The 56,994-nt window shown below is 70.6% G+C and carries 51 protein-coding genes; 25 read left to right on the forward strand and 26 right to left on the reverse strand.

All coding sequences use genetic code 11. From position 1 onward, the window contains the following. Positions 1–229: 229 nt before the first annotated feature. The gene (locus LPA41_RS03180; RefSeq protein ID WP_229068137.1) at positions 230–538 is read left to right on the forward strand and encodes a hypothetical protein; all 309 of its coding nucleotides are present in this window, start codon (positions 230–232) and stop codon (positions 536–538) included. Positions 539–646: 108 nt separating this feature from the next. Here the strand turns inward: LPA41_RS03180 and LPA41_RS03185 are convergent, their stop codons facing one another. The 3 genes from LPA41_RS03185 to LPA41_RS03195 all read right to left on the reverse strand — a co-directional run bounded on the left by LPA41_RS03185 (position 647) and on the right by LPA41_RS03195 (position 6,187). Next, a complete protein-coding gene (locus LPA41_RS03185; RefSeq protein WP_229068140.1) occupies positions 647–1,444 on the reverse strand; it encodes an inositol monophosphatase family protein in 798 nt (265 codons plus the stop codon). 265 nt (positions 1,445–1,709) lie between these two features. After that, entirely contained in the window at positions 1,710–3,392 is a 1,683-nt protein-coding gene (locus LPA41_RS03190; RefSeq protein WP_229068141.1) for a ThuA domain-containing protein, read from the reverse strand. Then, entirely contained in the window at positions 3,389–6,187 is a 2,799-nt protein-coding gene (locus LPA41_RS03195; RefSeq protein WP_229068143.1) for a PQQ-dependent sugar dehydrogenase, read from the reverse strand. The genes LPA41_RS03190 and LPA41_RS03195 overlap by 4 nt, the downstream gene beginning before the upstream one ends. A 258-nt stretch (positions 6,188–6,445) precedes the next feature. Between LPA41_RS03195 and LPA41_RS03200 the strand changes: the two genes are divergently transcribed. Then, positions 6,446–9,811: a family 16 glycoside hydrolase gene (locus LPA41_RS03200; RefSeq protein WP_229068145.1), complete on the forward strand. Its 3,366-nt coding sequence runs from the start codon at positions 6,446–6,448 to the stop codon at positions 9,809–9,811. A 61-nt stretch (positions 9,812–9,872) separates the two neighbouring features. Here LPA41_RS03200 and LPA41_RS03205 read toward each other — a convergent pair whose 3' ends face one another. From LPA41_RS03205 to LPA41_RS03225, 6 genes are all read right to left on the reverse strand, one after another. After that, complete coding sequence (locus tag LPA41_RS03205; protein ID WP_229068146.1) at positions 9,873–10,589, reverse strand: ABC transporter ATP-binding protein; 717 nt, start codon at positions 10,587–10,589, stop codon at positions 9,873–9,875. Next, positions 10,562–11,383 carry an ABC transporter permease gene (locus LPA41_RS03210; protein ID WP_229068148.1) on the reverse strand — a complete coding sequence of 274 codons (822 nt, stop codon included), beginning with the start codon at positions 11,381–11,383 and terminating at the stop codon, positions 10,562–10,564. Before LPA41_RS03210 ends, LPA41_RS03205 begins: the two co-directional genes overlap by 28 nt. Continuing rightward, complete coding sequence (locus tag LPA41_RS03215) at positions 11,380–12,330, reverse strand: aliphatic sulfonate ABC transporter substrate-binding protein (protein WP_229068149.1); 951 nt, start codon at positions 12,328–12,330, stop codon at positions 11,380–11,382. Before LPA41_RS03215 ends, LPA41_RS03210 begins: the two co-directional genes overlap by 4 nt. A 12-nt stretch (positions 12,331–12,342) precedes the next feature. Continuing rightward, a complete protein-coding gene (locus LPA41_RS41670) occupies positions 12,343–12,471 on the reverse strand; it encodes a hypothetical protein (RefSeq protein ID WP_255689183.1) in 129 nt (42 codons plus the stop codon). Continuing rightward, a complete protein-coding gene (locus LPA41_RS03220) occupies positions 12,468–13,637 on the reverse strand; it encodes an LLM class flavin-dependent oxidoreductase (RefSeq protein ID WP_229068150.1) in 1,170 nt (389 codons plus the stop codon). Before LPA41_RS03220 ends, LPA41_RS41670 begins: the two co-directional genes overlap by 4 nt. 154 nt (positions 13,638–13,791) lie before the next feature. Beyond that, on the reverse strand, positions 13,792–14,709 hold the full coding sequence (locus LPA41_RS03225; protein ID WP_229068152.1) for a LysR family transcriptional regulator: 918 nt from the start codon (positions 14,707–14,709) through the stop codon (positions 13,792–13,794). 65 nt (positions 14,710–14,774) lie between these two features. Between LPA41_RS03225 and LPA41_RS03230 the strand changes: the two genes are divergently transcribed. Further along, positions 14,775–16,250, forward strand: coding sequence for a DHA2 family efflux MFS transporter permease subunit (locus LPA41_RS03230; protein ID WP_229068153.1), 1,476 nt, complete (start codon positions 14,775–14,777; stop codon positions 16,248–16,250). A gap of 67 nt (positions 16,251–16,317) precedes the next feature. On the opposite strand, the gene LPA41_RS03235 is transcribed toward LPA41_RS03230, so the two are convergent. Beyond that, entirely contained in the window at positions 16,318–17,667 is a 1,350-nt protein-coding gene (locus LPA41_RS03235) for a glycosyl hydrolase family 18 protein (RefSeq protein WP_229068155.1), read from the reverse strand. Between the two features lie 339 nt (positions 17,668–18,006). Between LPA41_RS03235 and LPA41_RS03240 the strand changes: the two genes are divergently transcribed. Continuing rightward, entirely contained in the window at positions 18,007–18,579 is a 573-nt protein-coding gene (locus LPA41_RS03240; protein WP_229068156.1) for a hypothetical protein, read from the forward strand. Beyond that, complete coding sequence (locus LPA41_RS03245; RefSeq protein ID WP_229068158.1) at positions 18,576–19,769, forward strand: PrsW family intramembrane metalloprotease; 1,194 nt, start codon at positions 18,576–18,578, stop codon at positions 19,767–19,769. Before LPA41_RS03240 ends, LPA41_RS03245 begins: the two co-directional genes overlap by 4 nt. 307 nt (positions 19,770–20,076) lie before the next feature. Here the strand turns inward: LPA41_RS03245 and LPA41_RS03250 are convergent, their stop codons facing one another. The 3 genes from LPA41_RS03250 to LPA41_RS03260 all read right to left on the reverse strand — a co-directional run bounded on the left by LPA41_RS03250 (position 20,077) and on the right by LPA41_RS03260 (position 22,534). Beyond that, a complete protein-coding gene (locus LPA41_RS03250) occupies positions 20,077–21,684 on the reverse strand; it encodes a sodium:solute symporter (RefSeq protein WP_229068160.1) in 1,608 nt (535 codons plus the stop codon). After that, the gene (locus tag LPA41_RS03255; protein WP_229068161.1) at positions 21,677–21,886 is read right to left on the reverse strand and encodes a DUF3311 domain-containing protein; all 210 of its coding nucleotides are present in this window, start codon (positions 21,884–21,886) and stop codon (positions 21,677–21,679) included. The genes LPA41_RS03250 and LPA41_RS03255 overlap by 8 nt, the downstream gene beginning before the upstream one ends. Positions 21,887–21,985: 99 nt before the next feature. After that, entirely contained in the window at positions 21,986–22,534 is a 549-nt protein-coding gene (locus LPA41_RS03260) for a QsdR family transcriptional regulator (protein WP_229068163.1), read from the reverse strand. Between the two features lie 96 nt (positions 22,535–22,630). Between LPA41_RS03260 and LPA41_RS03265 the strand changes: the two genes are divergently transcribed. From LPA41_RS03265 to LPA41_RS03285, 5 genes are read left to right on the forward strand one after another with little or no spacing between them, the layout of a single operon-like run. Continuing rightward, the gene (locus LPA41_RS03265; RefSeq protein WP_229068164.1) at positions 22,631–23,542 is read left to right on the forward strand and encodes an STM4015 family protein; all 912 of its coding nucleotides are present in this window, start codon (positions 22,631–22,633) and stop codon (positions 23,540–23,542) included. Continuing rightward, complete coding sequence (locus tag LPA41_RS03270; protein WP_229068166.1) at positions 23,512–24,810, forward strand: STM4014 family protein; 1,299 nt, start codon at positions 23,512–23,514, stop codon at positions 24,808–24,810. Before LPA41_RS03265 ends, LPA41_RS03270 begins: the two co-directional genes overlap by 31 nt. Further along, on the forward strand, positions 24,803–25,687 hold the full coding sequence (locus LPA41_RS03275; RefSeq protein ID WP_229068168.1) for an STM4013/SEN3800 family hydrolase: 885 nt from the start codon (positions 24,803–24,805) through the stop codon (positions 25,685–25,687). Before LPA41_RS03270 ends, LPA41_RS03275 begins: the two co-directional genes overlap by 8 nt. After that, positions 25,684–26,988 (forward strand): STM4012 family radical SAM protein, encoded by a 1,305-nt coding sequence (locus LPA41_RS03280; protein WP_229068170.1) that lies wholly within the window; start codon positions 25,684–25,686, stop codon positions 26,986–26,988. The genes LPA41_RS03275 and LPA41_RS03280 overlap by 4 nt, the downstream gene beginning before the upstream one ends. Then, positions 26,985–27,866: an STM4011 family radical SAM protein gene (locus tag LPA41_RS03285; RefSeq protein ID WP_229068172.1), complete on the forward strand. Its 882-nt coding sequence runs from the start codon at positions 26,985–26,987 to the stop codon at positions 27,864–27,866. The genes LPA41_RS03280 and LPA41_RS03285 overlap by 4 nt, the downstream gene beginning before the upstream one ends. 3 nt (positions 27,867–27,869) lie before the next feature. Here LPA41_RS03285 and LPA41_RS03290 read toward each other — a convergent pair whose 3' ends face one another. The 6 genes from LPA41_RS03290 to LPA41_RS41675 all read right to left on the reverse strand — a co-directional run bounded on the left by LPA41_RS03290 (position 27,870) and on the right by LPA41_RS41675 (position 32,531). Beyond that, entirely contained in the window at positions 27,870–29,027 is a 1,158-nt protein-coding gene (locus tag LPA41_RS03290) for a DUF6745 domain-containing protein (RefSeq protein ID WP_229068174.1), read from the reverse strand. Between the two features lie 14 nt (positions 29,028–29,041). Further along, positions 29,042–29,359 carry a hypothetical protein gene (locus LPA41_RS03295; RefSeq protein ID WP_229068175.1) on the reverse strand — a complete coding sequence of 106 codons (318 nt, stop codon included), beginning with the start codon at positions 29,357–29,359 and terminating at the stop codon, positions 29,042–29,044. 96 nt (positions 29,360–29,455) lie between these two features. Then, positions 29,456–29,872 carry a VOC family protein gene (locus LPA41_RS03300; protein ID WP_229068176.1) on the reverse strand — a complete coding sequence of 139 codons (417 nt, stop codon included), beginning with the start codon at positions 29,870–29,872 and terminating at the stop codon, positions 29,456–29,458. A gap of 133 nt (positions 29,873–30,005) precedes the next feature. Further along, positions 30,006–30,698 (reverse strand): GPP34 family phosphoprotein, encoded by a 693-nt coding sequence (locus LPA41_RS03305; RefSeq protein ID WP_229068178.1) that lies wholly within the window; start codon positions 30,696–30,698, stop codon positions 30,006–30,008. A 2-nt stretch (positions 30,699–30,700) separates the two neighbouring features. Further along, on the reverse strand, positions 30,701–31,303 hold the full coding sequence (locus LPA41_RS03310) for a DNA-binding response regulator (RefSeq protein ID WP_229068179.1): 603 nt from the start codon (positions 31,301–31,303) through the stop codon (positions 30,701–30,703). Between the two features lie 76 nt (positions 31,304–31,379). Continuing rightward, entirely contained in the window at positions 31,380–32,531 is a 1,152-nt protein-coding gene (locus LPA41_RS41675) for a histidine kinase (RefSeq protein WP_229068180.1), read from the reverse strand. A 109-nt stretch (positions 32,532–32,640) separates the two neighbouring features. On the opposite strand from LPA41_RS41675, the gene LPA41_RS03320 reads away from it, so the two are divergent. From LPA41_RS03320 to rox, 4 genes are all read left to right on the forward strand, one after another. Further along, positions 32,641–33,522 (forward strand): ABC transporter ATP-binding protein, encoded by an 882-nt coding sequence (locus tag LPA41_RS03320; protein ID WP_229068181.1) that lies wholly within the window; start codon positions 32,641–32,643, stop codon positions 33,520–33,522. Positions 33,523–33,538: 16 nt separating this feature from the next. Further along, positions 33,539–34,258 carry a hypothetical protein gene (locus LPA41_RS03325; protein WP_229068182.1) on the forward strand — a complete coding sequence of 240 codons (720 nt, stop codon included), beginning with the start codon at positions 33,539–33,541 and terminating at the stop codon, positions 34,256–34,258. 168 nt (positions 34,259–34,426) lie between these two features. Further along, positions 34,427–36,073, forward strand: a complete 1,647-nt coding sequence (locus tag LPA41_RS03330) for an aminotransferase class V-fold PLP-dependent enzyme (protein WP_229068184.1) — start codon at positions 34,427–34,429, stop codon at positions 36,071–36,073. 148 nt (positions 36,074–36,221) lie between these two features. After that, positions 36,222–37,721 carry a rifampin monooxygenase gene (gene rox, locus LPA41_RS03335; protein ID WP_229068185.1) on the forward strand — a complete coding sequence of 500 codons (1,500 nt, stop codon included), beginning with the start codon at positions 36,222–36,224 and terminating at the stop codon, positions 37,719–37,721. A gap of 145 nt (positions 37,722–37,866) precedes the next feature. Here rox and LPA41_RS03340 read toward each other — a convergent pair whose 3' ends face one another. Then, positions 37,867–38,664, reverse strand: coding sequence for an STAS domain-containing protein (locus tag LPA41_RS03340; RefSeq protein ID WP_229068736.1), 798 nt, complete (start codon positions 38,662–38,664; stop codon positions 37,867–37,869). A gap of 204 nt (positions 38,665–38,868) precedes the next feature. On the opposite strand from LPA41_RS03340, the gene LPA41_RS03345 reads away from it, so the two are divergent. From LPA41_RS03345 to LPA41_RS03355, 3 genes are read left to right on the forward strand one after another with little or no spacing between them, the layout of a single operon-like run. Further along, entirely contained in the window at positions 38,869–39,636 is a 768-nt protein-coding gene (locus LPA41_RS03345) for an enoyl-CoA hydratase/isomerase family protein (RefSeq protein WP_229068187.1), read from the forward strand. Between the two features lie 16 nt (positions 39,637–39,652). Beyond that, on the forward strand, positions 39,653–41,356 hold the full coding sequence (locus tag LPA41_RS03350; protein WP_229068189.1) for an AMP-binding protein: 1,704 nt from the start codon (positions 39,653–39,655) through the stop codon (positions 41,354–41,356). Positions 41,357–41,409: 53 nt separating this feature from the next. Continuing rightward, positions 41,410–41,802, forward strand: coding sequence for an alpha/beta fold hydrolase (locus LPA41_RS03355; RefSeq protein WP_229068190.1), 393 nt, complete (start codon positions 41,410–41,412; stop codon positions 41,800–41,802). A gap of 203 nt (positions 41,803–42,005) precedes the next feature. Here the strand turns inward: LPA41_RS03355 and LPA41_RS41680 are convergent, their stop codons facing one another. Both LPA41_RS41680 and LPA41_RS03360 read right to left on the reverse strand, forming a co-directional pair. Beyond that, positions 42,006–42,140 carry a hypothetical protein gene (locus LPA41_RS41680; RefSeq protein ID WP_255689185.1) on the reverse strand — a complete coding sequence of 45 codons (135 nt, stop codon included), beginning with the start codon at positions 42,138–42,140 and terminating at the stop codon, positions 42,006–42,008. 726 nt (positions 42,141–42,866) lie between these two features. Then, positions 42,867–44,795, reverse strand: coding sequence for a GMC family oxidoreductase N-terminal domain-containing protein (locus LPA41_RS03360; RefSeq protein ID WP_229068193.1), 1,929 nt, complete (start codon positions 44,793–44,795; stop codon positions 42,867–42,869). Positions 44,796–44,991: 196 nt separating this feature from the next. Between LPA41_RS03360 and LPA41_RS03365 the strand changes: the two genes are divergently transcribed. From LPA41_RS03365 to LPA41_RS03385, 5 genes are all read left to right on the forward strand, one after another. Continuing rightward, positions 44,992–46,104 carry an aromatic acid exporter family protein gene (locus tag LPA41_RS03365; RefSeq protein WP_229068194.1) on the forward strand — a complete coding sequence of 371 codons (1,113 nt, stop codon included), beginning with the start codon at positions 44,992–44,994 and terminating at the stop codon, positions 46,102–46,104. A 92-nt stretch (positions 46,105–46,196) separates the two neighbouring features. Further along, positions 46,197–47,264: an iron ABC transporter permease gene (locus tag LPA41_RS03370; protein WP_229068195.1), complete on the forward strand. Its 1,068-nt coding sequence runs from the start codon at positions 46,197–46,199 to the stop codon at positions 47,262–47,264. A gap of 9 nt (positions 47,265–47,273) precedes the next feature. Next, the gene (locus tag LPA41_RS03375) at positions 47,274–48,248 is read left to right on the forward strand and encodes an ABC transporter substrate-binding protein (protein WP_229068198.1); all 975 of its coding nucleotides are present in this window, start codon (positions 47,274–47,276) and stop codon (positions 48,246–48,248) included. Further along, positions 48,245–49,018, forward strand: coding sequence for an ABC transporter ATP-binding protein (locus LPA41_RS03380; RefSeq protein ID WP_229068200.1), 774 nt, complete (start codon positions 48,245–48,247; stop codon positions 49,016–49,018). Before LPA41_RS03375 ends, LPA41_RS03380 begins: the two co-directional genes overlap by 4 nt. Continuing rightward, the gene (locus LPA41_RS03385; protein WP_229068202.1) at positions 49,015–49,848 is read left to right on the forward strand and encodes a class I SAM-dependent methyltransferase; all 834 of its coding nucleotides are present in this window, start codon (positions 49,015–49,017) and stop codon (positions 49,846–49,848) included. The genes LPA41_RS03380 and LPA41_RS03385 overlap by 4 nt, the downstream gene beginning before the upstream one ends. A gap of 47 nt (positions 49,849–49,895) precedes the next feature. On the opposite strand, the gene LPA41_RS03390 is transcribed toward LPA41_RS03385, so the two are convergent. Together LPA41_RS03390 and LPA41_RS03395 are read right to left on the reverse strand one after the other, a co-directional pair. Then, positions 49,896–50,366, reverse strand: a complete 471-nt coding sequence (locus LPA41_RS03390) for an RICIN domain-containing protein (protein WP_229068206.1) — start codon at positions 50,364–50,366, stop codon at positions 49,896–49,898. A 406-nt stretch (positions 50,367–50,772) separates the two neighbouring features. Then, a complete protein-coding gene (locus LPA41_RS03395) occupies positions 50,773–52,065 on the reverse strand; it encodes an MFS transporter (RefSeq protein ID WP_229068207.1) in 1,293 nt (430 codons plus the stop codon). Between the two features lie 68 nt (positions 52,066–52,133). Here LPA41_RS03395 and LPA41_RS03400 point away from each other — a divergent pair, with 68 nt between their 5' ends. Both LPA41_RS03400 and LPA41_RS03405 read left to right on the forward strand, forming a co-directional pair. Beyond that, the gene (locus LPA41_RS03400) at positions 52,134–52,721 is read left to right on the forward strand and encodes a helix-turn-helix transcriptional regulator (RefSeq protein ID WP_229068737.1); all 588 of its coding nucleotides are present in this window, start codon (positions 52,134–52,136) and stop codon (positions 52,719–52,721) included. Between the two features lie 820 nt (positions 52,722–53,541). After that, a complete protein-coding gene (locus LPA41_RS03405) occupies positions 53,542–53,802 on the forward strand; it encodes a hypothetical protein (RefSeq protein WP_229068208.1) in 261 nt (86 codons plus the stop codon). Positions 53,803–54,179: 377 nt separating this feature from the next. Here LPA41_RS03405 and LPA41_RS03410 read toward each other — a convergent pair whose 3' ends face one another. Both LPA41_RS03410 and LPA41_RS03415 read right to left on the reverse strand, forming a co-directional pair. Continuing rightward, positions 54,180–54,482 (reverse strand): hypothetical protein, encoded by a 303-nt coding sequence (locus LPA41_RS03410; protein ID WP_229068209.1) that lies wholly within the window; start codon positions 54,480–54,482, stop codon positions 54,180–54,182. 48 nt (positions 54,483–54,530) lie between these two features. After that, positions 54,531–55,406, reverse strand: coding sequence for a helix-turn-helix transcriptional regulator (locus LPA41_RS03415; protein WP_255689207.1), 876 nt, complete (start codon positions 55,404–55,406; stop codon positions 54,531–54,533). A 638-nt stretch (positions 55,407–56,044) separates the two neighbouring features. Here LPA41_RS03415 and LPA41_RS03420 point away from each other — a divergent pair. Further along, entirely contained in the window at positions 56,045–56,536 is a 492-nt protein-coding gene (locus tag LPA41_RS03420; RefSeq protein WP_229068211.1) for a hypothetical protein, read from the forward strand. The last annotated feature ends 458 nt before the right edge of the window (positions 56,537–56,994 follow it).

A 56,994-nucleotide genomic window follows, 5' to 3' on the forward strand; every position in this document is an offset into this window, starting at 1 on the left:
GACATCCGGACCTGGATCGCCGCCTGGAACCAGAACCCACGGCCGTTCATCTGGACCAAGACCGCTGAAGAGATCCTCGAATCACTCGCCCGATTTTGTAGCCGAATTTCTGGCGCAGGACACTAGCGATGCGAAATCGCGGTTTTCAAGCCCATGATCACAGCGATTTCGTAGCGCTAGCAGATCAACATCTCGACAAGGACGCCCGGACGAGGCGGGACCCGGCAGAGTGGACGCCACGGACGCGGGAGCCGGCCCGGCAGGGCTGCTGGACACGCGGGCCGGCACGGCGTGGGTGAGGGATGCGGCGCGGGTGACGAGCGCGGCGCGGGTGACGAGCGCGGCGCGGGTGACGAGCGCGGCGCGGGTGACGAGCGCGGCGCGGGTGACGAGCGCGGCGCGGGTGACGTGGCGCGGCGCGGGTGAGGGATGCGGCGCGGCGCGGGTGACCAGCGCGGCGCGGGTGACCAGCGCGGAGGACCACGGTGCGGCGAGGAGGGTGCGGGTGGTAGCGGCGTCGGCGAGTACCGGGGTGTGACGGAGCCGGGTGGGGCACGGAGTTTGCTGCCGGGGACGCACCGGCTCAGCGTGAAGGGATCCGGGTCGGTGGCGCGGGACTTCGCCGAGCCGTACCCGGAAGGGGTGATCAGGCGGCGGCGCGGACCAGTTCGGACAGCTCGGGCCAGAGGCCGGCGCCCGCGCCGACGGTGAGTTCGGTGCTGAAGTCCGGGCCGCGGCCGCCGAGGATTACCCCGGCCTCGCGGGCGATCAGGGCGCCGGCGGCGATGTCCCACAGCTTCGTGTCGAGCGCGACGCCGCCGTCGAGCCGTCCGGCCGCCTGGTAGACGAGGTTCAGGGCGGCCGGGATGCGGCGGATGTCGCCGACGCGCGGCAGCAGGTCACGGACGACCCGGCCGGCGCGGTCCTTGGTGCGCGGGTTGGGCTGGAAACTTACCCCGACCAGCGCCTCGGCCAGCGGCGGACCGGCCGGCGCGGACATCGGCCGGCCGTTGAGGAAGGCGCCGCCGCCGTCGACGGCGGTGAACGTCTCTTCCGCGGCGGGGTCGTGCACGACGGCCATCCGGGCCTGGTCGCCGTGGTAGAGCGCGATGCAGACCGACCACGGCCCGGTACGGCTGACGTAGTTGCGCGTGCCGTCCAGCGGATCGATCACCCAGGACCAGCCGCTGCTGCCGGGCCGGCCGTTCCCCTCTTCCGCCTGGATCTCGTCGTCGGGCCAGGCCGCGGTGACGCCGTCCACGATGAGGCGTTCACTGGCGATGTCGACGTCGGAGACGACGTCGTTGGCGTGGGCCTTGGGCGCGCCCATCGTCAGCGTGTCACGTCGCTCGAGTTGCAGGCGGCCGGCTCGGATCGCCAGGCCGGCGGCAAGGTCACGGGCGGTGAGCAGGTCACGGGCGGCGGCAGGCAGGTCACGGGTCACCGCCGTCACGTTAGCGGACCCGGCGACCGGACCCGGCACGGCGCGGCGCGGCGCGGCACGACACGACACGGGCCGCCGGCGGTCACCGGCGGCCCGTGCTCGAGCAGAAAGATCAGGCCAGCTCGACCAAAAGGCCGAAGGCCAAGGTCAGAAGGCGAGGTCAGAAGGCCGAGGTCAGAAGGCGAGGTCAGAAGGCCGAGGTCAGAAGGCCGAGGTCAGAAGGCCGAGGTCAGAAGGCCGAGGTCAGAAGGCTAAGGTCAGAAGGTCAGGCCGGCAGCGCCCACTTCTGGTTGGCACCGCCGTGGCAGTCCCAGATGTGGATCTGCTGGCCGTCGGCGGAACTGTTCTGACTGACGTCCAGGCAGCGCCCGGACTGCGGGTTGCGGATGCTGCCGTTCGCCTGCGGCGCCCAGTTCTGTGCGCCGCTGCCGTTGCACGTCCACAGCTGCGCCTTTGTGCCGTTGGCGGTGCCGCCGCCGGCCACGTCCAGGCACTTGCCCTGTGCGCGCAGCGTGCTGCCCTGCCGGGTCCATTTCTGGGCGGCGCTGCCGTTGCACGTCCAGAGCTGGATCTTCGTGCCGTCGGCGGTGGCGCCGCCGGAGACGTCCAGGCACTTGCCGGCCAGTCCGGTGATCGGCCCCGAGGTCACGGGTGACGGGCCGCCCAGCTCCTTGATCCGGATGTTGCGGAACGAGGCGTCGTCGCCGTCGCCGTGGTTCTGGATGCCGATGTGGCCGGCGAGCGAGCGGACCGGGTCGGTGTTCGTGAAGTCGTTGATCTGCACGCCGTTGAGGTAGACCCGGAGCCGTTCGCCCTCGACGAGCAGTTCGTAGGTGTTCCACGCGCCGGGCGGGTTGAGGGCGGCGTCCCGGGCGGCCAGGTCCGCGGACTTGAACGTGTAGACGGCACCGGTGGTGCGGTCGGCCGCGTCGGTGGCGTCGATCTGCACCTCGTAGCCGTTGTTCACCGCCGACCACGGGTCGCTCGACGGGGGGAACCCGAGGAAGACGCCGGTGTTGTCGTCGCCGGCGAGCCGCCAGTCCAGTTTCAGGGAGTAGTTGGTGAACTGTTTCGCGCTGTACCAGTAGAGGCCCATCCCACCGGTCGAGGTGAGGGTGGCGTCGGCGTTGGTGAACGCGCCCGGCCCGGCCTGCGACCAGCCGGTGGTGGAGCCGTTGTAGAGCGGCGTGTACCCGGTTTCCGGCCGGCAGTCGGCCTTGGCCTGACCGGCCGCGTACCGGATGCCGCCGAGCAGGTGGGTCCGGAAGGCGCTCTCGGTGTACGAGGACGCGGTGTGCCCGCCTCCGGTGTAGAAGGAGCGGCCGCCCTGGAACGGCTTGCACCAGGCGTGCGGGTGGTCGGCGCCCATGACGCCGCCGGAGTACGACGACTCGTCGAGGGTGGCCAGCACGTGGGCGGTGGAGCGGGCGTTGGTGCGGTAGTCGTACCACTCGTCGGTGCGGTTCCAGGTCTGCGGCAGGTGCGCGGTGGCGGCGTGCGCCCGGTCCTCGACCTTCACGTTCGCGGGCTGGATCGCCGGGTGCGAGGCGAAGTACGCGCCGACGAGTTCGCCGTAGAACGGCCAGTCGTACTCGGTGTCGGCGGCGGCGTGCACCCCGACGAAGCCGCCGCCCGCACGGACCCAGTTCTCGAACGCGGTCTGCTGCGCGGCGTTGAGCACGTCACCCGTGGTGTTCAGGAAGATCGCGGCCTCGTAGCCGGCCAGGTTCGCGGCGGTGAACACGGCCGGATCCTCGGTGGCGGTCACGCTGAAGCCGTTGGCGGCGCCCAGCTCCCGGACGGCCTGGGTGCCGGCGGCGATGGAGTCGTGCCGGAAGCCCGCCGTGCGGGAGAAGACCAGGACGTCGTACGGGGTGTCGGCCTGCGCCGCGGCAGGCACGCCGAGCATCGACGCCACCACGGCTAGGAGAAGCAAAACTCGTCTCATGAGAGCACCCACTTCTGGTTGGCTCCGGCGTGACAGTCCCAGATGTGGATCTGCTGGCCGTCGGCGGAGCTGTTCTGGCTGACGTCGAGACAGCGGCCGGACTGCGGGTTGCGGATGGTTCCGTCGGCCTGCGGCGCCCAGTTCTGCGCCGTGGAGCCGTTGCACGTGTAGAGCTGCGCCTTCGTGCCGTTGGCGGTGGCGCCGCCGGCCACGTCGAGGCACTTGCCCACGGCCCGGAAGGTCTGGCCGGTGGGGCTCCAGTTCTGCGCGGTGGTGCCGTTGCAGGTGTAGAGCTGGATCTTGGTGCCGTCCGCGGTGGCACCGCCGGCGACGTCCAGGCACTTGCCGGCGAGGCCCTTGATCGGGCCGGCGGCCGCGGTGGTGAAGGTGAACGCGTCCAGGTCGTAGAGCGCCCCGGTGCCACCGGCGAACGTCAGGTAGAGCGTGGTGGTGCCGGCGGGTGCGCCGGTCACCGCGCCGCTGACGTCGGTGAACGTGTCCCAGGCGCCGGTCACCGGGACGGCGGCCGAGCCGAGCACGGTCCCGGTCGGCGAGCCGGCCCGGACCTGCAGCGTCCCACCGGCCCCGGCCGACGAGACCCGGGCGGTGAAGGAGCTGACGGTGCCCAGCTGGTACGGCTCGAACGCGATCCAGTCGCCGTTGCTGATGTCGCCGACGGTCCGGCCACCCTCGGCCGTGGTCTTGGTGAACGTGCTGATCCCGGACGAGGTCTTGTAGTGCTCGGCCTGCCGGTGCCGGGGCTGCAGGATGTGCTGCTTGTGCGTGGTGAGCCCGCCCGCGTCGGTGTACTCGGCGTCGAAGACCGCGAAGATGTTCGCCGCGTCGTCGTGTTCACCGTCGACCGGGATGGTGATGGAGCCGCTGCAACCGTTCACCGACGTGATCTGGTGGCCGTGGCTGTCGTGGCCGAGCACGTACGTCATCTTGGCCCGGGCGCAGTTGATCGTGCCGTCCTCGGGGTCGGCCGGGGTGAACGAGAACGGGACGGTGTCGCCGTACGAGAAGAGCTGCCCGTTGCCTGGTGTGCCGATGGTGATCGAGGGCGCCGTGTTGCCGACCCCGATCTGCACACTCGCCGTGCCGGTGGCGCCCTGCGGGTCGGTCACGGTGAGTGTCACGTTGTAGGTGCCGTTGGCCGCGTACGTCTTGGTGGGGTTGGCCGCCGTCGAGGTGGTGCCGTCGCCGAAGGCCCAGTTGTAGCTCAGCGCGCCGCCTTCGGGGTCGGACGACCCGGCCGAGGAGAACGCGACGGTCAGCGGCGCCTGCCCGGAGGTCTTGTCGGCGGCCGCGGCGGCGGTGGGTGCCCGGTTGCCGCCACCGACGTGGTCGTAGCGGTAGAGCGCGGAGTTGGCGTCACCGTTGAAGTAGCCGGTGCCGTAGTCGAGGACGTAGAGCGAGCCGTCCGGCCCGAACGCCATGTCCATCACCTGTTTGCCGCCCCACGCGAAGTCGGAGATCGCCCCGACCGCGCCGTCGCCGCCGACGTGGATCGGCTTGATCCAGCCGCGGCCGAGCTCACCGGCGAAGAAGTGCCCGTCGAGCGACTGCGGGAACTTCGTGGCCGACGGGTTCGCGGCGTCGTACCGGTAGACCGGGCCGCCCATCGGCGACTCGGAGCCGCCGCCGAACTCCGGCGGGGTGCCGGCGTCACCGGCGTACCGGATCCAGGCCGCCCGGGCCGGCGGCAGCGTGGTCTGCCCGGTGTTGCGGAACGAGTTGTTGACCGGGCCGCCCGCGCAGTTGTACTTGGGCCCGGTGGTGCCATTGGCGAAGTTCCACTCGTTGTACGTCTCGGTGCTGGTGTTGGTGCCGGTGCAGTACGGCCATCCGTAGTTGCCGGGGCTGGTGATCCGGTTGAACTCGACCTGCCCGCTCGGGCCCCGGTTCGGGTCGGTGGAACCCGCGTCCGGGCCGTAGTCGCCGAGGTAGACCACGCCGGTGGCCTTGTCGACGCTCATCCGGAACGGGTTGCGGAAGCCCATCGCGTAGATCTCCGGCCGGGTGTTCGCGGTGCCGGCCGGGAACAGGTTGCCGCTCGGGATCGCGTACGTCCCGTTGGCGTTGACCTTGATCCGCAGCACCTTGCCGCGCAGGTCGTTGGTGTTGCCGGCGGTGCGCTGCGCGTCGTAGGCGGGGTTGCGGCCGGTCCGCTCGTCCAGTGGGGAGAACCCGGCGGAGTCGAACGGGTTGCTGTCGTCGCCGGTGGACAGGTAGAGGTTGCCGGCCGCGTCGAAGTCGATGTCGCCGCCGACGTGGCAGCAGATCCCCCGGGTGGCCGGGACGTCGAGCACGGTGACCGCGCTGCCGGTGTTCAGCGTCCAGTCGGCGTTGAGGGTGAACCGGGCCAGCCGGTTGACGCCGTTCCAGGCGGAGAAGTCGGTGCCGGTGGCGGGCGCGTCACCGGCCGGGGTGGACAGCGGTGGCGCGTAGTAGAGGTAGATCTGCCGGTTGGTGGCGAAGCCCGGGTCGACCCCGACACCTTGCAGGCCTTCCTCGTCGTGGGTGTAGACCGGCAGGGTGCCGATCACGGTGGTTGTGCCACCGGCGTCGGTGCGCCGCAGCGTGCCGTTGCGGGCGGTGTGCAGCACCGATCGGTCGGGGAGCACCGCGATGGCCATCGGTTCACCGACCTCGGCGACGCCCTTGGCGAGGGTCACCTGCTGGAAGTCGGCCTGGTTGACCGGGTGGGCGAGGGCGGGCGGTGGTGCGGCAAGCGTCAGGGACGCGGCCAGGAGCAACGATCCGAGTACGGCGATTCCACGTTTCAGGGGCATGGCAGGTCCACTTTCCTCGCGATTGCCAGGCCGGGGACCTGCGCCGACACACCGACCTGGCGGGGGGCTGCGGGGCCGAGGGGAAGCCTCGCAGGGTTACGACCGTGTTACACGGCGACATCGACGTTAATGACTTTCGATGGGGCTGTCCACACTTTCGTCGGCTCGTACAGAAGTTGTTTACTTTGTTTCCGAAAGCGCCTAGCGTGGCCCCGCATCGGCAATAATCGATGTCGAGCCCCGCGTCTGGAGCGCTCCATGAAAAGACTGGTGCTGCTGTCCGCCGCCGTCCTCGCCGGCGCCCTTCTCCCCGTCCTTCCCACCTCCCCGGCCACCGCCGCGGTCCCGCCGCAGGAGCCCGGGGTCACCCTGCGCACCTTCGACCTGCAGGCCACGCGCGACCGGCTCTGCACCCTGAAAGCCGGTCAGACACCGAACGTCGACAAGCTGATGCCGGTGATCAACTGGACGGCGACCGCCGACTTCGGCCTCGCGGACCACTTCCAGTCCGAGGTGACCGGCAACCTGAACATCACCACGGCCGGCGCCCACCAGTTCCGGCTGACAAGCGACGACGGGTCCCGGCTGGCGATCGACAACGCGACGGTGATCGACCACGACGGGTTGCACGGCGCCACCGCGAAGGAGGGCGGCGCCACCCTGACCGCCGGCTACCACGCGCTGCGCCTGGACTACTTCGACCAGGGCGGCGGGAAGCAGCTGACGCTCGAGTGGCGGCCGCCCGGCGCCACCGCCTTCACCGTGATCCCGACGAGCGCGCTGAGCACCGACGCCGGCGTGGTCCGGGTGACCGCGCCCGGCCGCAAGGAGTGTGAGAGCGCCGGCGACAGCCCCGGTGACGGTCTCCCGCTGGCGGCCGTGCACCCCGGCTACACGCTCACCAACCTGCGCCCGTCCGGCTTCCAGCCGCAGGTCAGCGCGATGGACTGGTTCCCCGACGGCCGGCTGGCGATCGCCACCTGGGGCGGCAGCGACACGTCCACCGGTGAGGTCTACATCCTCAGCGGCGTCACCGGCAGCACCTCACCGAGCCAGGTCACCCAGCGGCGGATCGCCACCGGGCTGCGCGAGCCGATGGGTTTGAAGATCGTCGACGGCAAGATCTACGTCTCGCAGAAGCACGAGCTGACCGAGCTCAACGACACCACCGGCGACGGGGTCATCGACCAGTACCGCCGGGTCGCCACCTGGCCGTTCGGCGGCAACTTCCACGAGTTCGCGTTCGGCCTGCTCTACCGGGACGGCTTCTTCTACCTGAACCTGTCCGTCTCGATCAACCTGGGCGGCGCCACCACCGAACCGCAGCCGGCGGCGAACCGCGGGACCACCCTGAAAATCAACCGGTCCACCGGCGCGGTCGAGTACCTCGCCGGCGGCCTGCGCACCCCCAACGGGCTCGGCTTCGGGCCCGAGGGCGACATCTTCGTCACCGACAACCAGGGCGGCTGGCTGCCCGCCTCGAAGCTGGTGCAGGTCAAACCGAACCGGTTCTTCGGGCACTACACGAACCCGGACGGCCCGTTCGACTCCCAGCCGGTCACCCAGCCGGTGCTGTGGCTGCCGCAGAACGAGATCGCCAACTCGCCGAGCACCCCGCTGATGCTCGACGCCGGGCCGTACGCCGGTCAGATGGTGTTCGGCGACGTCACCTACGGCGGTGTCCAGCGCGCCTTCCTGGAGAAGGTCGGCGGGCAGTACCAGGGCGCGGTCTTCCGGCTCACCCAGGGCCTGGAGATGGGCGTGCTGCGCCTGAGCCAGGGACCGGACGGCGCGCTCTACGCCGGCGGGCTCGGCGCGGGCGGCAACTGGGGCCAGCCGGGCAAGCTGCAGTACGGGCTGCAGAAGCTCACGCCCAACGGCACGTCCGTCTTCGACATCAAGGCGATGCGGGCGGTCGCCGACGGCTTCGAACTGGAATACACCCAGCCGGTCTCCACCACGACCGCTGCCCAGCTGGCCGCCCGCTACCGGGCCACCCAGTGGCGCTACGTCTCGACACCGGCGTACGGCGGGCCCAAGGTCGACGAGGAGACCCTGCCGGTGACCTCGGCGACGCTCTCCGCCGACCGGCTCAAGGTGACCCTCAAGGTCGCCGGGCTCAAGCCGGGCCGGGTCGTGCACGTCCGCTCACCGCGGCCCTTCACCTCCACCTCCGGCGCGTCGCTGTGGAGCACCGAGGCCTGGTACACGCTGAACAGCCTGGCCGACGGCACGACGCTGCGCAGTGACCGGGTCGAGGCGGAGAACTCCGGGCTCAGCGGCACCGCGGGCGTCGCCACCGACCACACCGGCTACACCGGGACGGGCTTCGTCGCCGGGTACGGCTCGGCGGGCGCGGCGACCACCTTCACCGTCAACGTGCCGTCGGCCGGCTCGTACCCGGTGTCGCTGCGCTTCAGCAACGGCCCCAACCCGTCGGCCGGCGCCAAGACCGTGAGCCTCTACGTCAACGGGACGAAGGTGCGGCAGGTGAGCCTCGCCGACACCGGCAACTGGGACACCTGGGCGAACCAGACCGACACGGTCACCCTGCGGGCCGGCGGCAACACGATCGCGTACCGGGTGGACACCGGCGACGTCGGGCACGTCAACCTGGACAGCCTCACCGTCGGCACCACGACCGCCCCCGGTGGCGGGCCGCGGACCGGCACCATCAGCGGCCTCGCCGGCAAGTGCGTCGACGTGGACAACGCCGGCACCGCGGACAAGACGAAGATCCAGCTCTACACCTGCAACAACTCGTCCGCGCAGAGCTGGACCCGGGTCGGCGACACGCTGCGCGCCCTCGGCAAGTGCCTGGACATCGACAACGCCGGCACCGCCAACGGCACCAAGGTCCAGCTCTACACCTGCAACGGCAGTGCCGCGCAGGTGTGGCAGCAGCAGCCGAACGGCTCGCTGCTCAACCCGCAGTCCGGCAAGGTGCTCGACGTCGCCGGCGGGGCGAGTGCGAACGGCACCCAGATCCAGATCTGGGAATGGTCCGACGTGGCACAGCAACGCTGGACCCACAACGGCACCAGCCGGGTCACCCTCTTCGACGGCGGCGGCCTCGGCGCCTTCCAGACCACCGGCGGCACGGCGGCCACCTGGCCGGTCTCCGGCGGATCGGCCGAGGTGCTCGGCGGCGACATCAGGACCAAGCAGGCGTACGGGGACTTCAAGCTGCACGTGGAGTTCTGGCTGCCGAACCTGCCCGCCGACGTGACCGGTCAGGCCCGCGCCAACAGCGGCATCTACCTGCAGGACCGCTATGAGGTGCAGGTGCTCGACTCGTACGGCAAACCGTCACCGGCCCTGGACGACGCCGCCGCGATCTACCAGAAGCGGGCGCCGTCCACCAACGCCGCCACCGCCCCGGAGACCTGGCAGACCTACGACATCACGTTCCGGGCGGCCCGCTGGAACGGCGCTGCGAAGACCGAGAACGCCCGGGTCACCGTGGTCTGGAACGGTCAGGTGGTGCACAACGACGTCGCCATCGACGGGCCGACCGGCGGCGGCGCCGCGGAGTCACCGGACCTGCTGCCGATCCGCCTGCAGGACCACGGCGACCCCGGCGCCAACGTCCGTTACCGCAACATCTGGATCGAACCGGCCTGACCTGTCGTACCGGCTCTGAACCCGCCGCAAGTCCAGCGGAAACCGGCGAGGCCGGACCCGGTCAGGCGGTGTGGACGCCGAGGCGTTCGAGCAGGTGCCGCCGCAACCGGGCGAACCCCGGATCGTCGGAGTGCCGCGGGCGCGGCAGCGTCACCGCGGTCTCCTCCGCGATCCGCCCGCCCTCCAGGACCAGCGCCCGGTCGGCGAGCAGCAGAGCCTCGTCGACGTCGTGCGTGACGAGCAGGGCCGCGAAGCCGTGCCGCTCCCGCAACCGGCCCAGCAGCTGCTGCATCCGCAGCCGGGTCAGCGCGTCCAGGGCACCGAACGGCTCGTCGAGCAGCAGCAGCGACGGCTCCCGCACCAGGGCCCGCGCGACGGCGACCCGCTGGGCCTGACCGCCGGACAGCTCGGCGGGCCAGGCGTCGCCCCGGTCGCCGAGCCCGACCTCGGTGAGCGCCGCCACCGCACGGGACCGGGCGTCCGGGCCGGCCAGGCCGAGCGCCACGTTGTCGGCGACCCGTTTCCACGGCAGCAGCCGGTGCTCCTGGAAGACCACCCCGAAGTGCTCGGGCACCGAGACGGCTCCGGTGGCGTCCGGGTCGAGGCCGGCGAGAGCGCGCAGCAACGTACTCTTGCCGGAGCCGCTGCCGCCGAGGAGCGCGACCACTTCGCCACGCCCGACCGTCAGGTCGGCGCCGTCGAGCACGACGGTGTCGCCGAAGGCCCGGCTGAGGCCCGCCACCGAGACGATCACGTCGCTTGCAGGCCGCGTCGCCACGTCAGTGTCCTCCGTTCCGCGAACCGGATCAGTACGTCCGAGAGCAGCCCGAGCAGGGCGTAGATGAGCAGGCCGAGCACGACCACGTCGGTCTGCGAGAACTCGCGGGCCTCCATCATCAGGAAGCCGATGCCGGTCTGCGCGTTGACCTGCTCCCCCACGACCAGGCTGAGCCAGCCCGCGCCGATGGCCAGGCGCAGGCCGAGGAAGATCGACGGCAGCGCGCCGGGCAGCACCACGTGCCGCAGCCGCTGCCACTGGTTGAGCCCGCACGTCCGGGCGGCCTCCACGAGCCGCTGGTCGATGTCGCGGATGCCGGCGTAGGTGTTGAAGTACAGCGGGAAGAAACTGCCCAGCGCCACCAGACTGATCTTCAGCTCCTCGCCGATGCCGACCCAGATGATCAGCAGCGGGACCAGGCCGAGGTGCGGCAGCATCCGGGCCATCTGCACGGGCGGGTCGATGGCGTGGTCGCCCAGGCGCAGCAGCGCGGCCACGGCGCCGAGCACCAGCGCGAGGCCGCCGCCGACGGCCAGGCCGATGAGCGCCCGGGTGAGCGAACTGGTCAGGTGCACGGTCAGGTCGCCGTCGGTGGCGAGGCGCCAGCCGGTGCGCACCACCAGGCTGGGAGCCGGCACCTTCTCCTCGGGCAGCACCCCAGTGCGTGAGGCCGTCTCCCACGCGACGAGCAGCACGATCGGGCTGATCAGCCGGTACCAGCGCCGCTGCCCGCGGGCGCGCTTCCGGACCGGCGCCCGGGTCTCCACCAGAGGCGGAGTGGCGGTGGTCGTCACAGGTACGCCTCGTTGAACTGCTCGTGCACCCGCTCCTTGATGTTCACCGGCACCGGGATGAGCTCCAGCTTCGTGAACCCGTCGGCGATGGTCTGCAGCTCGTCGCCGATCTCCGGGGTGATCGGGGCCAGCGGTTTGGCACTGCGGGCCAGCGCCCGGGTGGCGGTGGCCTCGTCGATCTTCAACTCCGGGGCGAGGATCTTCGCGCGTTCGGCCGGGTTGGCGATGCCCCAGTCGGTGGTGGCGCGGTACTTGCCGAGGAAGTCGCTGATCAGCTGTGCCTTGCCGGTGACCGCGTCCGGGGCGGCGAGGATGTACTCGCGGTTGTTGGCCAGCCCGGTGGCGTCCGCGAGGACCTGCACGCCGGGCTGTTCGGCGAGCGCGAAGTACGGGTCCCAGATGATCCACGCGTCCACCTGGTCGCTGTCGAAGGCGGGCCGCCCCTCGGCGGGCTTGAGGTATTTGACGTTGATGTCGGTGATGCTCAGCCCGGCCTGCTCGAGCAGCTTGACGAGCAGCCAGTTGACGTTGGAACCCTTGTTCAGGGCGACCGTCTTGCCCTTGAGGTCGGCGAACGACTGGTACCCCTTGGCCGCCTTGACCAGGACCGCCTCACCTTGCGGCACGGGCTCGCTGGTACCGATGATCCGGAAATCGATCTTGCCGGCGGCCGCGAAGATCGGTGGCGCCTCACCGGTCTGCCCGATGTCGATCGCGCCGGCCTTGAGCGCCTCGGTCAGCGCCGGGCCGCTCTCGAACAGCGACCACTCGGCGTCCGGCGCGTCGCCGCGCACCTTGGACAGGCTCAGCCCGCCGAAGCGCTGATAGCCGATGCGCAGTTTGCCCGGCTCGCCGGCGGAGCTCGCACCGTCGTCCGCGTTCCCGCAACCCGCGAGGAAGGCGGCACCCAGGGTGCCGATCAGAAGACTGCGACGGGTGGTCGGCATGAGGAGAACCTTTCAGCTGTACGGGGAGACACTTCCGAATCCGGAACGGTGAAAGACGAGCGGCCCGCCGGCCTGATCGGCGCTGTGGTCCACGCCGTGCAGGCGCAGCAGCACGATGGCGCGGTCCTGGCTGGTCCTCATCGCACGGCTCGGCCCGCCGTCGCGAACGGCACCCGGGAGGGCCCGCGCCGCCGGGGCCGCTCGTCGGACCACAGCCCGCGCTCGGCGAGGATCGGCAGGACACCCTCACCGAACCAGTACGCGCCCTCCAGGTGCGGGTAGGCGGAGAGCACGAACTCCTCGATGCCCAGCGCGGCGTACTCGGCGATCCGGTCGGCGACCTGCTCGTGGCTGCCGACCAGGGCGGTGCCCGCGCCACCGCGGACCAGGCCGACGCCCGCCCACAGGTTGGGGTAGATCTCCAGCCGGTCGGTCGACCCGCCGTGCAGGGCGAGCATCCGCTTCTGCCCCTCCGACTCGCTCAGGCGCAGGCCCCGCTGGACCGTCTCGACGGTCTCCGGCGAGATCCCGGCGAGCAGCCGGTCGGCCTCCGCCCACGCCTCGGCGGCGGTGTCCCGGGTGATCGTGTGCATCCGGATGCCGAAGTGGATCGGCCGGTTGCCCGGCCCGCGGCCCTGCTCGGCGGCGAGCCGCCGGATCCAGGCGATCTTCTCGGCCACCGCGTCCGGCGGTTCGCCCCAGGTGAGGTAGACATCGGCGTGCTTGGCGGCGACGACACCCGCGGCGGGCGAGGAGCCGCCGAAGTAGACGTCCGGGATCGGGTCCGGGATCTGCCCGAGCTCGGCGGCCTCGACCGACAGGTGCTCGCCGCGGAAGTCGACGGTCTCACCGGCCCAGAGCCTGCGGACGATCTCCAGGAACTCGTCGCACCGCCGGTACCGGGCGTCCTTGTCCAGGTGGTCGCCGTACATCCGCTGCTCGTGGCTCTCCCCGCCGGTGACCACGTTGAGCAGCAGCCGGCCCCCGGACAGGTTCTGGAAGGTGCCGGCCATCTGCGCCGCCAGGAACGGTGAGATCACGCCGGGGCGGAACGCCACCAGGAACTTCAGGCGGTCGGTGGTCTGGCTCAGCATCGCGGTGCTCAGCCACGCGTCCTCGCACCAGGCGCCGGTCGGGGTGAGCGCGGCGGCGAAGCCGTTGTCCTCGGCGGCGCGGGCCACCTGGGTGAGGTAGGCGACGTCGGCGGGGCGGCCGGAGCCGCCGGGTGCCAGACCGTGACCGCCGCCGACGACATGCCGGCCGTCGCCGCCGTTGGTCGGCAGGAACCAGTGGAACTGCAGGGACATCTCGGCCCTTTCGGCTCGCGATACTTCGCAATGCCTATAGGTTCGCTAGATTTTACAGACAAAGCAAGACCCGGGTGTACGGGCATGCCGAACTCCCCCTCGGCCCCGCCGAACGCGCCGGCCGCTCGCGTGGCCCGCCACGCCGCGGCGGGTGCTACTCCGGGGGCGCCGTCCGCTGTTCCGCGCGCGCCAGCCGCTCGATCGTCCGCTCGAAGTCCAGGATCGCCGCCGGCACCCGCTCGTAGCGGCGCCGCAGCATCAGCATCAGCACCGGCGGCACCTCCTCCGCCAGCGGCCGGGCGGTGATCACCCCGGCCACTTCGAGGGGGTCGCCCCGGATGCTGTAGTCCGGCAGGATCGTCGGCCCGGTGCCGCTGGCCACCAGCGTCTTGCCCATCTCGGCGCCGTCGGTCGCGAACGTCTCCGGCGGCGGCGCGTCCCCGAACAGCCGCTGCGCCAGCCGGTGCATCAGATAGCCCGGCCGCATCGCCACGAACGGCCGGCTCCGCAGATCCGCCACGCCGACCCGGTCCTGTGCGGCGAGCGGGTCGTCGGCACGGCAGCAGACCGCCGGGACGCCGTGCAGCAGCACCGTGCGGTGCAGGGCGGCCGGGATGTCGTCACCGGGGAACGCGTTGATCAGCCCGACGTCGAGCCGCCCCTCCAGCAGGCTCTCCTGGATCTGCGCCTGGAGCATCGTCGCCACGTCGACGGTGGTGCTCGGATGCCCGGCACCGAACTCGCGCACCGCCGGGATGAGCAGCGACGACGTGCCGGCGTTGACGGTGCCGACCCGGATCGTGCGACCGGTCGCGGCGTGATGGCGCGCCGCCGCCTTGAGCTGCGCCACCCCGGCGAGGATCTCCGCGACCACCGGCAGCAGGTCCCGGCCCTCCCGGCTCACCCGCGCCCCGGACCGATGCCGCTCCAGCAGGGGTACGCCCAGCTCCCGTTCCAGGGAGCTGATGGCCTCGCTGAGCGCCGACTGCGACACGTGCAACCGCTCACCGGCCCGGCGCAGCGACCCGTGCTGGATCACCGCCATCAGGTACGCCAGCTGCTCGAATCGCATGCCGCGGATCTCACCTCCCGGCCGCGAGACTACGCGGCCGGGTGCCGGGCCTTAGTGTTCGTCCCATGGATCTCCAGGCGGCACCGCTGCGCTACCGGTCGGCGGCCGGGCGATGGGTGCTGCTGGCCACCGTGCTCGGCTCCAGCCTCGCGTTCATCGACGCGACGGTCGTCAACATCGCCCTGCCGGCGATCGGCCGGGACCTGGGCTCGGACGCCGCCGGGCTGCAGTGGACGATCAACGGGTACGCGCTCAGCCTGGCCTCGCTGATCCTGCTCGGCGGCTCGCTCGGCGACCGGTTCGGCCGGCGCCGCGTCTTCCTGGTCGGTGTCACCTGGTTCGCGGTCGCGTCCCTGCTCTGCGGCCTCGCACCGACCGTCGAGCTGCTGGTCGCCGCCCGGGTCCTGCAGGGCGTCGGCGGCGCGCTGCTCACCCCTGGCGCACTCGCCATCCTGGAGGCGTCGTTCGCACCCGAGGATCGGGCGAAGGCGATCGGCGCGTGGTCCGGGCTGGGCGGCATCGGCGGCGCGCTGGGCCCGTTCCTCGGCGGCTGGCTGGTGGAGATCGGCAGCTGGCGGTACATCTTCCTGATCAACGTGCCGGTGGCGGCGCTGGTCCTGTGGGTGGCCGCCCGGCACGTGCCGGAGTCCCGCAACCCGTCCGCCGCGCGCTCCTTCGACGTGCTGGGGCTGGTCACCGGGGCGGCCGGGCTGGGCGGGCTGACCTACGGCTTCACCGCCTGGCCGGCGAACGGGCCGGGTGACCCGGTGGTGCTGCTCTCGCTGGCGGTCGGCGTGGCCGGCATGGTCGCCTTCGTGGTGGCCGAGCGCCGGTCCGCGTACCCCATGCTGCCCTTGGAGATCTTCCGGTCGAAGGCGTTCAGCGGCGCGAACCTGGTCACCTTCCTGGTGTACGCCGCGAACGGTGGCGTCTTCTTCCTGGTGGTGGTCAACCTGCAGGTGGTCGCCGGGTTCTCGCCGCTGGTCAGTGGCCTCGCGATGCTCCCGGTCACGGCCCTGATGCTGCTGCTGTCCGCGCGGGCCGGTGCGCTCGGGCAGCGGATCGGCCCCCGCATCCCGATGACGGCCGGCCCGTTCGTCTGCGCGGCGGCGCTGGCCTGGCTGGCGATGGTCGACGCGGACGCGTCCTACTGGGCCGACGTCCTGCCACCGGTGATCGTCTTCGGTCTGGGCCTGTCCCTGCTGGTGGCGCCGCTGACCGCGACCGCCCTGGGTGCGCTCGACGACGCCTACGCCGGGATCGCCTCGGGCGTGAACAACGCGGTGGCCCGGGCCGCGGGCCTGCTGTCCGTGGCGGTCCTCCCGCTGGCGGCGGGCCTGGGCGCCGGAAGCCTCACCGACCCGGTCACCCTGGCACCGGTCTACCGCAACACGATGCTGATCTGCGCCGGCCTGATGGCGGCCGGTGGCGTCCTTGCCTGGTTCCTGGTGCCGGACCGGTTGACCGCGCACACCCCGGTGCAGAGCTTCTGCGACCCGTGCGGTCCCCCGATCCAGCCCGCCGGCCGGCAGCAGGCGTGACGGCGGCCGTCCCGACCCGCGCCCGGCCGTCGACCGGCAGGCACGACCCGGGGCGGCCGCCGTGCTGTCAGGGCAGGACCCAGCGCTGGTTGGCGCCGGCGAAACAGTCCCAGAGGTGCAGCCTGGTCCCGTTGGCCGAGCTGTTGTTCGACGCGTCCAGGCACCGCCCGCTGACCGGGTTGCGCAGGGTGCCGTCGGACTGCGCCTGCCACTGCTGCGCCCCGGTGCCGTTGCAGTCGTAGATCTGCACCAGCGACCCGTTGGCGGTACCGGCGGCGGCCACGTCCAGGCACTTGCCGAGCGCCCGGATCGTCCGGTCGGTGCCGACCGTCCAGTTCTGCGCGCTCGTCCCGTTGCAGTCGTAGAGCTGCACGGCCGTACCGTTGGCGCTGCTCGCCGAGGCCACGTCCACGCACTTGCCGGCGATACCGGTGATCCGCCCGGTGCGGCCGGCCGGCGGGTTGCCGCCGCCACCCGTCGCGGTCTCGTAGATCGCGCTGACCAGCGAGTTGGCACCGGTGGCGTCCTGCGACAGCTCCCAGTTCATGATGCCGCCGGCGTTGGCCATCGCCCACTGCGTCTTGCGCCGGACCGTCGGCTGGCCGTTGTAGCACTCGCCGGACGGGGTGCAGTCCCGGTTCGCGTTGGCCGGGTCCTGCGCGACGAGCTGCGCGTACGTCAGATAGCCGGGCCGGCTGTAGAACGGCACGCCGAGCACCGTCTTGGCCTTGGGCAGGCCACGGTTCTTCCAGAAGTTCGCCGCGTTGATCGACCAGTCGTAGTTGGCGTGCGGCGATCCACCGTCGTACGCCATGATGTTGAGCCAGTCGACGTGGCCGAACACCGCCGGCTGCACCCCCTCGGCGGTGCCGCCCTCACTGACCACGGCCGCGGTCAGCAGCTTGCCCTCGGTGCGCAGGGCGGTGCTGAGCTGACCCATCAGCGCGGTGTAGTTGGTGGCCGACGCGCCCGGGTCCGGGTACTCCCAGTCCATGTCGACGCCGTCCAGGCCGTACTGCCGCACCACGCTCATCACCGAGTTGACGAACGTGGTGCGGGTGCCGGCCGCGGCCGCCAGCGACTCGAAGGCGGAGTCGTTGCCGTCGTTCCAGCCACCGATGGCGATCGACACCTTGACGTTGCTCTGGTGGCCCAGCGTGACGAGTTGCTGAAGCTTGGCGGTGTTCTCGATCGGCTGCAGGGTGCCGTTGGCGTTGGGCAGGGCGAAGGAGTAGTTGATGTGGGTGAGCTTGCTGTACTGGACGCTCGTGACGCTCCCGGCCCAGGATGGCATGTAGCCGACGCTCTTGAAACCGTTCGGCAGCACCGCCGCCTGGGCGGCACCGGGCGCGGCGAGAGCGACGGCGGTGCCGGTCGCGGCCACCGCCAGCGCTGTCGCGATACGCAGAATCTTCATGGGGGATGGGACCCTTCGCCTTGGGGATGACTGCGGGTCGCCAAAGATTAAGAGTGTTAACAGATGAGGGTCAATGCAACCTGGAGGTTCCGCAACAAAATGACGTGTTTCACGGGCGGCTCAACCGCGTGCCCGGCCGCCGGCCGGGCACGCCGCACCAGCACGCCCGCAGGACCGGACGTACTGACTCGAGCTGTCATGTGAATTCTTGATCACTTCCTGTGCGATCCCGTTGCCGTCGGCTACCGGCGACCGGAGGATGTCCATCGCGGCAGGGGTCGCGCAGGAAAGTCTGGGGGAATCGTGGCGGTAGGACTGCACGAAAGATCGACGGGTGAGGTGCCGGAGCTCCCGCGCCGGGAGCCGTACCGGACCTGGCCCGGCGGGCTGATCGTGCTGGCGGTCATCGTCGGGTACGTCAGCCTCTGGGTCGGCCTGGACGACACGATCGAGCCGGACCTGCAGCCGATCCCCGCGGGCTCGGTGCAGCAGGTCGGGCCGGCGGTGAGCTTCGTGCCGGTGGCCGGCTGGTACCTCGACGCGACCGACTCGTCGCAGAGCGACTCGACGTCCTCGGTTCTGCTGGTCGGCAAGACCGGGCAGTTCAACGTTCAGGTGCTGCCCTGGGAGGGCACGCTGGCCGAGGAGGTCAAGCGGCAGAAAGACACCGACGAGGCGTTCGGCGAGGCCCGTGTGATCGACAACGACGCCACCTTCACGACCGCGGGCGGCTTGAGCGGCACCACGTTCAGCTTCTTCAACCAGGAGGACCAGGGCCGGGTCTGGGTCTCGGTCGACGAGACCGCGGACCGGGCGATCGTCATGGTCGGGCGCAGCCCGGACTCGGCGTTCGACCAGGGTCTGCCCGAATACCAAGCCATGATCGACAGCATCCGGACGGAACAGTCATGACAACACTCGACACACCTGGGGCCACCGTGCGCGGTCCCGTCGGGGTGGACAGCTTCTTCCAGCCCCGGCGGTTCGCGTTCTGGCTGCTGATCATGCTGCTGGCCAACGGCCTGTTCTCGGTGGCCACCGAGCTCTACCAGGGTTCGCAGGTGGTACCCGTGACGGTGCTGCTCGGCCTCTTCGTCTGGACGCTGTACACGGCGATCCCGCTGTGGTTCTTCCATCACGAACTGGACCTGTTCGCGCAGCACCCGCCGCTGGGGTTCGTGCTGGCCTTCGCCTACGGCAGCCTCGGCGCGATTTACCTGGCCGGTCCGGTGAACACCGCTTTCCTCTCGGTGCTGTCCAAGACGGTGAGCCCGGAGTTCTCCGAGGAGTGGGGCGCGGCGATCGTCGGGCCGACGACCGAGGAAACGTTGAAGATCCTCGGCGTGATCCTGCTCGTGCTGATCGCCCGGACCCAGTTCCGCAGCCTGCTGGCAGCGGCGAGCATCGGCGCGCTCGTGGGACTGGGCTTTCAGGTGTCCGAGGACCTGAGCTACACCCTCAGCAACGGAATGTCCTACTCCAGTGCCAACGAGGTCATCCCGGTCATCCAGATGGTGCTCGTGCGCGGCATCCTGTCCGGGCTGTGGAGCCACGCGCTGTTCACCTCGATCGCCGCGATCGGCATCGGGTACTTCATGTCCCGCCGGACCAAGCCGTTCGGTGTCCGGCTCGCGGTGGCCGCAGGTTTCTTCCTGATCGCCTGGACGTTCCACTTCCTCTGGAACTCTCCGCTGCTGGAGCCCGACGGCCTTATTGGGATCTTCCTGCGCGGGCTGCCGCTGTTCATCCTCGGCGCCCTACTGTGGTGGCTTACCGGCCGCGACGAGGCGACCAGCCTCATCGCCGTCGCGGACGCCTACGTCGGCGATGACCTGATCACCCCGGAGGAACGGCACGCGCTGGGCTCGCTGCGCAGCCGCCGGAAGCTGCGCCGCCAGGCCCGTAAGCAGCACGGCCGTAAGGCCGGCCGGCTCTACCACGAGTTGCAGCGCAAGCAACTGCACCTGGTCATGCAGTACGGCCAGACCGGCCCGAGCCCGAAGGCTGACCAGGACGCCCTTGAGGTCCGCATCCTGCGCGACCGCTACGAGACCGCCGCGGCCAAGACCCCCGGCAAAGCCCCTGCCGCGTCAGCCCGCTGACCGATCCGTGCGAAGCCCCGGTCGCCGCCTTCGGGTGAGAGCCGGGGCTTCGGCGCGTCCACCGACCTCGCCGTGGTCTGCGCAGGACCGATCGTCACGGCCCGGACCACGCCCTATCCTGAGACCTCGACAGGGAGGCGACCATGGCCATGCCGCGAAAGGGCAGCCGCCTCATCACGGTCGACACCGTGACGTACCGATGGCTGGTGAGGCGCAGACCGACCTTGTCGCAAGCCTGCGGATGGCGGCCACTGACCTTCGCCGTCGAAGCGGACGATCTGCCCGGTGCGCCGTTCAAGGGGGCGGATTACCTTGATCCTGCCGGTTCCGGGTCGCGCGGCGTTCCGTCGATCAACCCGTCCATCCGCTGCAACCCCGAGTCACCGGCGTCGGCCAGGTAGTCGTCCGGCCGCGTCGCATCCCGGCCGCCCGGCACCCCGGCCGCCCGCAGCAGCACCGTCGCCAGCACCACCACGAGCAGGTTCACCACCAGGGCGACCACACCGACGTACACCGTGACACCGTCACCCAGCGGCCATGACGATCCGCCGAAGTGGCCGGTGCCGTCCGCACCCGGGATGTCGTAGAGCATCAGCAGCCCGACACCCAGGCCGGTGACCAGCCCGGCGATCAGCGCGGACCGGTGAAACCAGCCGGTGAGCAGGCCCAGGAAGACCGCCGGGATCGTCTGCAGGATCACCACGCCGCCGATCAGCTGCAGATCGACGGAGTAGGCCGGGTCCACGGCCAGGATCAGGGCCGCCGCGCCGAACTTGACGATCAGCGACACCCACCGGCCCACCCGGGCCTCCGTCGCCGGGGACGCGTCCGGCCGCAGATACGGGCGGAACAGGCTGCGGGTGAACGCGTTCGCGGCGGCGATCGACATCACCGCCGCCGGGATCAGGGCGGCGACACTGAGAGCGGCGTACGCGACACCGGCCGACCAGCTGGGGAAGAACTCGTGGATCAGGCGCGGGACCACGGTGTTCAGGTCGCCGTCCACCGGCGTCACACCCCGGGACAGGGCGAAGAAGCCGAGCAACGCCATCACCGCCAGGGCGAGACAGTAGACCGGCAGGGCCGCGGCGTTGCGTCGTACCGTTGCCCGGTCCTTCGCCGCCAGCATCCCGACCAGCGCATGCGGATAGGCGAAGATCGCGAGCGCGGAGCCGATCACCAGCGTCAGGAAACCCAGGTGGCCGGTCTCCGGCAGCAGCAGCCCGTCAGCCGGCGACGGCGTGGCCGCGAAATGGTCGGCGGAGACCCGGAACACCCGGTCCCAGCCGCCGAACATGGCCACCACCAGCAGCGCGGTCAGCAGCATCCACGCCATCAGGACGTCCTTGACCACGGAGAGCAGAGCCGGCGCCCGCAACCCGGAACGGAACGTGCAGACGGACACCACGGTGACCGCCGCGAGCAACGGCCACTCACCCCCGAACCCGACCGTACGCAGCACCGCTTGCAGGGCCAGGAGCTGCACGGCCACGTACGGCATGGTGGCGAGGATGCCCGCGATCGCGACCGCCGCACCCAGCCCCGGCGACCCGAACCTCGCGGCGGCGAACTCGCTGTGGGTGAGGAAGCCGTGCCGGCGCGCCACCGACCAGGCGCGCACGGTGAAGAAGAACGTCAGCGGCGTCGTGACGATCGCGAACGGCACCGCGAAAAAGCCGATCGCGCCGATGCCGTAGGTGAGTGCGGGCACGGCGATGAACGTGTACGCGCTGTACATGCTCCCGCCCAGCAGGAACCAGATCGCCCAGTTGCCGAACGCGCGTCCGCCGACACCCCACTCCTCGAGGGTGTGCGGGTCCTCCGGGGCACGCCAGCGGGCCGCGCCGAACCCCACCACGATGACGACGGCCATCAGTACGAGGAAGACGCCGACCTCGATCTCGCGGTCAGTCATCGCCGCGCTCCCGGGTCGCGACGTGCACCGCGGAGATGACGACGATGGCGAGCAGGGCGCAGGCGAACTGGTACCAGAAGAAGAACGGCACACCGGCCAGGGTCGGTTCGATCCGGTTGGCGAGCGGGGTCAGCAGGGGGGCCGCCACCGGCAGGACCAGCAGCCACTGCCAGTGACGGGAGCGTGGGGCGGGTGTTGGCATGCCGCACCATATGCGGCCATCGATGCGTTACACCACCGTCACTCGCAAAGCTGCGACACCTGTCTCACGGGCCCGTTTTCGTCACGGCTTGGCCTTTGGTCACGGCTTGGCCAGCAACAGTGTCCGGGCTGCCCGATGGGCGACGGCCAGGTCGGTGCGGCAACCGGCGACCAGCTCCGAGTAGAGCGCCGACTCGATGATCCGCACGTACAGGTAGGCGACGTCGGCGCCGGCATCCCCCAGCCCGACCTCCGCGAAAATCTCCCGTTGCGCGGCAACGATCCGCTCGGTCAGCCCGCCCGCGCTGGTCAGCAGCACGCGGGCGGCGGCCTCCGGCTCGGTCGCGAGGAACCGGCGGAACGGCTCGGCCGCCAGCAACTGACCGGTGAACCGCCGGGTCACCTCGATCGCCCCGTCCACGCCGGATTGCGTCCGCTGCCGCCGCGCCTCGGTGAGCATCCGCTCCGCCAGCCGCCACAACACCTCGCCCAGCAACCGGTCGCGGCCGTGCGTCACGCGGTAGAGGGTGGCCCGGCTGACACACATCACCGCCGCCAGCCGCTCCATATCCACAGTCCCGTACCGCAGGAAGAAATGGCATCCCGCCCGCGCGACCTCGTCGTCGCTCACCACCCGGCGCACGCTCACGTGCGCACGCTACCGAACATCGCCGTCCCCCGGATTTCTGTCGGAGGGGCTTGTTACCGTCTGGCGCATCGTTCTCGACGACGCGGCAGGAGCACCGTGACCATCAACGAGCACTTGACAACCTTCGCCGGCCTCCCGATCGTGTCGTGGGACGCCGAGGAGACCCCCGCCGATCCGGCGGCGGTCGCCTGGCGGTTGCACGACGAGGACGAGGCCGGCAACCTGGCCGAGGCTTTCGAGCGCCTGCTGGAGCGTGCCGGTCCCGGCGGTCCGGTCGCGCTCGTCGTCGGTCAGTGGTCCGAGGCCTTCGAGGAGCCGTTCCCGCTCGAACTGCTCACCGGCAACGCCCAGCGGCTGACCGCGCTGCGGGCCCTGTTCCTCGGCGACATGACGTTCGAGGAGTGCGAAATCTCCTGGATCAAGCAGACCGACGTCACGCCGCTGCTGGAGTCGTTCCCCGCCCTCGAAGTGCTCGGCGTGCGTGGCAGCGACAGCCTGGAGCTGCGCCCGGTGCGCCACGAGAACCTGCGTGAGCTGGTACTTCAGTCCGGCGGCCTGCCCGCCGCGGTGGTCCGCGCGGTCGGCGCCAGCGACCTGCCACGACTCACCAAGCTGGAGCTGTGGCTCGGCGTCGAGAACTACGGTGGCGACGCCCGCGCCGACGACCTCGCACCCATCCTGGCCGGCCGCTCCCTGCCCGCCCTGACCCACCTCGGCCTGCGCAACGCCGAAATCGCCGACGAGGTCGCCGCGGCCGTCGCGGCGGCACCGGTGGTCGCCCGGCTCACCGTCCTCGACCTGTCCATGGGCACCCTCGGCGACGCCGGGGTCGAGGCCCTCCTCACCGGCCAGCCCCTGACCCACCTGGAGCGCCTCGACGTGAGCCACCACTACCTGTCGCCCGAGCTCGCCCAGCGCCTGACCGACGAACTGCCCGGCGTCACGGTCGACGTGTCGGGCGTGCAGAAGGAAGAGGAGTGGGGCCGCTACACGGCGGTCTCCGAGTAGTGCTCCTCAGCGTCGTCGGCAACCCGGAGAACCGCCGGGTCGCCCTGTTCCGCGCGGCCGTGATCCGGGCCGGCCTCCCCGAACCGCGGGTCTTCGGGTGGCGTGAGGTGCTGCTCTCCGGGGCGGTGCCGGGGCCGGGTTCGGTCGTGCGCATCGACTCCCCCGGCGAGAACGCCGAGGTGGACCGTTTGTTACGCACTCTCGGCGCCAGCGCCAGCGCCTCCGTCTCCGTCTCCGTCTCCGATGGCGGCTGCTCTGCTTCCGGCGAGTCGGCTTCCGGCGGCGGCTCTGCATCCGGCGGGTCGGCTTCCGGCGGCGGCTCTGTTTCCGGGGGCGTGCCGGTGGAGCACGGTGAGATCGCCGGGCTTGCGCATGCGCATGCCGGGTTCGGTGTCGCGCTGCACCGGATCGCCGCGGGTGGCGGCGACCTCGTCAACCAGCCCGGCGACATCCTCACCATGAGCGACAAACCACGCTGCCACGCGCTGCTCGCTGCGGCCGGGGTGCCGGTGCCGCCCGCGCTCGGCCCGGTCCACGACTACCGGGGCCTGCGGGAGGCGATGCGCGCCGCCCACTGGGATCGCGTGTTCGTGAAACCGGCGCACGGCTCGTCCGCCTCCGGCGTGCTGGCACTCGCCACCGCCGGCCGCCGGATCGCCGCCACCACCTCGGTCGAGGCCGCCCCCGACGGCCGGCTCTTCAACAACCTGCGGGTCCGGCGCTACGACGACGAACCCTCGATAGCGGCGATCGTCGACCGCCTCGGCCCGGACGGCCTGCACGTCGAACGGTGGTACCCGAAAGCCGGCCTCGGCGGCCGCGTCCTCGACCTGCGCGTCGTCGTGACCGCCGGGCGGCCGGCACACGTCGTGGTGCGTACCAGCCACTCCCCCATGACCAACCTGCACCTCGGCAACGCCCGCGGCGACGTGGCGCAGGTCCGCGCGGCCGCCGGCGAGCGTTCCTGGGCGGCAGCGATGGAGACCTGCACGCAGGCCGCCGCCTGCTTCCCCGGCACCCTGCACGCCGGCGTCGACCTGATGTTCCGGGCCGGCTGGCGCGATCACGCGGTGGCCGAGGTCAACGCCTTCGGCGACCTGCTCCCGGGTGTGCTCGCCGACGGCCAGGACACCTACGACGCCCAGATAACCGCCCTGCTCAACGGCTGGCGCGCTCCGGCCGCCGCCCTGGACGGCAGCCGGCGCGGGCCGGGCGCACGGCGTGTTCCGGCTGCCGCCCTGCTCGACGGCTGGCGCGCCGATGCGTGATCGGATCGGCAGCCACGACCTGCTCCTCGTCACGCTCGACACGCTGCGCTACGACGTGGCGGCCGCCTGCCTGGCGCACGGTCGCACCCCGCAACTGGCCCGGGTGCTGCCCGGCGGCGTGTGGGAACGGCGGCACACCCCGGCCAGCTTCACCTACGCCGCCCACCACGCCTTCTTCGCCGGGTTCCTGCCGACACCTGTGACACCCGGACCGCATGAACGGCTCTTCGCCGCCCGGTTCGCCGGCAGCGAGTCCAGCGGCCCCGGCACCTGGGTCTTCGACGCCGCGGACCTGCCGTCCGGCCTGGCCGCCGCCGGGTACCACACGGTCTGCCTGGGCGGCGTCGGCTTCTTCAACCCGGGCGCCCCGCTCGGCCGGGTGCTGCCCGGGCTGTTCGCGGAGGCACACTGGGAGCCCGCCTTCGGGGTGACCGCGCCGGCCTGCCTCGACGCGCAGACCGACCGCCTCACCGAGATCATCAACCGGCTGCCGGCGGAGCGGCCGCTGTTCACGTTCGTCAACGTGGCCGCACTGCACCAGCCGAACCGGCACTACCTGCCCGGCGCCGAGACCGACTCCCTGGCCAGCCACGCGGCCGCCCTGGAATACGTGGACCGCACCCTCGGCCGCCTCTTCACCCTGGTCACCAGCCGTGGCCGGCCCTGCCAGGTGATCATCTGCTCGGATCACGGCACCCTCTACGGCGAGGACGGCCACACCGGGCACCGCGTCGCCCACGAACACGTCTGGACCGTCCCGTACGCCGACTTCGTCCTCCCCGCCCACCCCACTCCCGCGCACCCCGCCCCACCGCAGCCCGCCTCGGCGGAGTCCGCTCAGCCCGCCCCGACGCAGCCCGCCAAGGACCAGCCGTGAACCTCGACGACTCCCCCTACCAGGGCTACCTCTACGCGTACCCGCACAAAACCGCCTACCGCGCCCTCGACCCCCGCCCCTTGCTCACCGATGTCTGGGCGGGCGAACAGCAGAACAGCCTCTTCGGGTACGTCCACCTGCCGTTCTGTGAGATGCGGTGCGGTTTCTGCAACCTGTTCACGCGCGCCAACCCGCCCGCCGAGCAGGTCACCGCGTACCTCTCCCAGCTGCGCCGCCAAGCCACCGCCGTCCGCGCCTCCCTCGCACCGGACGCGTCCTTCTCCCGGCTCGCGATCGGCGGCGGCACGCCGACGTACCTGACCGCGCCGGAACTGGAGGAACTGTTCGGCATCGTCGGCGAGGCGTTCGGCGCGGGGCCGGTGCCGCTGTCGGTGGAGACGTCACCGGCCACCGCGACCCCTGACCGGCTGGCCGTGCTCGCCGCGCACCACACCACCCGGGTCAGCATCGGGGTGCAGAGTTTCGTGGAGGCCGAGGCGCGCGCCGCCGGCCGCCCGCAGCGGCTCACCGAGGTCGTCGCGGCCCTCGACGCGATCCGGGCGGCGCGGATCCCGGTGCTCAACGTGGACCTGATCTACGGCATCGACGGGCAGACCGCCGCGAGCTGGCAGCACTCCCTGGACGAGGCGCTGCGCAGGCGGCCCGAGGAGCTGTACCTGTACCCCCTTTACGTCCGCCCCCTCACCGGCCTCGGCCGCCGTGCGCACGGTCGCGCCGACTGGGACCGGCAACGCCAGGAGCTGTACCGGCAGGCCGTCGTCGTGCTCACCGACGCCGGTTACGTGCAGCACTCGATGCGCCAGTTCCGGCGCACCGGCGCCCCGGAACCGGACGGCCCCGATTACTGCTGCCAGGACGACGGCATGGTGGGGCTGGGGTGCGGCGCGCGGTCGTACACGACGGAGCTGCACTACTCGTTCGACTACGCCGTGTCGGTGACCGAGGTCCGCGCGGTCATCGACGATTACCTGTCCCGGCCCGCCGACGACTTCCGGTACGCCGAGATCGGCTTCCACCTGGACGCCGTGGAACAGCGTCGCCGCTGGCTGCTCAAGTCCCTGCTGCGCGCCGACGGCATCGACGCCAATGCCTACCTGACTCGTTTCGGCACCACCCATCACGACGACTTCCCGCAACTGAGCGTCCTCGTCGACCGCGGCTGGCTGGACGACGGCCGGGTCCGGCTCACCGCGGACGGTCTCGCCCACTCCGACGCGATCGGCCCGTGGCTGGTGTCCGGCCAGGTCCGGGCGGCGATGGGAGCGTACGTTCTCCGATGACCGATCTGTATGTCCTTTACCGGGGACCGCTCGCGAGTTGCAACTACGACTGCCCGTACTGCCCGTTCGCCAAGCGCGTCGACCCGCCGGACCTGTTGCGCGCCGACCGCGCCGACCTGGAACGGTTCACCGACTGGGTCGCGGCCACCATCGACCGCCGGCTGTCGGTGCTGTTCACGCCGTGGGGCGAAGCCCTGACGCGGTCCTGGTACCGGGACGCCGTCGTCCGCCTGTCGCACCTGCCGCACGTGGCCCGGGTAGCCGTCCAGACCAACCTGGCCGCCCGCACCGCCTGGCTCGCCGACGCGAACCCGCAGGTCGCGGCGCTGTGGGCGACGTACCACCCGGGTCAGGTGACCCGCGACCGCTTCCTGGCCCGCTGCCGCAGCCTGGACGACCTGGGCATCCGTTACTCCGTCGGCGTCGTCGGCCTCCCCGACCACCACGACGAGGCGGTCGCCCTCCGGGCCGCTCTGCCGCCCTCCGTCTACCTGTGGGTGAACGCCGCCGAAGGCCACCTTTACACCCCCGACGAGGAACGCCGCTGGACCGCCCTGGACCCGCGTTTCGGTGACAGCGTCCGCCCGCACCTGTCGCTGGGCCAGTCCTGCCACGCCGGCGAGACGGCGATCTCGGTTCTCGGTGACGGCACTGTCCGGCGCTGCCATTTCATCAAAACCCCCATCGGCAACCTTTACGACGGCACCTGGCGGACTGCCCTGCGGCCACGCCCCTGCACCAACGCGATCTGCGACTGCCACATCGGCTACGTGCATCTCAAGCCCTTACAGCTACGCGACGTGTACGCCGACGGCCTCCTCGAACGCATCCCCCATGCCTGGCCCTCTTCCCTCCCCGATCTGCCGTTGCCTTCCTGACGGTCAGGTCTGCACCAGCGGGTGGTACTCCGCCTCGGTCAAGCCGAACGTCCAGGCCACGCCTTCACGGGCGGTCCGGGTGCTCGGCGGCACCCGCAGCCAGTAGATGCGGCTCGTGCCGTCCGGTTCCGGTGTCGCATTGACCACCTCCACCATGACCAGTGGCTCGTCCCCGGGCAGGTCCAGAAACCACAGGGTGCCGGTGGCGTCCGAGCCCAACTTGCGGGCGCCGGCGTCCCGCAGATAACGGTCGTACCCGTAGTGCTCCAGCATGACCCGGCGGATCTCGGCGTTCTCCTCAGTGCGGATGCGCTCCACGGTGAGGGTCGGCAGCTCGGTGGCCAGCTGCGCAGGGATCGGCATGCCACGCCAGGCCCACAGACCGTACCCATCCGGGTATTCCAGGGCCGCGCCCTCACCGCGATGCAGACGGCCGACGTTGTCGCGGGTCACCAGGCGGGGTCGCTCGGTCAGCACCGCGGCCCGCTCCCCCGGCCACCACCAGCCGGCGGTCCGGGCGACTGCCGCCAGCCCGGCCAGGCCCGTCATCAGACCGGCCTGGGGGCACAGCCTGTCGGCGGCGTCGAAGGTGGACAGCCACGCCCCGTCGAACTGCCCGTAGACCGCGTCCAGCATCCTCGACCGCACCGCCCGGCCCGCCTCACCCGGCAGGTCGGCGACCACGTCCTCGCCGAGGCGCGTCCGCAGCCGGCCCGCGACGAGCTCCATCGCGAGGGCCCAGGCCCGCCGTCCCGCCGCCGAGCCGAGCTGCGCCCAGCCGTCGGCACCGAGCTCCGCGGCGGCCGCGTTGCGGGCCGTCGCCCACGGCTCCGTCCGCACCCGCCGGCGCAGTGACGCACCGGCCCGCTCACCGGGCACCCAGCCCTGCCGGCGCAGCTCGTCGTGCGCCTCGGCGAACCATCGGGGCGCGTCCGGGCCGGGCACGTCCGCCCCGGTCAGCAGGGCCGCGGCCGCCGCCCCGGCACGTGGCGAACCGAACCAGTACATCCGGTCGGGCGCCTCGGCACCGGCAAGCCGGTAGGCCTGCCGCACCCCGTCCTCCGCGGCCGCCCGATCAGCGGCTTCGGTCTCGAGGGCGGCGGCGAGCCACTGGTCCTCGACTGCTGCGGCCATCGCCTCTTCGGCGTGCGTGAGTCGCATCCCCCGTACCCCTTTCAGTCCGCGACCGGACGGAACGCGCCCGGGATGTATTCGCGCTGCCGCACCACGCGGTAGTGCCCGGCAGGCAACGAGATCGGGCCGTGCTCCTCATGCGTGACCCGCCCGTGCGTCGGCACCTCGACGAACATCGCCTCCGGATCGTCGACATCGGCGAGCAGCTGAAGCCCGGGCCCGCCGACCACATGCGCATGTCCGGTCGCCTCGCCCCGCGCCAGCACCATGCGCCCACGCCGATCGCGCGGCACCGGAGCGCAGACCGGCACCGCGGCCTGCTCCACCGGAACGATCAGCACATCACCCTGCCGATACATCAGAACCCTGCCGATTCATGAGACCTCCGCTGCTCGCCGACTGCCGCTGGCACCGTATCGCCGGGGTACGACGTTTTCCCCGGCCCTCAGAGAGGCCTATGAGAGATGACAGACTGCCTCGAGGTTGATTCCGTGCGGGTCGAGGACGAACGCGCCGTAATAGTCGTCGTGGTATTCGGGATGGACCGCCGGCGCCAGCAGTGAGGTGGCGCCGGCCTCGGTGGCGGCTCGATGGAAGGTGTCCACGTCGTCGCGGCTGTCGACGGTGAAGGCGAGATGCATGTTCGTGCCCACGGTGCCGCCGTCGATGAGCCAGAAGTACGGTTTGACCTCGGCCAGCCCGAACCCGGTCATGGCTGTCGGCTGGTTCGGGGTCGCGTTCGGCGGGATCTCGAGCATCTTCGTGATCCCGATGACGGCCAGCACCGGCTCGTAGAAGGCCACAGCGGCGGCGAGGTCGGGCACGGCGATGTTGAGGTGGTCGATCCGGGATCCCGAACGGTCAAGAGTCATGATGCCAGCGTTCCCGCGATAGCGGACATGGAGTGGCCGCGACCCGCCGGCCAGCCCGGTGTGTTGATTCCCGTGCGGTCGCCGAACCCGCGGATCTGTCGCTGTCCTGGCGGTTCTCCGCAGCTCGGATCCATCAGGTGGTGGTTGTCGTCGTCACGGCGATCGCCACGGCGGTGCTGGATGCGGCGATCGCCGCCGCGGTCCTGGTGACAGCGGTGCTGACGGCCGCCGCACCCCAGTTGCCGCTCTCGAGTTGCTTGGCCCGCTTGGCGACGTCACTCGACCAGGCGAGTTGGGGGCGCAGGGCAGGCAAGGCACCGCTGGCGGAGAGCAGAGCGGTCAGCGCGGCCGTCCGCGCGTCGGGTTCCGCACCGTCGACCAGCACGGCACGGATCTTGCGGCGCAGCTCCTGTTCGTGCTCCGCGTCGGCGGCGGGCAGCCGGGTCGAACGGAACAGGCCCAGCACCCGTTTGGTCTCTCGCCGGATGAGACCGCGCTCGATGAGACGCTCGGTCACCGGGTTCCAGAGCCGGCTGCCGATCTCGATCAGCAGCGTCTGCGCGCTTCGCGGCTTGCGGGAGACCCTCTCGAACGCCTCCTGCAACAATGGATCACCCAACGGCTCGGTGCCTGTCGCGTGCACCTTCGGGTCGGTCAGCCAGGACCGCCCTTCGTCATCGCTCTCGATGCGGCCGCGCAGCGCCAGATCGACGAGCACGGCACCGCCGAGCGTGTAGGACAACGTGCCGGCACCGGCCGGCACGCCCGTCTCGTCGTCCAGCAGGAGGAGCGCCAGGTCTTCGACGAGCAGCATGTCGTTCTGCATGGTCACAACCAATCGTGTTCGCGAGCGTAACGAGCCGCGTCGTGGCGGGTCTGCGTCTGTGTTTTCTGCATCGCATTGGAGAGGTAGTTGCGCACCGTTCCCTGCGCGAGGTGCAGGCGTGCGGCGATGTCGGCGACCGAGTAGCCCTCCCCGGTCACGCGCAGCACGTCGAGCTCGCGGTCGGTGAGCGGGCAGTCGTCCATCACGGCGAGCGCGGAAACGTCCGGGTCGATCCACCGCTTGCCTTCATGCAGTTTCGTGATGACGGCGGTGATGTGCGCCGGCTCAGCGGACTTGGTGACGAAACCTTGCACACCGAGCCGCAGTGCCTTGCGCAGAACACCCGGCCGGGCGTGCCGGGTCAGCATGAGGATGACCTGCTCGGGCCGCTCGCGCCGGATCTCCGCCACTGCACCGAGCCCGTCGACGTTGGGCATCTCCAGGTCGATGACCAGAACATCGGGCCGATGCTCGAGGGTCGCCCGCACGGCTGCCGCACCGTCGTCCGCCTCGGCGAGGACGGTGACGTCCCCCTCCAGCGGAAGCAGAGCAGCCAGCGCCTTTCGCAGCAACGCCTCGTCGTCGGCCAGCACCACGGTCGTCACCGCTCACCTCCCGTCCTCGATCCGGCCTTGCCGCCGCACGTCATCCTCGCCACCAACCATGTCCGGGCATCGGGTCTCATGGTTCGCGCCGGTCTCTGCCCGGTGGGAACGACGCGGCTGTCACGAATTCGTCGGCGTTCTGCGCGACGGTGAGCTCGCCGCCGTCCTCGGCGACCCGGCGGCGCAGGGTGGCGAGCCCTCGCAACTCGGCAGGCCCCTCCCCCTGTACGCCGTCGTTGATGATGGCGATGCCGGACGCGGTGAGCATGATCCGCACCCGCGTCGCCTGCGCGTGACGAAGGATGTTCGTCGTCGTCTCGCGCAGGACCTGGCCGAGCATCTCGCTGGAACCGGGGCCGACCTCTCCGTCTCGGACCACCCCCACGGTGATGCCGGCCGCCTCGAAGAGGTTCTTCGCGTTCTCCAGCTCCGCCGAGAGGTTGAGCCTGCGCTGCGCATACGCCAGTTCCTTGGTCTGCATGATGGTGTCGCTGACCAGGCCGTGTATCTCGCGCAGCTCCAGCTCGGCGCGGTCCGGATCAGCGCGGATCAGCCGCTGGGCGAGCGCGATCTTCAGTTTGACGACGTGGAGGGTGTGGCCCTGGATGTCGTGCAGATCGCTGGCGAACCGGACACGCTCGCGAGTGACGGCCAGCTCCGCCTCGCGCTGCCGGGACTGCTCGAGGTCGCGGACGAGGTCGTAGAACCGCTCGTTGGGAAACTGCAGAGCGGTCACCACGACGGTGACGCCGGCGGGGACGAGCAGATAGGTGATCAGATCGCCACGCATATCGTCAGTGACGAACAACAGCCGTGCCGCACCGACCAAGGCGACGTAGGAGACGAGGGCGACGGCCGCCGCGGCGCGGTGGCGGGGCACTCGGGGAACGACGAGGGAGCCCACCACGCAGAGCCCCCAGAACGCATTGGGGCTGTCGGTCAGCAGGGCTCCGAACGGCCACACCATGGACGTGACCGCCAGGCACGGATAGGCCACACGGGGCCGGATCAGATCGCCCGCCGCCCATCTCTCGGACGCCACCAGGGCGGCGACCACGCCCAGGCCCAGGATCAACGCCTCCGGCCAGGTGTCGGCGTCGAGCGCCACCACGAGGAGGCCGGCGACGGCGAGGATGGGGAGTATCAGCATCACATTGAGCCGGTGCAGCCGTCCTCGCGTCGCCTCGGTGATCTGGCCCCCCGCGATCTGGACCTGGCTCGATTTCACCCTGCCAGTATTCGCGGGTCACGGCAGCGCAAACAGTGACACCACGTCACAAGACCCGATGACATCTCATCACTGCTGACGAAGCCCGCCGACTGGTGTCATCGAAGCCATGACCAAGACCCCTGTCATCGAAGTCGACCGGCTGGATGTGCGCTACGGCGACTTCCACGCCGTCAAAGACCTGTCCTTCCAGGTGCGGCACGGCGAGCTCTATGCGCTGCTCGGCACGAACGGCGCGGGCAAGACCTCGACGCTGGAAGTGATCGAGGGCCACCGCAAGCCCACCTCGGGCACGGTGCGGGTGTTCGGGCACAGCCCTGAGGACCGCCGCGCCGTGCGACCCCGCATGGGCATCATGCTGCAGGAGAGCGGCTTCTCCCCCGACCTCACGGTCCGTGAGTCGATCCGGTTGATCGGCAGTCTCAGCGGGCGCTCCGACGAGGTCGGCCGGGTGCTCGGCATCGTCAGCCTGACGGAGAAGGCCGGCACCAAGGTCTCCCAGCTCTCCGGCGGGGAGAAGCGGCGGCTGGACTTCGCGACCGCCGTCTTCGGGGCCCCTGAGCTGATCTTCCTGGACGAGCCGACCACGGGTCTGGACATCCAGTCCCGTGACGCCCTGTGGGACGCGGTGGACCGGCTCCGGGAGCAGGGCGCCACCATCGTCCTGACCACGCACTACCTCGAGGAGGCGCAGCAGCGCGCCGACCGGATCGGGCTCATGCACCGGGGCACCTTCCACCGGGAGGGCACGGTCACCGAGCTGACCCGGACCCTGCCTGCCGTCATCCGTTTCGCCTTGCCGGAGGCGGCCACGCCACCGCTGCACGCGGCGCGCGGGAGCAACGGGTCGTTCCTGGTCGAGACGTTCGAACTGCAGAAGGACCTGCACCTGCTGCTCGGCTGGGCGCACGACCACGACGTGGAGCTGAACGAGCTTCAGGCCGGTCCGACCCGGCTCGACGACGTCTTCCGTGCCATCGGCACCGCCTGAGAAGGGGAACCACACCATGCTTTCCATCGCGCTCAGCGAGCTGGTCCAGATCTTCCGCAATCGACTGGTGCTGGTGAACAGCATCATCATGCCGGCGGCGGTCAGTGCCTTCTTCATCTATCGGCACGAGGTGTTCGCCTCCGTCGCCAGCCTGGGTTACATCGCGGCGGTCGTGATGTTCACCGTGGGAGCCTTCGGGCTGTACACCTCGGCGGTCACCACGCTCGCGGCCCGGCGGCAGAACCTCTTCCTGAAACGCCTGCGCTCCACCGCCGCACCGGACACCGGCATCCTCGCCGGCCTGCTGCTGCCCGTCACCGCTCTCGCCCTGGTCCAGGTGTCGGTCATCCTCATCGTTCTGGCGGCGGTCGCCAGTCAACCTGCCAACGTGTTCCTGCTGGTCGCGGCGGTGCTGGCCATGATGGCCATGATGATCGGCCTGGGGCTGGCCACGGCCGGGCTGACGAACTCGCCGGAGCACGCCCAGGTGACCACGCTGCCGGTCAGCCTCGGAGTCATCGCCGTCACCAGCTGGGTGGGCATCAGCGGCACCGAGGAACTCACGCTGCTCAAGCGGCTGCTGCCGGGAGGCGCGGCCACCGAACTCGTCCTCAACGCATGGAACGGCGGCGTCGCGCTCGGGGAGTCACTCGTCCTGCTGGCGCCGACCCTGAGCTGGGTCGTCGTCGCGGTCGCCCTCGCCAGCCGCCTCTTCCGCTGGGAGCCGCGCCGCTGACCCGCGGCGAGGCACCAGCTGACCGGTCGCGGTAAGCGGATCCGCATCGGCGCCGGCGACAACGATCGAGGGCTCGCGGGGCTGGGCTCGGCGTCCTACGGTGTGGGCCATGCCGATGCATTGATGTCCGCGCCGGTGGGTGCGTTGGTCCGCAAGGGGAGGAGCGCCATGGGGGTGCTGGAACGGATCCGGGACGGACTGATCGGGACCGGACAGGTGGTGCACGGGCCGTTCGGGCCGCGGCGGATCACCCATGCCGATCACACCGCGTCAGGGCAGCCGCTCGACTTCGTCGAGGAGTTCCTGCGGAATCAGGTGCTCCCCCGGTACGCGAACACGCACACCGAGGCGTCGGCCACCGGGGCGCAGACCGGGGCGCTGCGTGAGGAGGCGCGCTCGATCATCCATCGTGGTGTCGGCGCCGGGCCTGATCACGTCGTGATCTTCTGCGGGTCGGGGGCGACCTCGGCGGTGGTCAAGCTGATCGGCCTGTTCGGGCTGCACGTTCCCGACGCCCTCGACGACAGGTACGGGCTGAGCGCGCACATCCCGCGGGACGAGCGGCCGGTCGTGTTCGTGGGGCCGTACGAGCATCACTCCAACGAACTGCCCTGGCGGGAATCGATCGCCGACGTCGTGGAGATCGAGTCGGACCGCACGGGACACGTCGACCTCGACGCGTTGCGGGACGCTCTGACGGCGTACGCCAGTCGTCCGTTGCGGATCGGCAGTTTCTCGGCCGCCTCCAACGTCACCGGCATCCGCACCGACACGGCGGCGGTCTCCCGTCTGCTGCGGGAGCATGACGCCCTGTCGGTGTGGGACTACGCGGCCGCCGGGCCGTACGTGGCGATCTCCATGGCCGACAAGGACGCGATCTTCCTGTCCCCGCACAAGTTCGCCGGTGGCCCGCAGACCCCGGGCGTCCTGGTGGTGGACCGGCGGCTGATGGTCAACCGGGTGCCGGTCGTCCCCGGCGGCGGCACGGTGGCCTATGTGGATCCGTCCGGCCACCGGTACCTCGACGATCCGGTGGCCCGTGAGGAGGGCGGCACGCCGGCGATCGTCGAGTCGATCCGGGCGGGGCTGGTCTTCGGCGTGAAGGAGGCTGTCGGCACCGATGTGATCGAGGAGCGTGAGCGGGAGTTGTGGCGGCGGGCCCGTGAGCGGTGGGCGGCGGAGGAGAGCATCGAGATCCTCGGCGATCTGGAAGCCGACCGCCTGTCGATCGTCTCCTTCCAGGTCCGCGCGGGCGAGCGGTACCTGCACCACAATTTCGTCGCGGCGCTGCTCAACGACCTGTTCGGGATCCAGGCACGAAGTGGCTGCTCCTGCGCGGGACCGTACGGGCATCGGTTGCTCGGCATCGACGAGGCGCACTCCCGGGAGTTCCGGGGCGAGATCGTCGACGGCTGGGAGGGCATCAAGCCGGGCTGGAGCAGACTGAACCTCAACTACTTCATCTCCGACACCGTCGCCGACTACCTGATCGAGGCGGTGCTGCTGATCGCCCGGCACGGCGCGCGGTTGCTGCCGGAGTACCGGTTCGACCCGCGCACCGGCCGGTGGACCCACCTGCGACACGAGCATCCACGGCTGCGCCTCGCCGATCTGCGGCTCAACCCGGACGGGTCGGTCAGCATGCCGCCCGTTGCCACGGAGACAGTGGGCGAAGAGGCGCTCGCCGGGTATCTGACCCAGGCACGAGAGATCTTGACCGGGCTGCCGCTGCCGGTGGACGGGGTCCGGCTCGATCTGCCACCGGCGTTCGAAAAGCTGCGCTGGTTCTTGCTGCCGGACTGCTGCCTGCCCTGAGAAGAGCCGAAAACGAGGCCCATTGAAAGGAGAAGCGGGCATAAGAAAAGGCAGGAAGTCACTTCCTGCCACTTCCAACTTATATCGCATTGGGGGGCTTGCCGCAAGAGGCCGGTTCTGTCGCAGAATCTCTGCGATTGGGGGCCTCATGATTGACGTCATCATTGCCGGCGGTGGACCGACCGGCACGATGCTCGCCGCTGAGTTACGGCTGCACGGCGTGCAGGTCGTGGTCGTGGAAAAGGAGGCGGAGCAGCCGAAGTTCGTGCGTTCGCTCGGGCTGCACGCGCGCAGCATCGAGATCATGGACCAGCGCGGATTGCTGGACAGGTTCCTGGAGCTGGGCCGCACGTACCCGGTAGGCGGATTCTTCGCCGGCATCGAGAAGCCTGTGCCGGAAGGGCTCGACACGTCGCACGGCTACGTTCTGGCGATCCCGCAGACCGTTACCGATCGGCTGCTGGAGGAGCACGCCGTGGAGCTGGGTGCCGACATCCGGCGCGGCACCGAGTTGGTGGGGCTGAACCAGGACGAGGACGGGGTGACCGCGGAACTGGCGGACGGAAGCCGGTTGAGGGCGCGGTACCTGGTGGGCTGTGACGGCGGCCGCAGCACGGTGCGCAGGCTGCTCGGGATCGACTTTCCCGGCGAGCCGGCCCGCGCGGAGACGCTGCTCGGGGAGATGGAGGTGACGGCGGCGCCGGAGACGGTGGTGGGAGTGGTCGCCGAGGTGCGCCGGACGCAGAAGCGGTTCGGGCTCGGTCCGATCGGGGACGGCGTCTACCGGGTCGTGGTCCCGGCCGCCGGTGTTGCCGAGGATCGGACGACACCGCCGACGATCGACGAGTTCCGGCAGCAGCTGTGGGCGTTCGCCGGCACCGACTTCGGGGTGCATTCGCCGCGCTGGCTGTCCCGGTTCGGCGACGCCACCCGGCTGGCCGAACGGTACCGGCAAGGCCGGGTGCTACTGGCCGGCGACGCCGCGCACATCCACCCGCCGGCCGGTGGGCAGGGCCTCAACCTGGGCATCCAGGATGCCGTCAATCTGGGCTGGAAACTCGCCGCCGAGGTCGCCGGGTGGGCGCCGGCCGGGTTGCTGGACAGCTACCAGACGGAACGCCACCCGGTCGCGGCCGACGTGCTGAACAACACCCGCGCCCAGATGGAGTTGATGTCGACCGAGCCGGGGCCGCAGGCGGTACGCCGGCTGCTGACCGAGTTGATGGGCTTCGAGGAGGTGAACCGGTACCTGACCGAGAAGATCATCGCGATCGGGATCAGGTACGACTTCGGCGACCAGAAAGGACACGAGCTGGTCGGGCGCCGGCTGCGGGACATCCGGTTCGGGCCCGACCGCCTCTACGAGCGGATGCGCGACGGCCGGGGCCTTCTGCTGGACCGGACCGGCCGGCTCTCCGTGGACGGCTGGGCCGACCGGGTCGACCTGCTCACCGACGCCGGCAAGGCGGCGGCCCTCGGGCGGGCGACACCCGGCGGGGCGGCACCCGGCGGTGATGCGGAAGTGTGGGTTGATTTTGCGGCGGCACTGGTGCGACCGGACGGGCATGTCGCCTGGGTGGGCGACGACCAGGAAGAACTGTCCGGGCAGCTGGCCCGCTGGTTCGGCGCACCGGCCCCGGCGAGCTGAGCGCCCGGGCGCCGGGCCGTCAGCAACCTGCCGGGCGCGAGCGGCTCGGCGGGCGGGAGCGGCCGTCTGCGGCACGGCGGGCGGAAGCAGGCGTCAGCGGCACGGCGGACGGAAGCGGGCATGCGACCCGGCGGCGGGGCGGGCGTCAGCGGCCCGGCGGGCGGGGGCGGGCCTCCGGGCTGCTGCGCAGCAGTGCCCAGACGATTTTGCCGCCGGGTATGCCGGTGCCGCCCCAGAGTGTTGCCAGCCCGGCGACTATCCGCAGGCCGCGTCCGTTGCCGGCGGGGACGATGGCGCCGGACGTGCCGGGGCGTTCGATGAGCCGTGGCATGGCGGGGCTGTTGTCGCGCACGGCTACGCGCAGGAAGACCTCGGTGCCGGAGACCATCACCTCGTACTCGGCGCCGGTGTGCCGGATCGCATTCGTCGCCAGCTCGGAGGCGATCATGCAGGCCCGTTCGGTCAGGTCGGACCAGCCCCACGCGGCGCAGGACTCGGCCACCAGCCGGCGGGCCGCGCTGACGCTCGTCGGTTCCGGGCCGAAGCGTTCGCACGCCCAGCGTGGCACACCGGCGCGCACCGCGAGCAGCGCGTCCGCGGCCCGGTCGTAGAGGGCCATCGAGCCGCGCATCGCACCGAGATCGCGGACGATTCCGGGGCCGGCGGCGCAGAGCAGCACCGGCACGCCCCACGTCTGCCGCGCCTGGTGAGCGAGCGTGTAGAAGACGCTCACCGAGGCGGCGTCGGCGCGGCGCAGGGCCGACAGGTCGAGCAGCACGGCCGCCGGGCATTCCGCGGCCGCCTTGCCGACCGCGGCGTACACCCGATTGATCTTGGAGGTGGTCAGGTCACCGCGGAACCGGAGGACCGCGACGCCGGTGTCCGGGTCACGCTCCGTCCCGATCTCCAGTTCCTGTTCTGGTCCGGACAGCGACAAACGCACCGGCAAAGCCGACACCCTGAGTGACGACTCGGCAACTACTGGTCGCACGCTAAGCCCCCGAACCGGTTAGTCCCAACGCCTGAGGCGGGCGCCCCCGCACATCGCGGCGGCCGCAGTCGTCATCCGGACGGCTGACCACCCGCGCCGCCGGGCCGGTAGCCTGACCTACCAATTGATCAACGAGAGACCCCTGGGGAGCGCGTCGTGAGCTCTGAGCTGTCGGTCACCACGAGCGGCGGCGTCGCGGTCCTGGAAATGCGCCGCCCGCCCGCGAACCACTTCGACGAGGCGCTGATCGGGCAGATCGTCGACGCCGCCCGCCAGCTCGACAACGACCGGGAGACCCGGGCGATCGTGCTGGCCGCCCAGGGCAAGCACTTCTGCGGCGGCGCCGACTTCGGCAGCGGCGACTTCGCCGGCGACCACGCGGCGGCCGCCGAGCGGCTCTATCGCCGGGGCGCGCAACTGTTCGACATCCGTACGCCCATTGTCGCCGCCGTGCAGGGCACCGCCGTGGGCGGTGGTCTCGGCCTGGCGTGCGCCGCCGATTTCCGGGTCGCCGAGAGCAGCAGCCGGTTCGTGGCGAACTTCGCGCGGCTCGGGTTCCATCAGGGTTTCGGGCTCAGCGTCACGCTGCCGGAGATCGTCGGGCGGCAGGTGGCGGCGGACCTGCTGCTGACCGGGCGGCGGGTGGGTGGCGAAGAGGCCGTACGCATCGGACTTGCCGACCGCCTCGCCGAGCCGGGCCGCCTGCGGGAGACCGCCACCGAGCTCGCCCTGCGGATCGCCGAGGCGGCGCCGCTCGCGGTCCGGTCGATCCGCGCCACCCTGCGGGACGGTCTCGCGGAACGCGTCCGGGCGGCATTGGATCACGAATTGGCGGAGCAGCGGGTGCTCTGGGCGACGAAGGACAGCGCCGAGGGGATCCGGGCCAGCCTGGACAGGCGCACACCGGTCTTCCGGGGCGAGTAGCCGATAGGGTGATTTCATGAGCGCGTTCCGGCAGGCGCGGGAGTTCCTCCTGGCGCACCGCGAGGACTACGACACCGCCTACCGCGAGTTTCGCTGGCCGCGGCTGGACACGTTCAACTGGGCGATCGACTGGTTCGACGCCGAGGCCGCCGGCGAGGCCGGGTCACAGGTCGCGCTCTGGATCGTCGAGGAGGACGGCTCGGAGCAGCGGCACACCTTCGCCGACCTGTCCGAGCGGTCCAGCCGGGTGGCGAACTGGCTGCGCGGGCACGGCGTGCGGCGCGGCGACCGGGTGATCCTGATGCTCGGCAACCAGGTCGAGCTCTGGGAGTGCCTGCTCGCCGCCATGAAACTCGGTGCCGTGGTGATCCCGGCGACGCCGCTGCTCGGCCCGGCCGACCTGCGTGACCGCCTGGACCGGGGCGACGCCGCGCACGTCATCACCGACTCGGCCGGCACCGCCAAGTTCGCCGGCGTGGCCGGTGACTACACCCGGATCGCGGTCGGCGCGCCGGCCGGCGGCTGGCACACCTACGCGGACGCGTACGCCGCCGAGCCCGCCTTCACCCCCGACGGCGAGACCAGGGCGAGTGACCCGCTGCTGCTCTACTTCACCTCCGGCACCACGGCCCTGCCGAAACTGGTGGAGCACACCCACGCGTCCTACCCGGTCGGTCACCTCTCGACCATGTACTGGATCGGTCTGCGCCCCGGCGACGTGCACCTCAACATCTCCTCCCCCGGCTGGGCCAAGCACGCGTGGAGCAACGTCTTCGCGCCGTGGAACGCGCTCGCCTGCGTGTTCATCTACAACTACCGGCGCTTCGACGCGTCCGCCCTGCTGGCCCAGATGGACAGGTGCGGGGTGACCAGCTTCTGCGCCCCGCCCACCGTGTGGCGGATGCTGGTGCAGGCCGACCTGACCCGGCTGCGGACACCACCGGAGATCGTGGTCGGCGCCGGCGAGCCGCTCAACCCCGAGGTGATCGAGCAGGTGCGGCGGTCCTGGGGCGTGACGATCCGGGACGGGTTCGGCCAGACCGAGACGACCGTGCAGATCGCCAACACGCCCGGTCAGCCGGTCAAGCCGGGTTCGATGGGCCGGCCCATGCCGGGTTACACGGTCGCACTCGTGGACCCGGCCACCGGGCTGCCCGCCGACCGGGAGGGCGAGATCTGCCTGGACCTGGACGACCGGCCGCTCGGACTCATGGTCGGCTACCACGGCGATCCGGAGCGCAACGCCGAGGCCACAGCCGGCGGTTTCTACCACACCGGCGACATCGGTTCGCGTGACGACGACGGCTACATCACGTACGTGGGCCGCACCGACGACGTGTTCAAGGCCTCCGACTACCGGATCTCGCCGTTCGAACTCGAGAGTGTGCTGATCGAGCACGAGGCGGTCGCCGAGGCCGCCGTGGTGCCGTCACCCGACCCGGTGCGGCTGTCCGTGCCGAAGGCGTACGTGGTGCTCGCCGAGGGCTGGGAGCCGACCGCCGAGACGGCCCAGGCGATCCTGCGGCACTGCCGGGAGAACCTCGCGCCCTACAAGCGGATCCGCCTGCTAGAGTTCACCGACCTGCCCAAGACGATCTCCGGCAAGATCCGCCGGGTCGAGTTGCGCGCGCGGGAGGAAGCCCGGGACAAGGTCCCCGACGGAGCCCGCGAACAGGCCGGCGGCTCCGGACGCGAGTTCCGCGAGGACAGCCGAGGATAGTCCTGCGTAATTCCTGCATGGCTTCTGAACGCCCGGTCGGCTGGGATGGAACCATGAAACCCACCATCGTCCTCGTCCACGGCGCTTTCGCCGAGTCCGCCAGCTGGTCCGACGACGACCTGTTCATCCGCCAGGAATTGTTCCACCAGCAGTTCATCGGTGACGTACCGGCCGGGACGGCCGCGCTGGCCGCCGCCACCCAGCGGCCGTTGAACACCACCGCACTCAGCGAGGGCTCCGGCGAGCCGGCGTGGAAGGACGTGCCGTCCTGGTTCGTCTACCCGGAGCTGGACCTCAACATCCCGCTCGCGGCGCACCGCTTCATGGCCGAGCGCGCCGGTGCCCGCACCACTGTCGAGCTGCCGGGTGCCTCGCACGCCATCCCGGCGTCCGAGCCGGCCGCGGTGACCGAGACGATCCTGCGGGCGGCCCGCTCGATCGCCTGACCCGGCCCGGGTGGGTCGACCGGGGTCGTGCCGCCGGCGGGGTCGGCGCCACGACCGCGGCGTGACCGGCCGGGGAAGGTCCTGAGCCGGGTAGGGCGATGCCATCGACCACGGGACGGCGGGTGGACGAGGGGCCCGCTCGAGGGTCTGCCTTGCGGTTGGGGAACGGCGATTCGCGTACGCCTGCCGCCCGGTCCCGGCAATCAGCCGGTGCGGCCTATCACGGTGGCGCCGAAGGGTTGGCCGGTGCCGAAAGCCGGCTGGTAGGTCGGCACCAGGGTCTTGGTGAAGTAGCCGTAGATGCAGCCGCTGCCCACGTCGCAGAGGACCTTGGCCACCGCGTCGAAGAGGTTGCCGGAGAGGACGCTGGTGAGGCTGCCGAAGAGACCGCCGAGCAGGCCCGCGTAGCCGGTTGAGTTCGCAGTTGGCGTCCGGCATCGAGAAGTCGGGGTTGGACAGGAAGACGTGACCGCGCGGGGTGGTCAGCTCGAGCAGGGAGCAGTTCGGGATCGGCAGGCCGAGCGCGGTGAGCGGGAGCGTCGCCGGGATCGCGCTCTCGGTCGACGTGCCGGGCGCGGTCAGATCGGCCACGGTGTAGAGGCCGGTCTGGCTGAGCAGGGTGTCCAGCGGGCCGTAATACACCTTGTTGTCGTTGGTCATCCGCTTCCAGTCGCAGTACGAGATGCCCAGCGCCAGCACCTTCTTCACCGCCGGGACGCCCCAGGCGACGCGGGCGCACGCGCCGACGGCCTTGCCGGTGTAGTCGCTCTTCGCCGCCCGGCCGAAGACCGGCGGCAGGAACGTCGAACCGGTGGCGGTGACCGTGTCGGCCTGGCCGTCCTTGGCGTTCTTCTTGGCGTACGCGACCGCGACCGGCGTCTGATCGGCGACCGTGCACTTGGTGGGCGTGGCGACGCAGTTCAGCGCGATCTTGAAGGAGGCCGCGCATCACCTGACCGTGGTCGGAGTCGCGCCGCCGCCGTCTCGGATGTGCCGGCCCGGACACGATGCACCTCCGGTGTCGCCCGGGTCAGGCTAGCGCCATTCGATGAGGCTGTTTCGTATTAAAGAGCATCCTGAATGTGCTCGGCGGTGCGCGACGCCAGCGCCATCACCGTGATCATCGGGTTGGTGCCGGAGGAGGTCGGGAACGCCGACGCGTCGCCGATCCAGACGCCCGGGGTGTCGTGCAGCTCGCCGCGCGGATCGGCGACGCTCGTCGCCGGGTCGGCGCCCATCCGGCAGCTGCCCATCTGATGCGCCGCGAAGAGCGTGGCCCCACCGGCGCGCAGCGGGACCTCCCGCGCACGGGCGACGTAGGCCGCTAGGTCGTCGCCCTGCTGCCAGGCCGGCAGATCCTGGGCGAAGAGCTGGATGCGGCAGGCACCGGCGGCGTGGTGCAGGCGGATCTCCGCCTCGATCGCGCGCCGGGTGTTGCGGACGTCGACCTCGTCGGTGAGGTCGTAGCGGACCACCGTGTCGCCGGCGGCGTCGAGCACGACCCGGCCGTGGCCCCGGTCGCGGACCAGGCCGATGAAGCTCCCGGTGTTCCGGAAGTCGGCCATCGCCTGCTTGTGCTCGGCGGCCGTGGTGAACGGCAGTGCCGAGGCGCCCAGGCCGGTGGTGTACTGCACGCTCTCCAGCAGGAACCCGTAGCCCTCCTCCACCGCGGCGAACTCGTCGACCAGGGCCGCCTGGGGCGCGCCCCACCAGCCACGCATGTCGGTGCCGTAGTCACCCAGGGTGACCGTGCACGGGTGCAACCGCAGGTGCTGCCCGGCGGCCGGCCCGCCGATGCCGGAGCGCAGCAGCACGCCCGGGCTCTCCAGGGCGCCTGCGGCGAGTACGACAGTCGGGGCCGTCACGGTGACGCGATGTCCCCCGGCCCGGCCGACCACCCCGGCCGCGCGGCCGCCGGACACCAGGATCCGCTCGACCCGGCAGCCGTCGACGACCCGCGCGCCGTGCTCCAGCACCGCCGGCTCCAGGTAGACCTTGAGGGTCGACCGCTTCGCGCCGGACCGGTCACCGAACCCGAGGTGGCCGGCGATCGCCGGGTCGTGCAGCTTCTCGTCCCAGTTGCGGTGCACGGTGGCGAACGACCAGCCCAGCGCGTCGGCGCCGCGCCGCATCGCCTCGTGGATCCGGTTGAACTCCGAGCAGCGGTCGGTGACCGACAGCTCGCGCCAGACCGCGTCCAGATGCCTGTCGAAATCGGGCGTGTCGACGCCGGTGAGGCCGTGCTCGGCGGCCCACTGCCGGCGCACCGGGTCCCGGGTCCGGATGCAGTTCGTCCAGTTGATCACCGTGCCGCCGCCGACGCCGCTGCCGGCCATCAGCGTGACGTTGCCGTCGGCGGTCGGCGTGGGCCCGCCCCGCCAGTACGAGTTCTGGTAGGCCTCGAGCTCCCGCTGATCGAAATCGGCCTCGGTGCGGTGCCGCCCGGCCTCGAGCACCACCACCCGGGCGCCACCCGCGGCGAGCCGGCCGGCGATCAGCCCGCCGCCCGCGCCGGAGCCGATCACCACGACGTCGGCCGTCAGGTCGAGGTCACCGTCCGGCCGCAGCGGCGTGATCCGCGGCTCCGCGACCGGCCGTCCGGCAGGCACCGGGCCGGGGTAGCCGATCCGCGCCCAGAACAGATTGCTGCCGGCCGCGTCGGTGAGCCCGTAGGTGCACATCAGAATCATGCTGGTCAGGGCGTGGATCCCGGCCGCGGCCTCGGGTGCGGCCTGCCGGACGGCGTCGAGGATCCGCTCCCGGCCCTCCTGCCCGGCAGTGCCGAACCCGTGCGCGGTGAGCGCGTCGAGCAGGCCGCCGAACCCCTGCTGCTGTTCCGCCGGCAGGCCGGCGATCATGGCGAGGACCGCGCGGTCGGCACCGACGTCGGTGGCCCGGCGGGCCCAGAAACCGTCGGCGTCGTCCGGACGGTCCAGGGCCGGGACGACGGTGTCACAGAGGGTGCGCAGGACATGCGCCTGATCGTGGTTCACGGTGCGGTCCTCCTACTTCGGTGGAGAAGTACGGGCCGGTGCGAACCATCAATCTATCGACGGGCGTTCCGTTCGGGCATCGGCCCGTGGGGCGGTGCTGAGTGACAAGGCTTCTGAGCAATCAGGACACACAGTGGCCATTGCCACCCCTTCCTTCTGTTTTCCGCGTCCTGCCCTTCGGGTAGATGGCCCTTCCGTGCCATTAAAGATCAACAAGCGCAAGGTCGGTGTACGCCAGGCCATCGTCGCCGCCACCGCCGCGACCGTCGCCTGGCTCCTCGCCGCCCACCTGATCGGCCACCCCGACCCGCTCTTCGCACCGACGGCCGCGCTTGTCGTGCTCGGTGAGGCTCGCGGCCGGCAGCTGCGCCAGACCGCCGAGATCGTTCTCGGCGTGGCGGCCGGCGTGCTCGTCGCCGAACTGGTCGTGCTGGCGCTCGGCCCCGGCATCGCCAGCCTCTTCCTGGTCCTGCTGCTCACGGTCGGCCCGATGGTCGCCGCCGGCGCGAGCAGCACCCTGGTCACCCAGGCCGCCGTCTCGGCCGTCTACCTGGTCCTGGTCGCCGCGCCGGAGGGCCGGCTCATCCCGTTCCGGTTCGCCGACGCGCTGATCGGCGGCGCGGTCGCCATCGCGGCCAGCCAGCTCACCGTGGCACGGCGGCCGCTGGCGCCTCTGGTGACGGCGGCCCGGCAGACCTATGCCGACCTCGCCGACCTGCTCGACGACCTGGACGCGGCGCTCACCCGGATGGACGAGACGGCCGCCCACGCCGTCCTCGACCGGGCCCACGAACTGAACGTCTGCGTGGAACGCCTGCACGCGGCCGCGCTCGCCGCCGGGGAGACGGTGCGGTTGCGCGTACGGCGGCGGCGCCGGCTGCGCCAGATCCGCAACGTCGAGCAGACCACCCACCAGCTCGATCACGTCGTCGGCAACGTCTGGGTCCTCGCCCGCAACGCGGTGACCCTGGCCCGCCTGCACGCCGCGGCGCCGGCCGAGCTCAACCAGGCGATCCGGGAACTGTCCCGCGCGGTCCGGTCCGCGGGCGAGGCCCTCGCCACGGACCTGAGCGGCCACGACGACGCGGAGCGGCATGCCGGGCGGGCGGAGGCTGCGGCCCTGGAGGCGGTACGCCTTGCCGCCCAGCTCCTGGAGGACGACCCCGGCCTGCCCGTCACCATGATCGTCGGGCAGATCCGGACGACCGCCGTGGACCTGCTGCGCGGCGTCGGCCCGGACGACGACGCCGTGCTGAGCAGGGTGGACGACGCGCTGGGGCTGGTGGACGCGACCGACCGCCGGGTGTGACCGGGTCGACCGCGCCCTCCCCATCCGGCGATCATGCTGTTAGTTTGTTGCACATCATTGGCAACAGCTACCAGCTTCGCATTGGGGGTACGGTGTCCACCAGCACCGACGTGCTCGGCGTCGGCACGCAACGACGCCGCACCACGCTGTGGCTGGTCTCGCTGACCACCGGTCTGCTGGTCACCGGCCTGATCGCGGTCGGCACCGGCGCCATCGGGATCAGCCCGGCAACGGTCGCCCGGATCATCGCCCACCAGCTCCTCGGCGCCGGCGACGTGACGTGGACACCGCCCGAGGAGGCGATCGTCTGGCAGGTCCGGCTGCCCCGGGTCTTGCTCGGCATCCTGGTCGGCGCCGGCCTCGCCGTCTGCGGGGTGGCTCTGCAGGCGATGGTTCGCAACGTCCTCGCCGACCCCTACCTGCTCGGCATCAACTCGGGCGCCTCCAGCGGCGCGGCCGCGGCCATCCTGTTCGGTGCCGGTGCCGGCTTCGGCCAGTACGCGCTCTCCACCAGTGCCTTCCTCGGCGCGATGGCCGCCTCGCTGGCCGTCTTCCTGATCGCGCGCAGCGGCGGCCGCGTCACCTCGATCCGCTTGCTGCTGGCCGGTGTCGCGGTCGGGTACGCCCTCTACGCCACCACCAGCTTCCTGATCTTCGCGTCCGGCTCGGCCGAGGGCGCCCGATCGGTGATGTTCTGGCTGCTGGGATCGCTCGGACTGGCCCGCTGGGACGCGCTGCTCGCGGTCGCCGCCGTCGTGATCCTCGGCACCACCGCCTACCTGACCGTCACCGGACGCAGCCTGGACGCGCTCGCGGTCGGCGACGAGACCGCACACACGCTCGGCATCTCCCCGGACCGGCTGCGGATCCGACTGCTCGTGGTGGTCTCCCTCTGTGTCGGCGTGCTGGTCTCCGCCTCCGGCAGCATCGGGTTCGTCGGTCTGGTCGTACCCCATCTGGCTCGTCGCCTCGTCGGCGCGCCGCACGTGCGCGTGGTCCCGGTGGCCGCGCTGCTCGGCGCGATCCTGCTGGTCTGGGCCGACGTGATCGCCCGCGTCCTGCTCGCCCCGCAGGAAATCCCGATCGGCATCATCACCGCCCTGGTCGGCACGCCCTTCCTGCTGATCCTCATCCGGCGCCTCCACGCCACCGCCGCCTGAAAGGACACCATGAAGGCTCTCCGCACGGTCGCCGCCGCCACCCTTCTGCTCGCCGCCGGCTGCGGCGCCCCCGAGGTCGACACCAGCAACACCGCGGCCGGCCACGGCAACTACCCGGTGACCCTCACCAACTGCGGCGCCGAGGTCACCTTCGACAAGGCACCGCAGCGGGTCGTGCTGCTCAAGAGCGCGGCCGTGCCCTACCTGCACTCGCTGGGCGTGATGGACCGCGTCACGGCGCGGGCCGGTCAGTACCCCGCCGAGTACTACGACGCCGCCACCCGGGCCGAGATCGACAAGATCCCCCTGCTCACCGACCGGACCGACACCAGCGGCCACCTCCAGATCTCCAAGGAAGTCGTGATCAGCCAGCAACCCGACCTGGTGCTCGGCGAGGTCGACAACCTGTCCCGCGACACGCTCTCCGCCGTGGACATCCCGCTCCTCGAGGAACCGGCGCTGTGCCCGGACGCCACGACCGCGCCCACCTTCGACGACATCTACCGGCAGATGGACGCGTACGCCGAGGTCTTCGACCGGCGGCCCCAGTCCCTGGCCGCGGTGACCACGCTCAAGGAACGCATGGCGAAGATCCCGGAACCGGCGGAGAGGCGTACGGCGGCGGTGCTCTACCCGACCGTCGGCGGCGGCGTCACCTACGCGTACGGGTCGACGAGCATGGCCCACCCGCAACTGGAGGCGGCCGGGTTCACCAACGTCTTCGGCGACAACAAGGAACGCGTCTTCGAGATCACCCTGGAGGAACTGCTCGGCCGTAACCCGGACGTGTTGATCCTGCTGTACAGCGACGGCGACCCGAAAGCCGTCGAACAGGCCGTCACCAACCTGCCGGGCGCGGAAAAGCTCAAGGCCGTCGCCTCCGGCAACGTGATGCCGCAGCTGTTCAACTTCACCGAACCGCCGTCGCCACTGTCGATCGACGGGCTGGAGAGGATCGTGCAGCGCTTCCAGGCCACCTCATGATCGAGGCCGCCGGAGTCTCCTGGCGCTACGGCGCCAACCCCGTCATCGACGGCGTCAGCGTCACCGCGCGCCCGGGCCGGGTGCTGGGCCTCATCGGCCCCAACGGCAGCGGCAAGACCACACTGCTGCGGCTGCTGTACGGGGCCCTGCGCAGCACCACCGGCCAGGTCACCGTGGACGGTGCCGAGTTGCGGAACCTGCCGCCGCGTGACGCCGCCCGGCGGATGGCCGTGGTGGTGCAGGAATCCGGCGGCGAGTCCGCGCTCACCGTGGCCGAGATGGTGCTGCTCGGCCGCGGACCGCACCTGTCCACCTTCCAGCGCGCCGGCGCCGCCGACCACGAGGTCGCCGCCCGGTGCCTGGCCCGGGTCGGCGCCGCCCACCTCGCGGCCCGCGCCTTCGCCGGGCTCTCCGGCGGCGAACGTCAGCGCGTCCTGATCGCCCGGGCGCTCGCCCAGGAAGCCACCCACCTGCTGCTCGACGAACCGACGAACCACCTCGACATCCGCTACCAGCACGAGATCCTGCGCCTGGTCCGCGGCCTGGGCACCTGCTCGATCGTGGTGCTGCACGATCTGAACCTGGCCGCCCGCTACTGTGACGACCTGGTACTTCTCGGTGCGGGCGGGGTGGCAGCCGCCGGCGAGGCCGCCGAGGTGCTCGAACCGGAGATTCTCGAACCGGTCTACGGCATCGGCATCCGCCGCCTCGACCTCGACGGTTCCCTGCACCTTCTGTTCCACCCGCTGACCGAGGAGGTCACCGCATGACCGCACAGGACCGGATCAACGAGTACTGGACGGGCCGCGCCCCCGACTACCACGCCTACCAGCAGCGGCCCGAACGGTTCGCCGCCGACAACGCGGCCTGGGCGGAGATCTGGAAGGAAGCCCTGCCCCCGGCCCCGCTCGACGTGCTCGACGTCGGCACCGGCAGCGGCTACGTCGCGATGACCCTGGCCGGCCTCGGCCACCGCGTCACCGGCATCGACCTCTCCACCGGCATGCTGGACCAGGCCCGCCGCCACGCCGCCTCCCTCCCGGCGCCCGCCGAGTTCGCGCCGACGTCCGCCGAACCCGCGCCGGGGACGGCCAAGCCCGCGCCCGGGTCGGCCAAGCCCGCGCCGAGGTCGGCCGAGCCCGTGCCGGCGTATGCCGCAGCCTTGCTGCCATCCGCTGTCGTGCCGCCCGTCTTCATCGAGGGCGACGCGGTGGCGCCGGACTTCCCCGACGCCAGCTTCGACGCGATCGTCGGCCGCTACGTCATGTGGACGCTGCGCTCCCCCGAGGCCGCGATCGCGAACTGGAAGCGCCTGCTCCGCCCCGACGGCCGCATCGCCATGATCGACAGCACCTGGTTCCCGGACGGCCTGGAGAACGCGTCAGAGAACTTCGGCCACTTCTACGACGAAGAGGTACGGTCCCTGCTCCCCCTGGCCGCCGCCAAGTCGATCGACGAAACCACGATCGTGCTGGCGAACGCCGGCCTGCGCGACGTCACTGTCACCCCGTTGACCTCGATCATGCGACTCGACCAGCAGCACGGCGTAGCCCCCGGCCACGAGGTCCAGATGCAATTCCTGATCAGCGGCCGCCTCTGACCAGCCCCGGAGTCCCCCGGCGTGCGCCCGATCCCAGCGTCCGGCCGTTACCACGGGGTGTGGCCGCGCCACTTCCGGTTCGCTTTGTCACTGCAGTCACGCAGGCGCACAACCCCCACACCGGAACGCTGAATCCTCACCTCGGTGACGCAGCGCCCGTTCTCACCAGCACGCAGCGTGCCGGTGAACCACCAGTCCTGCTCGTCGGTGAACGTGCAGGCCGCCACCCGGATCCGCGCCCCGGACTGCTCGCCGTCCGGCTCCATGCAGTTGCCGTCGTTGGTGAAGTGCCCCTCACTGGTCTGGTAGAAGCTCTGCGCCTTGTTGCCGGCCTTGCACGCGCCGGTGTGCACGATCGTGCCCACTGGACCGCCCGTCAGACAGCGGGAGGGGTTGCGCTCGGTCACGATCCACCCCTGGATCAGCGGGGGCGGCCCCGGGACTGCAAGGGCCGCGCCTGCCGGTCCCAGCAGGGCTGCGGCCACCAGCCCCGCCACTGCGGCCAGACCGACTGCCATGATTCGACCGGCCGCGACCGCCAGGCCGGTTGCAGCCCGGCCCGGCACCGTGCCCAAACCGGACGGCCTGCCCAGGCCGAACGACCTGCCGGGGCCGGACGCCGTGGCCGGGTCGGCTGGCATGGCCCGGTCGGCTGGCATGGCCCGGTCGGCTGGCATGGCCCGGTCGGCTGGCGTGATCATCGAAGTCAGGAGACGACGCACCGCCTCACTGTAAGTAAGTGGCGTTGCCCCCATCAGACATTCCCCGATTTACGCCTCCAGCTCACCACGCTCCTCTCGCGTCGTCGAACCGCATCAGCAGCAGCCGAACCGGAGCCCGGACCCTCGGCTCGCGAGCCTCTGCCCGGCGACAGCGGCCGGTGGGGCATCGATATCGCTGAGATGGCCGCGGCGTGGACCGTCGTCAGAGGCGCACTGCTGAGGCCGCTTCCGTCCGTGACCGCGTCCGATCGGTGGCGATTGCCGCAACTACCACCGCGAGGCCACAGGCCACGACCAGCGGCGCGTGGACATGCCCGGCCAAGGCGACCCCCAGCGCGGCACCCACTTGCCTCGCGGTCGAGGCGATCCCACCGGCCACGCCGGACCGAGACGGCGGTAGACCATTCACCGCCGTATTGGTGATAGGCGCGTTGGCGAAGCCCACGCCGACGCCGAGCAACAGGTACGCACCCGGGCCGGCAGGGTCGACCAAGAACAGGATGCCGCCGGCCGCGATGCCGAGACCTGCAACCACCAGTGAGACCGTCGGTCCGATCCGACCCACCGCATACCCTGACAACGGAGCGAACACGGTGGCGGCGACAGCCATCGGCAGGATCGTCAGACCGGCATCGAGCGGGCTCAGTCCGCGTGTCTCCTGCAGATAGAGGGTGCCGGCCAGCAAAGTCACGTTGAGCGCGGCGAAGACGGCAACGGCACTGGTGACCGCACCCAGGAACGAAGGCCGCCCGAACAGTCGCAGATCCATGAGCGGCTCGGTCTCGGCCTTCTCGACCTTGACGAAGATCAGCATGGCGACGCCGGCGCCGATCCAGAAGAGCGGATCCTCGATCAAGGCGGCCACGGTCGATCCGATGATCACGGTCAGGAGTATCTGCCCCAGGACATCGACTCTCCGTGGTTTCGGCGATCGCGACTCCGGGACGTGAACTGCGGTCAGCACCAGCACCACCGCGATGATCGGCAAGTTCGCCCAGAACACCGTCCGCCAACCAGGCCCCGTGGTGAGCAGCCCGCCGAGGACCGGGCCCGCTGCCATACTCAGCCCGAACACCGACGCCCACACCCCGATCGCCTGCGCCCGCTCCCGCGGATCGGTGATGGCACTGACCACGATCGCCAACGCCACCGGGCTCAACATCGACCCACCGATCCCCTGCGCCACCCGCGCCGCCACCAGCCACTCGATCGAAGGCGCGAGAGCACAGGCCGCGGAGCCGATCGCGAACAGCACCAGCCCCAACCGGAAGACCCTGCGCCGGCCTATCCGATCGGCCAGCGCACCCGAAGTCATGAGCAGGCTCGCCAGAACCAACGTGTACGAGTCGACGACCCACTGCGACTGCCCGATGTCCAGTCCCAGCTCCGCCGCGATGGACGGCAGTGCGACGTTGACGACCGTGGTGTCGAGACCGACCAGGAAGATGCTGGTGCAGCAGATAGCGAGTATTAACCATCGTCGTGCTTTCTCCATGGCCCCGAATTCTCGAACCAGCCCACCCCGCGCTACCAGAGAACTTGCGAAGACCGCAAACTGCTGGGGTGGATCCGGAGCTGGAACGACTGCTTGACTCCATCGGCCCCCGCTTACGTGGCATCCGGCAGGACCGCGGCTTGCGCTTGGAGGACCTTTCCGCGTCGACAGGGCTGTCGGTGAGCACGCTGTCGCGCCTGGAGTCGGGAAAACGGCGGCCCACGCTCGACTTACTGATCCCGCTGGCCCGGGTCCATCGCATGGCGCTCGATCACATGATCGGGGTCGCGCCCACCGGGGATCCCCGTGCCCATCTGATCCCGCACCGGGCGCCCACCCGCACCCGCCTCGATGCCGTGGTGGTGCCCCTCACCACATATCCCGGCCGGTTGCAGGTGTTCAAGCAGATCCTCGGCCCGAGCCCGGGTCCGCCGGTGCAGGTCACCCATCGAGGGCATGCCTGGTTCTATGTCCTGGCCGGATCGGTGCGCCTGCTGCTCGGACCTGACGAGATCGTGTTGCAGCCGGGCGAGATCGCCGATTTCGATACAGGCGAGCCACACTGGTTCGGCCCCGCCGACGACCGGCCGGCCGAGATCCTGCACCTCTTCGGGCCGCACGGTGATCGGCCGAGCCGTCCGGCGCCGGACAGCTGACGGCGATCGGGATCTCTTCGGCTGCCCCGAGGTGACACCTTGTCGGATCAACACAGCACTCAGCCCCTATCGACGCGGCAGTCCGACACCGGGATTCGCGTGGCACGAATATTCGGCGCCCTTGTCACTTACGACACTAACCACATCGACATCTGCCCCGAAAGCCTCTACGTCTGATTATTTGAGATGACGGCACCTGTCATGTCATTGTCATATCCGGCACCCCTCACATATCAACTCCGACCTGCCATTTATCGACTTCCCGTCCCGAAATACCGCGCTGAAGTTTGGCATGATCGATTGCCCTTTGGAGTGGCATTGACGTCTGACGCGCGGAAGAATATGGTCATGCGTCAGATGCAGTTCTTCACCTCAGCCCAGTTGGCACGGATGCGCGATCGCACTGCGAGCCGTCGCCACTCACCCGCGCGTGACGAGTTCCGTCGCGAGCAGCGCCTACGCCGTGATTGGGGGCTGAAGCGGCGGCATGCCGAAAAGATCTACGACCTGCGGCCCGTCGACGCCGTTCCGCCCCAGTGCACCTCACGCCAGGCGCGACCCGGAGCGCCAACAGCCGATCCACCACGCGATCAGTCTGTTGCCGGCCGACCACCGCCCGCCGACGCGCACCGAGTCGCACCGGCGGCCGGGGCGACGCCTGTCGCCGCCGCAATGGATTCGCCGCCGCAATGGAATCCGCCCGGCACACAGCGGGCAGCTCGCGAACGCACCTCGACCTCACCACCGACCGAGGCGTAGACGTCCGGTAAGGCGACAACCCTCAGCTTTCCGACAAGATTATGAGCCGGCCAGGAAATGAGTGCGTCCGCAGGGATGGCACTATGCGGAAACGCCAACATCGGGACGATTCGTCAACCCAGATCGGCCGCAAATGGGGCGCCCAATCCTTCGACATGAGCAAGCCACTCAGCCATTTTTAGATGTTGATTCAGAAAATGACCTGCGGGCCCATTCTCATACTGGCTGGCAGATGCGCACGCCCTACGGTATCAATCCGGTGCCGGACACCATCACGCATGCCGAATGGGTGAACGCTGACGACGATTTGATTCGCACATGACGGCCCAGCCCTCGCCGCAGTGATCGTGGGCAGCGGCGAGGGCTGGGACGGGGCGAGCAACCGGGCGAGCAACCGGGCCGAGCAAGCAGGGCGAGCGAGCGAGGCGAGCAAGCAGAGCGAGCAACCTTGGCCGTTGACGCGTGGCGAGTGCGTTTTCAACGGCGGCGTGATGGGCTGGCGGCACGTTGGCGGTGCCGTGCCACCGATGAGGTCGGCCGCGCAGCGTCGAGCGGGGATGAGGGTGGAGCTTTCACCGCCCAGGGACAGGGCCTCCGACGGTGAGGGGGTGGGGTGGGGTGGGGTGGGGAAATCGGGATGAGCGGTCCCGAGAGGCTGGACAAGACCGCATGGGCCGGCAAGCAAGGGCGAACGCGGGGCTAGGAGCTCTGCTCCTGTAGGCGGCGGGCGGCTTCCAGCAGGACTTCTTTGGGGATCTCCACCAGCAGTTCGCCGGCGGGGACGGGAACCCCGTCCGCGGTGGCGGGGTAACCCTGCACCAGCACGGTGTCCCGGTCGGTGCTGTAGACGGTTGGGCACGTGCCGACGCCGCACAGGGACGCCACCAGTTGCGGCGTGGCGGGCGCGGCGGGGGGCGACGTGATGGACGGCGTGGCTGTGGGTCCCGGGGTGACCGGCGGACCGTGCGATGCGACCAGAAGGTCGGCTTCCTGGTTCGTCATTACTTCAAGGTAGGAAACACCCGCGACTCCCGACAAGCGGGCGGAGATTTACTTCGACACCGGGTTCGGTAGCAGCATCCGGGCGTAGTGAGCCTGGTAGCGGTCGAGAAGGGCATCGATCTCGGTATGTGCAACGGCTTCCAAGGACTCGAACATGCGACGGTAGGCACGCACCGTCTTGCGACCGCTGGACCTGAGACTGGCGGTGAACAGGTCGACGCTGACCCAGCGGTCGTCGGCCACGACGAAGCCGTGATAAGGCGCGATGGGGAGCTGGGTGTCGTCGGCGATGATTCCGAGGTGGACGTTGGGGAAGGTGGCCACCTGACGCATACGGTCGAGCTGCGAGATCATCTCGGCGGGGTGGCACACCTGGTTGCGCAGCACCTGTTCGGTGATCAGGAAGTGAAAGTCGCGGTCGCGGGAGTGCAGGATCTGGTTGCGCTGCATCCGGGCGATGACGGCTTCGGTGACCGCCGAGTCGGCACGCCGGCTGTCGTCGCCCTGCTCGTGGGCGGAAAGGATGGCGCGGGCGTACTCACTCGTCTGCAGCAGACCGGGGATCACCGCCGGCTGCAGGATGCGAAGCTCTTTCGCGGCGGCTTCGGCCCGGCCGTACTCCCGCTGGCGGTCTGCCTGGTCACGCCCCGCGGAGACCCAGTCGGTGAGCCGGTCGTCGGCGTGCTCGGCCAGTTCGATGACGCGTTCGGCCTCGGCAGCCGGCATGTCGAGAGCCTCAGCCAGGAGACGCACATCGCTGGGCTCGGCCGCCACGGCTCCGGTCTCCAAGCGGGAGATCTTGGCCTGACTCATGCCGACACGGTCGCCGAGTTGCTGGCCGGTCAACTTCCGCCGCTTCCGCCAGCGGAACAGGATTGCCCCCACCGGCTCGGCGGGCCGATCCCCGGAATCGGGCGAGTCCATCGACCTCAACTCGCCCCCCTCCGTGCGTCTGGGATCTAGTTTATTCGCCTGCCTGCATCGCCGCCGCAAGGAGATCCGCCGGGATCTCCACCAGCTGTTCGCCCGCAGGTACGTCGATGCCCGCGTTCTCCGGAGCCACGGTGTAACCCTGAACGACCAGAGTGCCTCGGTCCGTCCGATACACCGTCGGACACGTGCCGGTGCCACAGAGCGAGGCCACAAGAGTCAGTGTCGGCGCGGAGTTGCCAGAGGCGGCGTCCATGACGCCCCTATTGTCATAGTTCACACGGCGCACGATACGCCCATCGTCAAGTCGATCATGGAATATTCGAGATTCCGCCCCACCTAACCACACCTGGTGGCGCATGCAAGTCCCCGCTTCGGTCAATCTACTCACGGACCGCCACGAAACAAGGGTGCCATCATGCACAGCGTGTAACCATCATGGACGGTTTCATTCATTCATGGGAATGAGGATTGCGCGCTGGCGCATAAGCCTGCATATTCGTAGGCAGGGGTCACGGAGACGTAACGAAACCCGCTCCTGGGGTGACCGTCCGTCTCGGACACTGTGGTCATGGCCCCGCTCGGTGCATATGCGTGGCGATCCCACGCAGCCACCTGGATCGGAGGTCGCCATGTCCTTCATCTTCCCCACCTCACCGGTCATCGCAGGTACGGCATGGGCCCCTGCGGACAACCTGCCCTCGACCACGGATGCGGCGTCGGCGGCGAGCAGCGTTCGTATGACTACGGGCGCGGAATCGGCCATTGCGGACAGGCTCGCGGCGAGCGTTGAGGCGCGCACCGACGTGACGGCGACGGGTGCAGCGCCGGATGCGGACGAGCAGGTCCGCACGGATACGTCGGCGGGCAGTGGAACGCCGGCGGCAACGGTGATCACGGCTTCGGCGACTGTGGACGTGTTCGACGCGGCGTGGATGCAGCAACCGGTCATCTATCTGGCTGTGGCAGCCCTCTGCCTGGTGGTCGTGCTGCGGTTTCTGAAGAGGGCGGTGGCGCCGCTCGGAGCGCTGATCCAAGCTGCCGCAGCGGCGACCGTCGTCGCCCTCGCGGCAACGACCGCCCTGGCGATGCTCGTCGTCGCGGCGCTCATGACGGCGCGCTGACGCTGTGCGAACCGACGCAGCCCGAACCGACGCAGCCCGAACCGACGCAGCCCGAACCGACGCGGCGCCGGCCGACGCCATGCGAACCGACGCCATGCGAACCGACGCGACGCCGGACGACGCAGCCCGAACCAGCCGACCGGACCGGCCGAACGACCGGACCGACCGCATCGATCGGACTGACGGCATTGACCGCGCCGGCTGGCCGGAACGACACAAGAACCGGACCAACCACACCGGCGAAACCTCGGTGGTGCGCACGCTCGCACACACAGGACCGGGATCAGGCCAGGCGCGGTGAATATGCCGACGACACGAAGGCGGGGACCAGGACGGCGGGATCGCGCACGCACGGGGATGCGCGAGCTCGGGGGCACGCGAGCTCGCAGACGCGCCGAGACCGGCGATCAGGGCGGGGGATACGGCGAAGGGTGACTGCACGGGGAACGGCAGGGACG

This window comes from Actinoplanes sp. DH11 (assembly GCF_020873875.1).
Taxonomy (GTDB): domain Bacteria; phylum Actinomycetota; class Actinomycetes; order Mycobacteriales; family Micromonosporaceae; genus Actinoplanes.

What these genes read in the sequence shown, in the direction of transcription:
- LPA41_RS03190 (WP_229068141.1), bottom strand. Translation starts at nt 3,392, where the DNA reads ATGAGACGAGTTTTGCTTCTCCTAGCCGTGGTGGCGTCGATGCTCGGC.
- LPA41_RS03195 (WP_229068143.1), bottom strand. Translation starts at nt 6,187, where the DNA reads ATGCCCCTGAAACGTGGAATCGCCGTACTCGGATCGTTGCTCCTGGCC.
- LPA41_RS03200 (WP_229068145.1), top strand. Translation starts at nt 6,446, where the DNA reads ATGAAAAGACTGGTGCTGCTGTCCGCCGCCGTCCTCGCCGGCGCCCTT.
- LPA41_RS03215 (WP_229068149.1), bottom strand. Translation starts at nt 12,330, where the DNA reads ATGCCGACCACCCGTCGCAGTCTTCTGATCGGCACCCTGGGTGCCGCC.
- LPA41_RS41670 (WP_255689183.1), bottom strand. Translation starts at nt 12,471, where the DNA reads ATGAGGACCAGCCAGGACCGCGCCATCGTGCTGCTGCGCCTGCACGGC.
- LPA41_RS03220 (WP_229068150.1), bottom strand. Translation starts at nt 13,637, where the DNA reads ATGTCCCTGCAGTTCCACTGGTTCCTGCCGACCAACGGCGGCGACGGC.
- LPA41_RS03225 (WP_229068152.1), bottom strand. Translation starts at nt 14,709, where the DNA reads ATGCGATTCGAGCAGCTGGCGTACCTGATGGCGGTGATCCAGCACGGG.
- LPA41_RS03230 (WP_229068153.1), top strand. Translation starts at nt 14,775, where the DNA reads ATGGATCTCCAGGCGGCACCGCTGCGCTACCGGTCGGCGGCCGGGCGA.
- LPA41_RS03235 (WP_229068155.1), bottom strand. Translation starts at nt 17,667, where the DNA reads ATGAAGATTCTGCGTATCGCGACAGCGCTGGCGGTGGCCGCGACCGGC.
- LPA41_RS03245 (WP_229068158.1), top strand. Translation starts at nt 18,576, where the DNA reads ATGACAACACTCGACACACCTGGGGCCACCGTGCGCGGTCCCGTCGGG.
- LPA41_RS03250 (WP_229068160.1), bottom strand. Translation starts at nt 21,684, where the DNA reads ATGACTGACCGCGAGATCGAGGTCGGCGTCTTCCTCGTACTGATGGCC.
- LPA41_RS03255 (WP_229068161.1), bottom strand. Translation starts at nt 21,886, where the DNA reads ATGCCAACACCCGCCCCACGCTCCCGTCACTGGCAGTGGCTGCTGGTC.
- LPA41_RS03275 (WP_229068168.1), top strand. Translation starts at nt 24,803, where the DNA reads ATGCGTGATCGGATCGGCAGCCACGACCTGCTCCTCGTCACGCTCGAC.
- LPA41_RS03285 (WP_229068172.1), top strand. Translation starts at nt 26,985, where the DNA reads ATGACCGATCTGTATGTCCTTTACCGGGGACCGCTCGCGAGTTGCAAC.
- LPA41_RS03290 (WP_229068174.1), bottom strand. Translation starts at nt 29,027, where the DNA reads ATGCGACTCACGCACGCCGAAGAGGCGATGGCCGCAGCAGTCGAGGAC.
- LPA41_RS03295 (WP_229068175.1), bottom strand. Translation starts at nt 29,359, where the DNA reads ATGTATCGGCAGGGTGATGTGCTGATCGTTCCGGTGGAGCAGGCCGCG.
- LPA41_RS03300 (WP_229068176.1), bottom strand. Translation starts at nt 29,872, where the DNA reads ATGACTCTTGACCGTTCGGGATCCCGGATCGACCACCTCAACATCGCC.
- LPA41_RS03305 (WP_229068178.1), bottom strand. Translation starts at nt 30,698, where the DNA reads ATGCAGAACGACATGCTGCTCGTCGAAGACCTGGCGCTCCTCCTGCTG.
- LPA41_RS03320 (WP_229068181.1), top strand. Translation starts at nt 32,641, where the DNA reads ATGACCAAGACCCCTGTCATCGAAGTCGACCGGCTGGATGTGCGCTAC.
- LPA41_RS03325 (WP_229068182.1), top strand. Translation starts at nt 33,539, where the DNA reads ATGCTTTCCATCGCGCTCAGCGAGCTGGTCCAGATCTTCCGCAATCGA.
- LPA41_RS03330 (WP_229068184.1), top strand. Translation starts at nt 34,427, where the DNA reads ATGGGGGTGCTGGAACGGATCCGGGACGGACTGATCGGGACCGGACAG.
- rox (WP_229068185.1), top strand. Translation starts at nt 36,222, where the DNA reads ATGATTGACGTCATCATTGCCGGCGGTGGACCGACCGGCACGATGCTC.
- LPA41_RS03350 (WP_229068189.1), top strand. Translation starts at nt 39,653, where the DNA reads ATGAGCGCGTTCCGGCAGGCGCGGGAGTTCCTCCTGGCGCACCGCGAG.
- LPA41_RS03355 (WP_229068190.1), top strand. Translation starts at nt 41,410, where the DNA reads ATGAAACCCACCATCGTCCTCGTCCACGGCGCTTTCGCCGAGTCCGCC.
- LPA41_RS03375 (WP_229068198.1), top strand. Translation starts at nt 47,274, where the DNA reads ATGAAGGCTCTCCGCACGGTCGCCGCCGCCACCCTTCTGCTCGCCGCC.
- LPA41_RS03380 (WP_229068200.1), top strand. Translation starts at nt 48,245, where the DNA reads ATGATCGAGGCCGCCGGAGTCTCCTGGCGCTACGGCGCCAACCCCGTC.
- LPA41_RS03385 (WP_229068202.1), top strand. Translation starts at nt 49,015, where the DNA reads ATGACCGCACAGGACCGGATCAACGAGTACTGGACGGGCCGCGCCCCC.
- LPA41_RS03390 (WP_229068206.1), bottom strand. Translation starts at nt 50,366, where the DNA reads ATGGCAGTCGGTCTGGCCGCAGTGGCGGGGCTGGTGGCCGCAGCCCTG.
- LPA41_RS03395 (WP_229068207.1), bottom strand. Translation starts at nt 52,065, where the DNA reads ATGGAGAAAGCACGACGATGGTTAATACTCGCTATCTGCTGCACCAGC.
- LPA41_RS03410 (WP_229068209.1), bottom strand. Translation starts at nt 54,482, where the DNA reads ATGACGAACCAGGAAGCCGACCTTCTGGTCGCATCGCACGGTCCGCCG.
- LPA41_RS03415 (WP_255689207.1), bottom strand. Translation starts at nt 55,406, where the DNA reads ATGGACTCGCCCGATTCCGGGGATCGGCCCGCCGAGCCGGTGGGGGCA.
- LPA41_RS03420 (WP_229068211.1), top strand. Translation starts at nt 56,045, where the DNA reads ATGTCCTTCATCTTCCCCACCTCACCGGTCATCGCAGGTACGGCATGG.